Raw genomic sequence first — 56594 nt, forward strand, 5'->3', positions numbered from 1 at the left:
TCAGCAGAAAAAAAAGCCACCGCAAGGTGGCTTTTTTTATGGCTCTTGCGACCCTGTCAGGCTTTGGAGATTGCCCAACCAATATTGAGGAGGCGTCGTCGGCCTATCGAGCTGCAGACCGCATAAATGCCAAGTTTAAGTATTCTTCAGGAACCCGTATTCCTCCAACGATTCCCCCATTCCCAAAAGCCACCGTCTTTTTACCTGGTAGAAGGCGAGGGGGTTCGTCGATTGACCGAAACGAAGTTTGAAACGTCGCAGGCATACAACTGAAAATGCGGGAAAGCGGTCAATCAATAGCGCCCCATACCAAGGCCTTCAACTACGATGACAGCCTCGCTCAGGTGTCCCAGTCGTTACCGCCACCTACATCAACAGAGCCGCCATCATCCCAAGAGCCGGTGTCGGTTACGCCAAAGTTCTGACCACCCATATCGGTGTTGGTTGTACTGGGCTGATAGTCGTTATTTGAACGGTTTTCCAGCGGAAGGCCCGACTGGCCATGGTTCCCCATCAACTTTCTGCCAATGGCCTCTGCCGCCATCACTCCGGCGCCCACAGCCAGGCCCGTGGCCACGCCACCCATGATTTGGCCACCCAGGCCGCTTCCAGGAGGCTGGCCAACAGGTGGCTGCATTGTTGTTGCGGCACTTCCAAAGGTCTGAGGACCACTCAAGCCACTCTGATTTGCATAGACTGGTTGTTGGACCGGCTGCACCGGCGCTCTGCGACGGAAGATGAAATAGCCCGCAGCGATCACGCCGCCGGCCAGCAAAAGAGGCAGGATCCATGATGGCGATGAAGGAGAAGTCGCCGGTGCGAAGTTACGCGGTGTGGAATCACTCGATGAGACAGATGCGCTTCTCGCAGAGAGCTGCGAGCGCAAGGCCTGAACTGCCTCGGGCTTGGCAAATGGCAGCCCCGGGGCCAGCTTTTCGGCCGCGGTCAACGCGTCCCGCGCTTTGCCCAAATTGCCCTGGCGCGCGAAAAGCTCGCTCTGTACGAAATGGGCCTTCGCGCTGTTCGGATGCGCCACCAGGACGTGCAGAATCATTTTCTGAGCCTCGTCCAGCTTGCCGGCCTGGGCCGTTGCATAAATCTCGTTCATGCTGGGCTCAGACTGAGCCATCGCGAAACCGAAACTCAAAAATGCGGCGACCACAAGCCATCTGGCTGCGCGCTGAATGACGGATGCGTATTGCATGGATATTCCTTGTAAAGACCTTTTAAAGACAGATGCACTTTGCCACAACAAGTTGATGACGTGCTCTTCAAAAACAAGAGGGGTGCATATCGGTCCTGTAACGCTCGGGCGGCCCTCGGACCGACCAGGCGCAAAAAAGCCCGCATTAAGCGGGCTGATGAGGGTTGCTTCTATCAACGGTCAAATCTGGAGGCCCTTTGCTGGTCACCTTCATTGGGCCTGTTTGGAGTGATTTTGCTCTTGTCTACGGCGGGGTTGCCGCCCTGCTGCCGCTGCTGATCGCTCTGGCCTTGCTGTTGCTTTTGCTTTTGTTGCTCTTTTGGGTTCTGCTGGTCCTGCTGCCCAGGTTGGCGTTGCTGCTCATTGGGTGTCATATCAAGTTCCTTGGAAGCTCAGACAACATCGTCTGCTGCGCAATTAAGCGGCCATGCTTTTTGGGTGTAGGTCAGGGGCGCGCTACTGTGTTTGTAGGCGCTGTCCTGCATGGATGTCAGCGGGGCATTTTGCGTTCTTGCAAGCGGTATCGATTAGAGGCATTTTGGGGGAATATCCAAGGTGGTCAGCGAATTTCGCTGATATGTTCCCCCAACTACGCCCCCAAGTTGCTTGGGTGTCAAAAGACTGGCTTAGATGAATAGGCACAAAAAAGCCCCGGCTGGCGGGGCTTTCAGGACAGTTTGGAGGCTGTATTAGATCAATCTAGATTAATCTTTGGCGGAAGAGGCGGGATTCGAACCCGCGGTGGGTTTTACCCCACGCACGCTTTCCAGGCGTGTGACTTAAACCGCTCATCCACCCTTCCGCGAAGCCTCACATTGTAGCAGTGCCTGAGCTTGATTCGACTCCATGACCGCACGAAATGTTCCGGTTAGTGAACTGCGCCTTGAAACCGGTGCTTTTCCAGTTGGGCCAGGGTGACAAATTCCAGGACCTTGCGGTGGGTGGACTCCAGAATCACCGGCGGCGCAAAGCCCGCCTCCAGCGCCTCCCGCCAGCGATTGGCGCACAGGCACCAGCGATCGCCGGGCTGGAGCCCGGCAAAGCGGTGTTCGGGGCGCGGTGTGACCAGGTCATTGCCGCAGGCACTGGAAAACGCCAGAAATGCCTGGGTCACCCGCACGCACACGAGGTGAGAGCCGAGATCGGATTCATCGGTATTGCAGCAGCCATCCCGGAAGTAGCCGGTCAGCGGGTCGTAAGAGCAGGGCCGCAATTCAGTACCCAGCACATTTTTGACATTCATGGACTTGCCTCTTCTGGGTGATCAACCAGGCACTAGGCCTTGTTGGATTGCACCATTTTCATGGCCGAGGTGATCAGGGCCGACACTTCGGTCATGTTGCTGGGCACGATCAGGGTGGTGGTGGCATCGTTGGCCACGCTTGAATAGGCCTCGACGGCTTTTTCCGCCACTTTCAGCTGCACGGCCTGCTCGCCGCCTGGTTGCCGAATCGCGGCTGCAACGACTTCAATCGCTTTCGCATTAGCCTCCGCCACCGCGGTAATGGCGGCGGCTTCCCCTTGTGCATTATTGATGGCCGCCTGCTTTTCGCCTTCGGAGCGGGCGATAAAGGCTTCGCGCTCACCCGTGGCAATATTGATCTGCTCCTGTTTGCGGCCTTCGGAGGCGGCAATCAGTGCGCGCTTCTCGCGTTCGGCGGTGATTTGCGACTGCATGGCGTGCAGGATTTCCTTGGGCGGCGTCAAGTCCTTGATCTCATAGCGCAACACCTTCACGCCCCAGTTCAGCGCGGCTTCGTCAATCGCGGCCACCACTTGTGCATTGATGATGTCGCGCTCTTCAAAGGTCTTGTCGAGTTCCAGTTTGCCGATCACGGAGCGCAGCGAGGTTTGGGCCAGTTGCGTGACCGCCACGATGTAGTTGGATGAGCCGTAGCTGGCACGCATCGGGTCGGTCACCTGGAAATACAGGATGCCGTCGACCTGCAGCTGGGTGTTGTCGCGGGTGATGCAGACCTGGCTGGGCACATCGAGCGGGATTTCCTTCAGGCTGTGCTTGTAGGCCACCCGGTCGACAAAAGGCACCAGAAAATTCAGGCCTGGCGTCAGGCTGCCATGGTATTTCCCCAAACGCTCAATCACCCAGGCGTTTTGTTGCGGCACCACCTTGATGCTGCGTACTATAAAAATGCCAGCCACGATCAGGATGACGAGTGCGATTTCCATGCTTCCTCCAGTAATTTTGTTTTATACGAACAGCTCAATTCCACCCGGGCGCTGCTGTTGCGCCCGGGCACTTCCCCAAGCCTACAGCTTTTCTATGACCAGACGGTTGCCCAGCATCTCCTTGATGCGGAAATTGCCCGGGCTCGCGGGCGCCGCGGGATCGGCAGCGACCGCCGTCCAGTTGGCGCCGCGAAATTTGACGGTGGCGGTGCCGTCTGCATTCCACTGCACAACCTGTACCGCCTCGCCAATGTCCAGGTTGACATCCCGGTTGGCATTGGCGGGCAGCGGCGCCGGGCTGCGACTTCTATAGCCATACCATGCGGCGACAGCGCCCCCGCCAACCACCGCCGCGACCACTATTTGGCCGATCAGGGGCAGTCCGAGGTGGGCAGCCGCCGCGCCGGCGACGAGTCCCACGGTCATCATCAGCAGGTAAAAAGTCCCTGTCATCAGTTCAACGGCAACGGCGGCCCCCGCCAGCAGCCACCAGACGGCAGATTCACTCATGCATACTCCTTTTGTTGTCTTTGGTGCGCTACATTTTGGGGCCTTTAGACTGGCGCGCAAGCGTATGGCCACAATATGTCCGTACACTTCGCAGTCTTAAATCCAACCGTTCGGGCTCAACCTGTCTATGCCCATTGAGCGTTCCCATGCCCTCCGACAGGTTCAGGGCACCCATGAATTGCCGCTAACGCCATGAAATTCCGCTTTCCGATTGTCATCATTGACGAAGACTTCCGCTCCGAAAATACCTCCGGACTGGGTATTCGCGCGCTGGCGCAGGCCATAGAAACCGAGGGTTTTGAGGTGTTGGGCGCCACCAGTTATGGGGATTTGTCCCAGTTTGCGCAGCAGCAAAGCCGCGCCAGCGCCTTTATTTTGTCGATTGATGATGAGGAGTTCACGCCCGGGCCTGATCTGGATCCGGCGGTTCTGGACTTGCGCAATTTCATTGAAGAGGTGCGGCGCAAGAATCTGGATGTGCCGATTTATGTGTACGGCGAGACAAAAACCTCGCGCCATATCCCCAATGACATCCTGCGCGAGCTGCATGGCTTTATTCACATGTTTGAGGACACGCCCGAGTTTGTCGCGCGCCACATCATCCGTGAGGCCAAAAGCTACCTGGAAGGCGTGCAGCCGCCGTTTTTCAAGGCCTTGCTGGACTACGCGGAAGATGGCTCCTATTCCTGGCACTGCCCGGGGCACTCCGGTGGCGTGGCCTTCCTGAAGAGCCCGGTCGGGCAGATGTATCACCAGTTTTATGGTGAGAACATGCTGCGTGCCGACGTCTGCAATGCGGTCGAAGAGCTGGGGCAGCTGCTGGACCACACCGGCCCGGTGGGGGCGTCCGAGCGCAATGCCGCGCGCATCTTCAATGCCGATCACTGCTTTTTTGTGACCAATGGCACGTCGACCAGCAACAAGATGGTGTGGCATCACACGGTGGCGCCCGGCGACGTGGTGGTGGTGGACCGCAACTGCCACAAGTCCATCCTGCATGCCATCATCATGACGGGTGCGATTCCGGTGTTCTTGAAGCCCACGCGCAACCATTTCGGCATCATCGGCCCCATCCCTAAAAGCGAATTCGAGCCCGAGGCCATCAGGGCCAAGATCAAGGCCAACCCGCTGCTCAAGGGTGTGGACTCCAAAAAAGTCAAGCCGCGCGTGCTGACGCTGACGCAATCCACCTATGACGGCGTGCTTTACAACACCGAAACCATCAAGGGCATGCTCGACGGTTACGTGGACAACCTGCATTTCGACGAGGCCTGGCTGCCGCATGCGGCCTTTCACCCGTTTTATGGCAGCTACCATGCCATGGGCAAGAACCGCATCCGGCCGAAAAATGCGGTGGTGTATGCCACGCAGTCGATTCACAAGCTGCTGGCCGGTATCAGCCAGGCCAGCCATGTGCTGGTGCAGGACTCGCAGAACACCAAGCTGGACAGGCACCTCTTCAACGAGTCCTACCTGATGCATACCTCGACCTCGCCGCAGTACAGCATCATTGCCAGCTGCGACGTGGCCGCGGCCATGATGGAGCCACCCGGCGGCACCGCGCTGGTGGAGGAGAGCATTGCCGAGGCGCTGGACTTTCGCCGCGCCATGCGAAAAATCGCCGAGGAATACGGCAGTGACTGGTGGTTCAAGGTCTGGGGGCCGGACACGCTCGTGGAAGAGGGCATTGGCCGGGCGCAGGACTGGATCATCAAGGGTGAGTCGCGCAGCGCCAAGACCGCCAGGAACGGGGCCAACAACTGGCACGGTTTTGGCCAGATGGCGACGGGCTTCAACATGCTGGACCCGATCAAGTCCACCATCGTCACGCCGGGCCTGGACCTGAACGGCAAGTTCGCCAAGACCGGCATTCCCGCCAGCATCGTGACCAAGTTCCTGGCCGAGCACGGCGTGATCGTGGAGAAAACCGGGCTTTACAGCTTTTTCATCATGTTCACCATAGGCATCACCAAGGGCCGCTGGAACACCTTGCTGACCGCGCTGCAGCAGTTCAAGGACGATTACGCCAAGAACCAGCCCATGTGGCGCATCCTGCCCGAGTTCTGCCAGCAATTCCCCAAGTACGAACGCATGGGACTGGCCGATCTGTGCCAGTATGTGCACGAGCTGTACGCCAAGCACGACATCGCACGCCTGACCACCGACATGTATTTGAGCGACCTGAAGCCGGCCTTGAAGCCCAGCGATGCCTATGCCCATATTGCGCACCGCAAGACCGAGCGCGTGGAGATCGATCACCTGGAGGGCCGCATCACCGTCGGGCTGGTCACGCCTTATCCGCCGGGTATTCCGCTGCTGATTCCGGGCGAGGTGTTCAACAAGAAGATCGTCGACTACCTCAAGTTTTCACGCGAGTTCAACAAGCAGTGCCCGGGCTTTGGCACCGACATCCACGGACTGGTCTCCGAGGTGGACGAGAGCGGCGTGGTGCGCCATTACGCCGACTGCGTGAAGGACTAGGCGCCGCGATCGGCGCGGGCCACAAGCCGGCCTTTGCGCCAGGCCCTTCGTCAAAAAGCCCGCATCGCGGGCTTTCTGCTTCAGGAGGCCAGGTCTTCGCGAATCCGCAGGAAGCTGGCAAACCTCGGGATGCCGCTGTCATTCAGGCCGCGAAAGCGGTAGGTGACGGTGCTGCCGACCAGGGGCGGTGTCCGGCGCTGTTCGTCGCTGAAGCCGGTGCCGAGCTTGAAGCGCAGCCCCGGCTTGCCATCCACGCCCGGCATCTCCAGCAGCAGGGCGCCCAGCAAACCGGCGTGCTTGCCCTTGCCCGGAATGTGCGCGATCACCCGGGCTTCCGCATCTTCATGCGTTTTGACCTTGAGCAGGTCATCCGTGCGCTGGGCCTTGTAAAGCGAGTCGCCGCGGTGCAGCATCAGGCCCTCGCCACCGCTTTTGACGGTTTTGGCCAGCAGGCTTTGCAGCGCCTGGTGGTTGGCCAGCTTGAACTGCGCCACCGCCTGCACCCAGGGCTGGTCGATCCGGCTGACCATTCCATTCAAGAGCGGAATGCGCTGGGTGAACGGGCCACCCTGCGCCGGCAGATCGAACACCATGAAGCGCATGGCCCGCCAGGCGTCATCGTCAGGGGCTTGCTGGCGCACGGTGGATACCGCCTTGGCAAATTGCCCGCGGCCGGCCCACAGCTCGCCGTCCATGGGCATCTTGGGCCAGCCCGCCGTGAACCAGGCCGGCGCGGCAATGCGCTCTCCGCCGCGGGTCAGCAGCTTTTCGCCGTCCCAGTAGCCGCGCACGCCGTCGAGTTTTTCGCTGACCCAGTAATCCGGCAGCGAAATTCCCCCGCTATAGACCTTGGCCAGCATCAGCGGCGGGCCGCCATCGGCCGCCAGCGAGGGCAGGGCAGGCGCCAGCAAGCCGGCGAGGGCCAGCAGCACATGCAGCGTGTGCTGGCGGAACAGCCGGCGGCCGGGCGGCGAGACGGGGAGAAGAGACGTTGGTGAAACTGGCATGCGGGAATTTATTTTGAGTGCCAGATTATGCCTTTATCCAAGGCGGGACGGGCGCTGGTAGCTATCAAAAAAGTAGTAAGAAAGATTAACCGACTGTTGCCAAAGCGGGCCGGACAGGCAAGCGCATGCGACATGCCGTGGGCGCGTCTTGACTTCAAGCCGCAGGCACGTAAAGTTTGCTCTTTCGATCTGGCGGAGCTGGGCGCTGGGATGCCGACGCTCACGCCCGGTCATTCTTCAAACCCGGACACCTGGGGTGCCTTATTTCAAGCAAGGAGCACGCCATGACATTCAAAGGCAGCTGCCACTGCGGGCGGGTCGCGTTCGAGGTGGATGGAGAGCCTACTTCCGTCCTCGCATGCAATTGTTCGATGTGCTCGCGAAAGGGATCGCTGCTCTGGTTCGTGCCGCGCGACAAGCTGCGCCTGCTGACGCCCGACGAAAATGCCAGCACCTACCTGTTCAACAAGCATGTGATCCGGCACCGTTTTTGTGCGGTGTGCGGCATTCACCCTTATGGTGAGGGCCGCGACCCGGCCGGAAATGCCATGGCCGCGATCAATATTCGCTGCCTCGAAGGCCTGGATCTCTCGACCATTCCGGTGCAGCATTTCGACGGCCGCTCGCATTGAAATTTCCATGTCATACGCGCTGCCCGTTTTCCCGTGACCGGGCCGCAGACATCCCCAGACTATTCCGATGAATCCTTCGCCCACCTTGCACCTGAACCCTCGCGACATCGACGCCATCGAACGGGCCACCACTGCCGCCGTGTCGCCCGAAGCCCTTGAAGAGCTGGACGGCTGGCTCCTGCCCTTCGATCCCGGAACGGTCGGCCGCGCCCATAGCGCGGTGCCGCTGCGCCATGCGGCGATCGATGCGGCGGTGCTGGACCGTCTCGAGGCGCGTTACCAGGCCCGCCGCATGCCGGCGGTGTTTCGTCTGGCGACCGAGCCCTGCTTCGACCCCTTGCGGCACGCGCTGATACGGCGCGGCTATCACCCGACCGAGCGTCCGGTGCTGGTCCAGGTGGGCTCGGCCAAGGCCATGCGCGAAGTCTCAAGGCAGGAGCCCGCCGAAACCGCCAGCGCCCCCGACGCGGCCTGGGCGGCCCTGTTTGTGGGCGAGGGCTTCGATCCGGTTGATGGCGCCAGCCGCGTGAAGAGCCTGGGCCGGGCGCGTGATTCGCTTTACGCCAGTGTGCGCGAGAACGGAAAAACCGTGGCGGCCGGCGCCATGGCCTTTGGGCATGGCTGGTCCAGCGTGCACGGCATGCGCACCGACTCATCCTGCAGGGGCCGCGGGCTGGCCGGACGCGTCCTGGCCGGGCTGGCGGAAGCCGCTCTGCACAGAGGGTTTGAGCGCATTTTCTTGCAGGTGGAAGAAGGCAACGCGCCGGCCCGGGCGCTTTACCGGCGCGCCGGGTTTGAAACGGCCTGGTGTTACGAGTACTGGCGACGGGCCTGATGGCGCCCAAGCGCAAGCCGCGCTTCAAGACCCTCGGATGCTATGTTTTTGATAGTTTCTTGCGCTTGTGGCGCATGGGCTGGCGGCAGTTTTATATTACCGAATATTCAGGCGCTTGATCGCATGGACAGGCCGCGGGCCAGTTTGCGATGACCGTTTTGCCCCCAGCCCAGAAAGAATGGGTGCAAGACGCTATTAATTTGATAGCTAACTTGGCGGGCCGGGTGTTCAGGCCCAGCGCCGCCTTGCCTGCTGATGCCGCTTCAGCCGGCTTCAGCCGGCTTCAGCCGGCTCGGCAATGCCGCCCACCACGTGGCTGAAGCCGCCGTCGACGTAGGTGATCTCGGCGCTCACGCCGCTGGCCAGGTCGCTCAGCAGGAAGGCCGCGACATTGCCGACATCGTCAATCGTCACGTTGCGACGGATTGGCGAGGCTTCGGCGACCACGCTCAAAATCTTGCCAAAGCCCTTGATGCCGCTGGCAGCCAGCGTCTTGATAGGGCCGGCGCTGATACCGTTGACGCGCATGCCACGACCATCCTTGGTTCGGCCCAGCGACTCGGCCAGGTAGCGCACCGAGGCTTCCAGGCTGGCCTTGGCCAGGCCCATGGTGTTGTAGTTGGGCACGGTGCGCATGGCACCCAGATAGGTCAGCGTCAGCAGGGCCGACTTGTCGTTGAGGTAGGGCAGGGCCGCCTTGGCCATGGCCGGAAAGCTGTAGGCGCTGATGTCGTGGGCAATCTTGAAGCCCTCGCGCGACAGGCCGTCCAGGAAATCGCCGGCAATCGCCTCGCGCGGCGCGTAGCCGATGCTGTGCACAAAGCCGTCAAAGGTCGGCCAGGTTTTGGACAGGTCGGCAAACAGTTTGTCGATCTGCGCGTCGTCGCCCACGTCGCAGTCAAAAATCAGCTTGGAGTCGAAGTCGGCGGCGAACTCGGTGATGCGCTCCTTGAAACGCTCGCCGACATAGCTGAAGGCCAGCTCGGCGCCCTGCGCGTGGCAGGCCTTGGCAATGCCGTAGGCGATGGAGCGGTTGGACAACACGCCCGTGATCAACAATTTTTTGCCAGCGAGAAAACCCATGCTTGTACTCCAGTGTGTTCGTTGAGTCGGCCCAGCGCCTCATGCCGGCATGAGGCCCGAAGTTGGCCAAGGTAAGTAGGGCAGAATTGTCGCATGCGGGATTTCTATTTTTTACGGACCCTGACGATGGGCCTGATGGCATGTCTTGCTCCGGCCGCCTGGGCCGCGCATGCCTACGCCCAGTTTGGCGACATCAAATACCCGCCCGGCTTCGCGCATTTTGATTATGTGAACCCCGCGGCGCCCAAGGGCGGCGAGATCCGCATGGTGCCGCCCACCCGGCCAACGAACTTCGACAAGTTCAACCCCTTTACCCTGCGCGGCACTGCACCTTACGGCATCGGAAACCTGCTGATTGAAAGCCTGCTGACTGGCAACGCCGAAGAGCCCACCACCGCCTATGGTTTGCTGGCCGATGACGTGGTGGTCGCCCCCGACAAGCTGTCCGCGACGTTTCACCTCAATGACAAGGCGCGGTTTCACAATGGAGCGCCGGTGCTGGCGGCCGATGTGCTGCATTCCTTTACCCAGCTCACGGGCAAACTGGCCGCGCCGCAGTACCGCACGATTTATGTGGAAGTCAAAGGTGTCACGGTGTTGTCCGAGCGCGTGGTGCGTTTTGACTTTTTGACGCCCAACCCGGAACTGCCGCTGGTGGTGGGCGGTATGCCGGTGTTCAGCCGGGCCTGGGGCCGGGAAGGAGGCAAGCTGGAAGGCGCGGCCAAGCCTTTTGACCAGATCGTGTCCGAGGTGCCGATTGGCTCGGGGCCCTACAAAATCGCCAACCCGGCCATGGGGCGCGACATCACCTATGTGCGCGACCCGGCCTATTGGGGCGCGGACCTGCCGACGCGCAAGGGGCAGTTCAACTTTGACCGCGTGACCTTCAAGATTTACCTGGACGAAACCTCGCGTTTTGAAGGCCTGAAGGCCGGCGAGTTCGACTTTTTGCGTGAATTCATCTCGCGCAACTGGGCGCGCCAGTACACCGGCAAGCAGTTCAGCTCGGGCGAGCTGGTCAAGCGCGCCTTTGAAAACCGCAACCCCGGCGACTTCCAGGGCTATGTGTTCAACCTGCGCAAGCCCAAGTTCCAGGATGCACGGGTGCGCCAGGCGATTGGCCTGGCCATGGACTTCGAATGGATGAACCGCCAGCTCTTCTACGGCCTCTATAAGCGCGTCAACGGCTACTTCCCCAACAGCGAGTTTCATGCCGAAGGTCTGCCCAAGTCCGACGAGCTGGCCTTGCTGGAGCCCTTGCGCGCCCAGCTCAAGCCCAAGGTGTTCGGCCCGGTGCCCGTGTCGCCCAGCACCACGCCGCCGGGCAGCCTGCGCGAGAACCTGCGCCAGGCCCAGGCGCTGCTGCGCGAGGCCGGCTGGACCTACCGCGATGGCGCACTTCGCAACGCCCAGGGCGAGGCCTTCACCATGGAGTTTCTCAACGACCAGCCCTCGCTGATACGAATCGTCGGGCCTTTCCAGAAGGCGCTGGAAAAGCTGGGCATCACCATGAGCTACCGGGCGGTGGACTTCTCGCTGGCCAAGCAGAAAATGGACGCTTTTGACTTTGAGATCACGACGCTGCGCCTGCCCGGCAGCACCGCGCCGGGCGGCGAGTTACTGGAGCTGTTCGGCTCCAGGGCCGCCGCCACGCCGGGTTCCTCGAATATCTGGGGGATTGCCGATCCGGCGGTGGATGCCCTGCTGCAAAAGGTCGTGACCGCCAAAACCCGGCCCGAGCTCAGTGCCGCCATGCGCGCACTGGACCGCGTGCTGACCCATGGCTATTACTCGGTGCCGCAGTACTACGGCGATGAGTTCTTTATCGGCTACCGACCCGGCCGGTTCGTGCTGCCGGCGATGATTCCGCCCTATTACCAGGCCGACACCTGGGCCATGAGCACCTGGTGGGCCTCGCCCGCCAACAAATAAGAAAGAAGCCGAAAAGCAATCATGGCCAGCTACATCCTCAAGCGCCTGCTGCTGATGATTCCGACCCTGTTCGGCGTGCTGCTGCTGACCTTTGTCATGGTGCAGTTCGTGCCGGGTGGGCCGGTGGAGCAAATGGTGGCGCAGCTGCAGGGCCGGGATTCAGGCGGCGAGCGGGCCGCTGCCGCGGGCGCCGGCTACCGTGGCCGGCAAGGGGTGGATGCCCAGCGCATCGCGGAAATCAAGACGCTTTACGGCTTTGACAAGCCGGTGCATCAGCGCTTTTTCCAGATGCTGGGCCAGTTTGCGCGCTTTGATCTGGGCAACAGCTTTTACCAGCACAAGGATGTCTGGCAGCTGGTCAAGGAAAAGCTGCCGGTGTCGGTCAGCCTGGGCCTCTGGACTTTTTTCATCAGCTACCTGACTGCCGTGCCGCTGGGCGTGGCCAAGGCGGTGCGGGCGGGTACGCGGTTTGACTTTGTCACCACGCTGATCGTGCTGGCGGGCTATGCCATCCCGGGTTTTGTGCTCGGTGTGGCGCTGTTGGTGGTGTTCGGCGGGCAGTTGCAGTGGTTTCCGCTGCGCGGCCTTACTTCGGCCAACTGGGACACGCTGGGTTGGGGCGCGCGCATCACCGACTACCTGTGGCACATTGCGCTGCCCGTCACGGCCATGGTGCTGGGCAGCTTTGCCGTGACCACGGTGCTGACCAAGAACTCCTTCCTGGAGGAGATCCGCAAGCAGTATGTGCTGACGGCCCGCGCCAAGGGCCTCAGCGAGCGGCAGGTGCTCTGGAAGCATGTGTTCCGCAATGCGCTGATCCCCATCATCACCGGTTTCCCGGCCGCCTTTATCGGGGCGTTTTTCACCGGCTCCCTCTTGATTGAAACCCTGTTTTCGCTCGACGGCCTGGGCCTGCTGAGCTACGAAAGCGTGATCCGGCGGGACTACCCGGTCGTGTTGGGAACGCTTTACCTGTTCACCCTGATTGGCCTGGTAACCAAGCTGATCAGCGATCTTTGCTATGTGTGGGTAGATCCGCGTGTCAAGTTTGATTGACCCCCGTGAAGCGGCCTCTGGCCGCCTTTCCCCCAAGGGGATGCCTCCAGCGGACGGGCGGAGCCCGATCCGCGGCGGCCCTGGCGAAAACGCGCCTTCCGTTGCCAGCTTGAGCCCCGGCCGCCGGGCCTGGCGGCGCTTTCGCCGCAACCGGCTCGGTTACTGGAGCCTGGTGATCTTCAGCCTGCTGGTCGTCTTCAGCCTGTTTGCCGAGGTCCTGTCCAACGACAGGCCGCTGATCGTCAACTACAAGGGCGAATTTTATTTCCCGCTGCTCAAGGACTATTCGGAAAAGACCTTTGACGGCGACTTCGAAACGCCCACGGACTACCTGGACCCTTTCATCAAGGGCAAATTGAGCCAGGACGGCAATTGGGCGGTCTACCCGCCCAACCCTTATGGTGCGCGCACCATCAATTATTTCGCCAGGGAGCCCAATCCTTCGGCCCCCTCGCGCGACAACCTGTTCGGTACCGACGATCGCGGGCGCGACCTGCTGGCGCAGCTGATCTACGGCTTCCGGCTCAGCGTGCTGTTCGGGCTGGCGCTGACCGTGATCGGCGTGGTGATTGGCGTGATCACCGGGGCGATCCAGGGCTACGCGGGCGGCAAAACCGATTTGATCTTTCAGCGCCTCATGGAAATCTGGGGTTCCATGCCCGAGCTTTATCTCCTGATTATTTTCAGTGCCGTGTTTGCACCCAGCGTGGCGCTGCTGCTGTTTTTGCTGAGCCTGTTTGGCTGGATGGGGCTGTCGGACTATGTGCGCGCCGAGTTCCTGCGCAACCGCCAGATGGACTATGTGCGCGCCGCCAGGGCCCTGGGGGTGAGCAATCTGCAGATCATGTGGCGCCACATCCTGCCCAACAGCCTGACGCCGGTGGTGACCTTTTTGCCGTTTCGCATGAGTGCGGCGATTCTGGCGCTGACCTCGCTGGATTTCCTCGGCCTGGGCGTGCCGCCGGGCACACCGTCGCTCGGCGAGCTGCTCAATCAGGGCAAGGCCAACATCGACGCCTGGTGGATTTCCATATCGACCTTTGCGGTGCTGGTGGTCACGCTGCTGCTGCTGACCTTCATGGGCGACGCCTTGCGCGATGCCCTGGACCCGCGAAAGGCGGACGCATCATGAGTGCCGGCACGAATCCCTTGTTGACGGTCCAGGGCCTGTCGGTGGCGTTCTCCGGCAAGGAGGTTGTCCACGGCATTGATTTTTCCATCGCGGCGGGAGAAAAACTGGCCCTGGTAGGAGAGTCCGGCTCGGGCAAGACGGTGACAGCCCTGAGCCTGCTGCGGCTGGTTCAAAACGCCAGCATCAGCGGGCAGGCCCGGTTTGCCGCCCAAGGCGCCACGCCAAAAGGGCCGGTGGACCTGCTGTCCCTGCCCGAGGGCGAGCTGCGCGGCATTCGCGGCCGGGACATCGCCATGATCTTCCAGGAGCCCATGACGGCCCTGAACCCGCTCTTCAGCGTGGGCGACCAGATCGCCGAAGTCGTGCAGCTAAAACAGGGCTTGGCACCCGCCGAGGCTGCGCGGGTAGCTATTAAATTGCTAGCGGATACCGGCATCCCCGAGGCCGCCAGGCGGGCCCGTTCCTTTCCCCACCAGCTGTCGGGCGGGCAGCGGCAGCGCGCCATGATTGCCATGGCGCTGGCCTGCCAGCCCCGGCTGCTGCTGGCCGACGAGCCGACCACGGCGCTGGACGTCAGCTTGCGCGGCCAGATCCTGGATTTGCTCGGTGATTTGCAGCGGCGAAACGGCATGGCCGTGCTCATGATCACGCACGACCTCAACCTGGTGCGCCGCTTTGCCGACCGTGTCGCGATCATGGAAAACGGGCACATCGTGGAGCAGGGGCGGGTGGCCGAGGTATTTGCCCATCCGCAGCACCCTTACACCCGCAAATTGATTGACAGCAAGCCGGCGCGCGACGTGGCTGCCGGGGTCGCTCGCGTGCCGGGGGCCTCCTCCACGCTGCAGGCCAGCCATTTGCGGGTGGCGTATCCGGTGGCCACGCCTGGCTTCAGGGGCTGGTTCAAACGCTCCGAGTTTGTCGCCGTCAAGGACGCTTCGTTCAACATTCCAGCCGGCAAGACGCTGGGCGTGGTCGGTGAATCGGGCTCCGGCAAATCCACCCTGGCCCTGGCCAGCCTGGGCTTGCTTCCGTTTTCCGGCCAATTGCAGGCGGCCGGCCAGGCCTGGAGCCGGCAGGCGGCCGCCAACAAGGCCATTCGCCGGGCGGTTCAGGTGGTGTTTCAGGACCCGTTTTCCTCGCTGTCGCCCCGCATGCCGGTCGAGGCGATCGTGGAAGAGGGCCTGCTGGTGCATGAGCCTTCGCTGGACCAGGCCGCCAGGCGGCTGCGTGTGGCGCAATGCCTGGCGGATGTGGGCATGAGCCAGGCGCAGTTTCCCGGCCTGCTGCAGCGCTACCCGCATGAGTTTTCGGGCGGGCAGCGCCAGCGGCTGGCGATTGCCCGCGCGCTGATCATCAACCCCAGCCTGCTGGTGCTGGATGAACCCACCAGCGCGCTGGATGTGACCATCCAGAAGCAGGTGCTGGCGCTGTTGCAGCGCCTGCAGCGGGAACACGGCTTGAGCTATTTGTTGATCACCCATGACGTGGACGTGATTCGCGCCATGGCCCATGAGGTGCTGGTGATGAAAGACGGCGAGGTGGTGGAGTCCGGCAGCGTCTTCGACGTGCTGGATGCACCGCGTCATCCCTATACGCAAGTACTGGTGGCCCAGGCGTCATTTTGAGCAAACAGCTTGACCAGGCGAAAAGTGAGTTATCAGTAAAAAGTATTAATTAAGGCCTGTTTTTTGTTCCGTGCCGGCCCTTGCCGCGCCCCGTGAATCCAGGCACGAATATTGTTTGCATTGCGGGGCAGGGCGCGCTACAATACGCACTTCACGACCAAATGGGCGGGTTTTCACCGCCCATTTTTTTTGGGCGTTTGTTTTTTACAGACTGGTTTTTAAAATACTGAATGGCCTTACAAGAGACGATTGAGCAAACTGTGACGGGACTCGGTTACGAGCTGGTGGAGATCGAGCGGACCGGCGGTGGTTTGCTGCGTGTCACGATTGACATGCCGTATCCACCGGATGTCCCCGGGGTCGAGCAGTTCATCAATGCGGAAGACTGTGAAAAGGTCACGCGCCAGTTGCAGTTTGTGCTGGAAGTCGAAGGCGCCGAGTATGCCCGGCTCGAAGTCAGTTCCCCCGGAATTGACCGGCTCCTGCGCCATGAAAAGGATTTCGAGCGTTTTGCCGGTGAGTTGATTGACATCACCCTCAAGGCGCCGATTGGCGTGGCCGCCAGCGCCGGTTCCACGGTAGCGGCCAGTCGCAAGAAATTCCGCGGCACGCTGGAGCGTGCTGAGCCTAAAGACGGCGTGGCCGGCTGGCAGGTGGTGTGGCGCGATGAGCCCGCCGTCAAGCCCGGCCAGAAGGTCAGCAAGAAAAAGATTCCCGCAGCGCTGCAGGCGTTGGGTTTCACGCTCGATGAGATTCATCAGGCGCGTTTGGCGCCCGTGGTTGATTTCAAGGGACGTAAGCCCAAAATCGCCCCGGCTGCAGATAAACCTACAGAGAATTAATTTAGAAAGGCAGGCTTGTGAAATGAATCGCGAACTGTTGATGTTGGTTGATGCCATCTCGCGTGAAAAAAACGTTGAACGCGACGTCGTCTTCGGTGCCGTCGAGCTTGCGCTCGCCTCTGCCACCAAGAAGGAGTACGAGGGTGAGGTGGACATCCGTGTCGCCATTGACCGCGACAGCGGCAATTACGAAACCTTCCGTCGCTGGCTGGTGGTGCCCGACGAAGCCGGTCTGCAAAACCCGGAAGCCGAAGAGCTGGTCAGCGACGCGCGCGATGAAATCACCGACATCGAAGAGGGCGATTACATCGAAAAGCCGGTGGAAAGCCTGCCGATAGGCCGTATTGGCGCGCAAGCGGCCAAGCAGGTCATCCTGCAGAAAATCCGTGACGCCGAGCGCGAGATGCTGCTCAACGACTTCATGTCGCGCGGCGACAAGATTTTTGTCGGCACCGTCAAGCGCATGGACAAGGGCGACCTGATTGTCGAATCCGGTCGCGTCGAAGGCCGCCTGCGCCGCGGCGACATGATTCCCAAGGAAAACCTGCGCTCGGGCGACCGTGTCCGCGCCATGATCATGGAAGTGGACACGACGCTGCGCGGCGCGCCCATCATCCTCTCGCGCACCGCGCCCGAGTACATGATCGAGCTGTTCCGCCAGGAAGTGCCCGAAATCGAGCAGGGCCTGCTGGAGATCAAGTCCTGCGCCCGCGACCCCGGTTCGCGCGCCAAGATCGCCGTGCTGTCGCATGACAAGCGCGTGGACCCGATAGGCACCTGCGTCGGTGTTCGTGGCACCCGTGTCAATGGCGTGACCAACGAGCTTGCCGGCGAGCGCGTGGACATTGTGCTGTGGAGCGAAGATCCGGCCCAGTTCGTGATTGGCGCGCTGGCCCCTGCCAACGTCTCGTCCATCGTGGTGGACGAAGAGCGTCATGCCATGGACGTGGTGGTGGATGAGGAAAACCTCGCCATTGCCATTGGCCGCGGCGGCCAGAACGTGCGCCTCGCTTCCGAGCTGACCGGTTGGAAGATCAACATCATGGACGCCAACGAGTCGGCCCAGAAGCAGGCGGTCGAAACCGACAGCAGCCGCAAGCTCTTCATGGAAAAACTCGACGTGGACGAGGAGATTGCCGACATCCTGATCTCCGAAGGCTTTACCAGCCTGGAAGAAGTGGCCTATGTGCCGCTGCAGGAAATGCTGGAGATTGAGTCGTTTGATGAAGACACCGTCAATGAGCTGCGTACGCGCGCCAAAGACGCACTTTTGACGATGGAAATCGCCAAGGAAGAAAATGCCGAAGGTGTTTCGCAGAATCTGCGCGACGTTGAAGGCCTCACGCCCGAGCTGGCTGCCAAACTCATCGAGGCGGGTATCAACACCCGTGACGATCTGGCTGACCTGGCTGTGGATGAACTTACCGATATCACCGGCCAGTCTGCGGACGAAGCCAAGGCCCTGATCATGACTGCGCGCGCCCATTGGTTTACCGATGGCGCAGGCGACACCGCTGCACCTGCAACGGCCCAAGAGCAATGATCATGGAGGCCAGCCAGGAAAACCAAATATGTCCAGTACCACTACCGTCGCTGAATTCGCAGCTGAATTGAATAAATCTCCCGCCATCCTGATCGAGCAATTGACCAGCGCAGGGGTTGCCAAGGCACAGGCCGGTGATCCCCTGTCTGAAGCGGACAAGCAGAAGCTGCTCAGCTATCTGCAGGCCAGCCATGGCACCGTCTCGGCCGAGCGCAAGAAAATCACGCTGGTGAAGAAATCCACCACCGAGATCAAGCAGGCCGATGCCACCGGCCGGGCCCGCACCATCCAGGTGGAAGTGCGTAAGAAACGCACCTTCGTCAAGCGCGAAGATGGCTCGGATCTGCCGGCCGAAGAAGTTCAGCCCGAGGTGCACGTTGCCCCGCCAGCGCCGGTGGTGGATGACGCCGAACTGGTTCGCCGCGAAGAGGAAGCCAGCCGCCATGCGGAACTGCTGCGCCGCCAGGAAGAAGAGTTGACGGAAAAACGCCGCTTGCGCGAAGAGCAGGAAGCCAAGGAGGCCGCGCGCGAGCAGGAGCGCCAGGCCGCAGCGCAACTGGCTGAGGCCCAGGCAGCCGCCGAGGCCGCTGCCGCGGCTGAAGCCGCCAAAAAGGTCAAGCCGACCATTGGCAAAATCATCAAGGAAGTCGCTGCACCGCCGGTAACGGCCGAAGCCTCCAAAGCCGCCGAGACGGCGGCTGCGAAGCAGGCTAGCCAGGTCGCCGAAGCGGCCGCGGCACAAGCGGCTGTCAAGGCCAAAGCCACCGCCGAATTCCAGGCGGACGCCGCTCGTGCCCAGGATCTGCAGGAACGCCGCCGCAAGGCCGAAGCCGAAGCCGCCGCCATCCGGGCCATGCTGTCCGCACCCAAGCGCGTGCTGGTGCCGCACGTGGACCCCAAGGCTGCCATCAAGGGCACGCTGCACAAGCCAGCCGTGGCCCCTGGCGCGGCGGCCAAGCCGGCAGCGCCAGGCGCCCCGGCAGCGCCCGGCGCCGCCGGCAAGAAGGAAGTCAAGTCGGAGAACCTGTCTTCGACCTGGAAGGACGACGCGGCCAAGAAAAAAGGCATCCCGAGCCGGGGTGCAGCCGCTATTCCTGGACGCGGCAATTTCCGTGGCGGCCCACGCGGCCGTCGCAGCAATGACCGCGACGCACGCCCGGAATCCACCTTCGTGGCGCCCACCGAATTCAAGGTCATTGAAGTCCATGTGCCTGAAACCATCACCGTGGGTGAACTCGCTCACAAGATGAGCATCAAGTCGTCCGAGGTGATCAAGCACCTGATGAAGCTGGGCCAGATGGCGACCATCAACCAGCCGCTGGACCAGGACACCGCCATGATCGTGGTCGAAGAAATGGGCCACAAGGCGGTGACCGCCGCGCTGGACGATCCGGAAGCCTTCACCGATGACGACGTGCAGGGCCAGCAGGCTGAATCGCTGCCGCGCGCTCCCGTGGTGACCGTCATGGGCCACGTGGACCATGGCAAGACCTCGCTGCTCGACTACATCCGCCGCGCCAAAGTGGCCGCTGGCGAAGCCGGCGGCATCACCCAGCACATTGGCGCCTACCACGTGGAAACCCCGCGCGGCGTCATCTCTTTCCTGGATACCCCGGGCCACGAGGCGTTTACCGCCATGCGGGCCCGTGGCGCCCAGGCCACTGACATCGTGATTCTGGTGGTGGCCGCCGATGACGGCGTCATGCCGCAGACCAAGGAAGCCATCAAGCACGCCAAGGCGGCCGGCGTTCCCATCGTGGTGGCGATCAACAAGATCGACAAGCCGGATGCGAACCTGGAGCGCGTCAAGGGCGAGCTGGTGACCGAAGAGGTGGTGCCGGAAGAATTCGGCGGTGACTCGCCGTTCGTGCCGGTGTCTGCCCGTACCGGTGCCGGCATTGACAATCTGCTGGAGCAGGTGCTGCTGCAGGCCGAAGTGCTGGAGCTCAAGGCCCCGGTGGATGCCCTGGCCAAGGGCCTGGTCATCGAGGCTCAGCTCGACAAGGGCCGCGGCCCGGTTGCGACCGTGCTGGTGCAGTCCGGAACGCTGAAGGCCGGCGATGTGGTGCTGGCGGGTTCGACCTATGGCCGCGTGCGTGCCATGCTGGACGAAAACGGCAAACCCATCAAGACCGCGGGACCTTCGATTCCGGTCGAAATCCAGGGCCTGACCGAAGTGCCGCAAGCCGGTGATGACTTCATGGTCATGACGGATGAGCGCCGCGCCCGTGAAATCGCCACCTACCGCGCCGGCAAGTTCCGCAACACCAAGCTGGCCAAGCAGCAGGCGTCCAAGCTGGAGAACATGTTCTCCGACATGACGGCCGGCGAAGTCAAGATGCTGCCCATCATCATCAAGGCCGACGTGCAGGGTTCGCAGGAAGCGCTGGCGCAGTCGCTGCTCAAGCTGTCGACCGACGAGGTCAAGGTTCAGCTGGTGTACTCCGGCGTCGGTGGCATTTCCGAGTCCGATGTGAACCTGGGCATTGCGTCCAAGGCCGTGGTGATTGGTTTCAACACCCGTGCCGATGCGCTGGCGCGCAAGCAGGCCGAGCACAACGGCGTTGACATTCGTTACTACAACATCATTTATGACGCTGTGGACGACCTGAAGGCCGCGATGTCCGGCATGCTCACGCCCGACAAGAAGGAAGAAGTCATCGGTACCGCCGAGATCCGCCAGGTGTTCAAGGTCAGCAAGATCGGCTCGATCGCTGGTTGTATGGTCACCGCCGGTGTGGTCCGCCGCGCCGCCAAGCTGCGCCTGCTGCGCCAGAACGTGGTCGTCTTCACGGGCGAACTCGACTCGCTCAAGCGCTTCAAGGATGATGCGAAGGAAGTCAAGGAAGGCTTCGAGTGCGGCCTGAACATCAAGAACTACAACGATATCGAGGAAGGCGATGTTCTGGAGTTCTTCGAGATCAAGGAAGTGGCTCGCACCTTGTAAAGAACCCAAAGGCTCGCCAACCGCTGCCGGCTGGCGGGCCGCCAGGTTCACTCCAAGACTGCAACTTCAAACCTTTATTCATGCGTAAAAAGTCATCTACCCCCAACCGCGGCTTTCGCGTCGCCGATCAGATCCAGCGGGATCTGACGGAGTTGATCGCGCGCGAGTTGAAAGATCCACGGGTCGGCATGGTGACGATTCAGGCGGTCGAAGTCACTCCTGACTACGCCCATGCCAAGGTGTTCTTCAGTGTGCTCGTTGGCGATCCTAAAGAGTGCGAAGAAGCGCTCAACCAGGCTGCCGGCTTTTTGCGCAACGGCCTGTTCAAGCGCCTGATGATCCACACGGTGCCCACCCTGCATTTCCAGTTTGACCGCACCACTGAACATGCGGCAGACATGAACGCCTTGATTGCCAAGGCGGTTTCCTCTCGCGCGAAAGACGACTGAGTTCGCGCCGTTCCCCTTGACAGGTTCGGGGACAACGGTGCCAACGGAGCGCCCGGGAAGACTCGTGCGCTGAGCCTGTCGAAGCTTTATGACGCAAACATCTTCTCCTCGCCAGAAAATCCAGCGACGTCCCGTGCATGGCGTGCTACTGCTCGACAAGCCGCTGGGCCTGTCGAGCAATCAGGCGCTGCAAAAAGCCAAATGGCTGCTGCGGGCGGACAAGGCCGGGCATACCGGCACGCTGGATCCGCTGGCCACTGGCGTGCTGCCCCTGTGTTTTGGCGCGGCCACCAAGTTCAGCCAGCTGCAGCTGGAGGCTGACAAAACCTACGAGGCGGTTTTGCTGCTGGGCCAAAAAACCAGTACCGCCGATGCCGAGGGCGATGTGATAGCAACCCGGCCCGTGCCGGACATCACACCGGCGTTGCTGGAAGCCGTCACCCGGCGTTTTACCGGCCCGCTGGCGCAAATTCCGCCCATGTATTCGGCGCTAAAAAAAGACGGCAAGGCGCTTTACGAATATGCGCGCAAGGGTGAAGAAGTGGAGCGGGCAGCCCGCCACATCACGATTCACAAGCTGGATATGGCTCTGGTCCATGATTCACGGGCGCAGGCAGCTATCAAAATCATAGTGAGCTGCAGCAAGGGCACTTACATCCGTACGCTCGGTGAAGACATCGGCGAGGCCATAGGCTGCGGTGCGCACCTGGGCTCGCTCAGGCGGCTGGAAACCGGCGGTTTTGAGGCCGGGCAGTGCGTGAGTCTGGCCGCGCTGGAGGCCATGAGCGAGCCCGAGCGCGAAGCCTGTTTGTTGCCGGCGCAGTCGCTGCTGGCGGCCTACCCGACTGTCACACTCGACGCCGACAATGCAGGACGGTTTTTGAGCGGCCTGCGCCGCCGCGGCGAGCCCGGCCAGTGGGGTGACGACGCCCCGCTGGTGCAGGTGTATGGCAGCCACCCGCCGGCGTTTTTGGGCTCTGCCCATGTCACGGCCGATGAGCTGATACCCCAGCGCTTGCTGAGCCCGATTGAAGTACAGGACATCCTGCAAGCCACGCAACGTCGCCTTGAAAGTTTCGCATTAGAGCCCCCCGACCTGACGGCACCGTCCCTACACCTCTGATCCTTCTCATTTTTACCCGTTTCAAGTCTCCAGAAAGCCAACCATGAGTCATAAACAAATCCGCAACATCGCCATCATCGCCCACGTCGACCATGGCAAGACCACCATGGTCGACCAATTGCTGCGCCAGTCCGGCACCTTTGCCGAGCACGAAAAAGTGGTCGATACCGTGATGGACAACAACGCCATCGAAAAAGAGCGTGGCATCACGATTCTGGCCAAGAACTGCGCCGTGACCTGGGAAGGCACGCACATCAACATCGTGGACACCCCCGGCCACGCCGACTTCGGCGGCGAAGTGGAGCGTGCGCTATCGATGGTCGACGGCGTGGTGCTGCTGATCGATGCGCAGGAAGGCCCCATGCCGCAGACCCGCTTTGTGACCAAGAAGGCGCTGGCCCTGGGCTTGAAGCCCATCCTGGTGGTGAACAAGGTCGACAAGCCGGGCGCCAACCCCGACAAGGTGGTCAATGCCGCCTTCGACCTGTTCGACAAACTGGGCGCCACGGATGAACAGCTGGATTTCCCCGTGGTGTACGCCTCGGGCATCAACGGCTGGTCCTCGCTGGAAGAGGGCGCTCCGGGTGAGCAGTGGGGTCCCGACATGTCGGCCCTGTTCAACACCGTGCTCAAGCATGTGCCCCACCAGGAGGGCGATCCTGCAGCGCCGCTGCAGCTGCAAATTTCCGCGCTCGACTTTTCGACCTTTGTCGGCCGGATTGGCGTAGGCCGCATCAGCCAGGGCACGATCAAGCCCATGATGGATGTCGTGGTGATGGAGGGTCCGGACGGCAAGGCGATCAAGGGCCGGATCAACCAGGTGCTGACTTTCCAGGGCCTGGAACGCGTGCAGGCCACGGAAGCCGGTCCCGGCGAAATCGTGCTGATCAACGGCATTGCGGACATCGGCATTGGCGTGACCATCACCGACCCCGTCAATCCGGCACCGCTGCCCATGCTCAAGGTCGACGAACCGACCCTGACCATGAACTTCTGCGTCAACACCAGCCCGCTGGCCGGCCGTGAGGGCAAGTTTGTCACCAGCCGCCAGATCTGGGACCGCCTGCAAAAAGAACTGCAACACAACGTGGCCCTGCGCGTCAAGGAAACCGACGAAGAGGGTATCTTCGAAGTCATGGGGCGCGGCGAACTGCACCTGACCATCCTGCTGGAAAACATGCGCCGCGAAGGCTACGAACTGGCCGTGTCCAAGCCGCGCGTGGTGTTCCGCGACATCGACGGCGTGCGCCACGAACCCATCGAACTGGTGACCGCCGACATCGAGGAAAACCACCAGGGCGGCGTGATGCAAGCCCTGGGCGAGCGCAAGGGCGAACTGGTCAACATGGAGCCGGATGGCCGTGGCCGCGTGCGCCTCGAGTACCGCATCCCGGCGCGTGGCCTGATCGGCTTCACCAACGAATTCCTGAACCTGACGCGTGGCTCTGGTCTGATCTCCAACATCTTCGACAGCTACGAGCCGCACAAGGGCGACATCGGCGGCCGCAAGAACGGCGTACTGATTTCCATGGACGATGGTGAAATCTTCACCTACGCGCTGGGCAAGCTGGACGACCGCGGCCGCATGTTCGTCAGGGCCAACGATCCGGTGTACGAGGGCATGATCGTCGGCATTCACAGCCGCGACAACGACCTGGTGGTCAACGCCACGCGCACCAAGCAGCTGACCAACTTCCGCGTCTCCGGCAAGGAAGACGCAATCAAGATCACGCCGCCCATCGAGTTGACGCTGGAATATGGCGTCGAGTTCATCGAGGACGACGAGCTGGTTGAAATCACGCCCAAGTCCGTCCGCCTGCGCAAGCGCTATCTGAAGGAAAGCGAGCGCAAGCGCGCTGGCCGTTAATCCTGAAACGCTACGGCCGTTAAGTTGACCAGGCTGAAAAGCTTGCCGAAGGGCCACTGCCATGCGGTGGCCCTTTTGTCGTTCCAAGGTGTCTGCAAAGCCCAGGTGCTCACATGAAAATCACGCATTCCCGGGCTGTCGCCCTGATGGTTCTGGTGACCCTGATGTGGTCGATTGCCGGCGTGGTGACGCGGCATCTGGAGTCGGCGCAGCGCTTTGAAGTGACCTTCTGGCGCAGCTTCTTCACGGTGGTCTCGCTGCTGGTGATCCTGCCTTTTTTCCAGGGCAGGGCGGTGTTTGCCAACATTCGCAAGGGCGGCAAGGCCTTGTGGCTGTCGGGCATCTGCTGGAGCGTGATGTTCACAGCCTTCATGGTCGCGCTGACGCTCACCACGGTGGCCAATGTGCTGGTGACCATGGCGGCCGGCCCGTTCATCACGGCCTTGCTGGCCCGTGTCTTCATCGGTCACCGCATTCCGACCCGCACCTGGTGGGCGATTGCGGCGGCCAGCATCGGGATTGCGTGGATGTATGGCGGGCAGATGGACTTCTCCAGCCACCTGGGCGGCACGCTGGTCGCGATGCTGGTGCCTTTGGCCGGTGCCAGCAACTGGACGGTGGTGCAGCACAGCCGCACGCAAGGCCAGAAGATCGACCTGGTCCCGGCGGTGCTGGTCGGGGCGGGCATTTCCACCTTGATCACCTTGCCGCTGTCCTTTCCGTTTTCGGCCACGCCTCACGATATTGGGCTGCTGGCCCTGCTGGGCCTGGTCCAGCTGGCCATTCCTTGCGTGCTGTCGGTGCTGTGCGCCGGGATTCTCAAGGCTCCGGAAGTGGCCTTGCTGGCCTTGCTGGAAGTGATTTTTGGCATCCTGCTGGCCTGGTTGGGCGCCAACGAGGTACCGGGCGCCAGCGTGTTGACCGGTGGCGCGCTGGTCATCAGCGCGCTGGTTGTGAATGAATTGATTGGATGGAGACAAAGAGCATGAGTACGGAGACCCTCGCCCCAGCAGCGAAAAATAGCGACGTGATCGTGGAGCGCCGGGGAGGCGTTGGCCTGATTACCCTGAACCGTCCCAAGGCGCTGAATGCCTTGTCCCTGCCCATGGTGCGGGCGCTGCTCAGCACCTTGCGGGCCTGGCGCGATGATCCAGCGGTATTGGCCGTGGCGATTCGTGGCACCAACAAGATCGGCCGACCGGGCACGCCCGAAAGTCTTTTTGGCGGTTTTTGCGCCGGTGGCGACATCCGCTTTTTTCACCAGGCGGCACTGGCCGGGGATAGCGCACTGGATGATTTTTTCACCGAGGAATACACCCTCAATCACCTGATTCAGACCTATCCCAAGCCCTACATCGCTTTCATGGACGGCATTGTGATGGGCGGTGGCATGGGTCTTTGCCAGGGCTTTGCCCTGGACGCCCCATTGGGGAGTGATGAAGGTGCAGGCCGGGCAAGCCCGTCTGCACGTGGCCCGGGGGCCAAAGTGCGTATCGTGACCGAGCACACCAAGATGGCCATGCCCGAAACGAATATCGGACTGTTTCCCGACGTGGGGGGCGGCTATTTCCTGAGCCGCTGCCCGGGCCACGTCGGCGAGTACCTGGCCTTGACCGGTGATGTCATTGGCGCCGATGAGGCGCTGGGCTACGGCCTGGCCGACGTCAAGCTGGCGGCCGCCCGGCTGCCGGCGCTCTGGGAGGCCCTGGCAAGCCAGCCATTTGAATCCAGCGCACAGGTCGATCAGTGGGTTGCTACTGAATTGATAGCTGGAAGCGCTTATCCAATTAGCGCTACAGGCCAGATTGATCGTTATTTCTCATTGCTGCGGGTGAAGCACATCGTCGATGCGCTGGAGGCCTCGCCCGATCCCTGGGCCGCCAAGACGGCGGCCACCTTGCGCAAGCGCTCGCCGCTGATGCTGCATGTGACGCTGGAGCAGATCCGCCGCGCCCGCGGCATGACACTGGCCGCTGACCTGCGCATGGAACGCGACATGGTGCACCACTGCTTCCACCTGCGTCCGGGTGCAGAGAGCGAGACGGTGGAAGGCATACGCGCGCTGGCCATCGACAAGGATTACAAGCCCCGCTGGAGCCCGGCGCGAATTGAAGATGTCAAGCCGGGCATGGCCGATGCATTTTTTGCCAGCCCCTGGACGGCCGAGGCCCATCCGCTGCGCGACCTTTAGGCGGTGCCTAGGGCTGCAACTGCTGGTAGACCGCCTGTGCGAGTTGCATCAGGCCTTCACGCGGCAGCCTGCCGGCCAGCGCATAACCAAAACCCTGATCCACCCAGTAAAAGTCGTGGATAGGGCCGTCCGTTGAAAAACTGAAGACCGTCTCGCGCTTGGCCGCCGCGCTGCTGTCGCCATTGAGGGCGCCCAGATACAGCGTGACGCGCTCGCCACTCTCGTTCTGGAACATGAACTGCGCCCGTGCGCCGGTCTCGCCGGGCAGCAAACGCCCGCCGACCAGCTCGTAGCCCTGCGCCGACAAATTGGGCACCTTCAGGGGCCTGCCCAGGCGTTTGGACAGCCATTGCACCAGGTGTTCCTGCTGCGCGGCCGTGACCTCGACCGGATGGCGCACCTCAGGCGCATACACCACATGCGCCACGGCCGCCTGGCGCGCAAATTCCTGACCCGTGCCGCGCGCCTTGGCCAGGACCTGGCTTGTCTGCGGCCGCAATGAGGTCCATTGCCCGTGCGACAGCCAGCCCACACCAAAAGCCAGCGCAACGCTGGCGGCCATGCCGCCCCAGCGCCACCACTGGTCAAATTGCTGCTGCGAGCTGGTCAAGCGTTGCGCCGCCGCCAGCAAAGCCGGGGGCAGCGGCTCGCCCAGCAGCGGCCTGTGCAGCTCGCGCAGGGCTTCGCGCTGCGCCTGCCAGGCCTTGAGCGTGGCCATGGCCACCGCATCATTGAGCAGCCGCGTTTCGAGCGCGGCGCGTTCATGCGGCAACAGCCGCCTGTCGAGCAGGGCGTGCAGCTCGCTTTCGGACACGGAGTCAGGGGGGCGATTCGGATCCATGGGGCTATCCAGAGCAATCATTTGAGCCGATGCAGCACTTGCTTGCTGTTCATGCCTGGCGCAGCCGCCGCTCTTTCGGGGCTGCTTTCCATCAGTTCGCGCAGGCGGCTACGCGCCCGTGACAGGCGCGACATCACCGTGCCCACCGGCACACCGGTGACTTTGGCCACTTCTTCATACGACATGTCTTCCAGGCTGACCAGCAGCAGCACGGCGCGCTGGTCTTGCGGCAAACGCATCAGGCAGCGGTGCAAGTCGAGGGCCATGTCCAGGCCAGGGTCGGCGGCAATGAGTTCATCGTTCACCGTTTCCATATCGACCATTCTTCCTGTGCTGGACTGCCGGGCCGAGTGCCGCACCTGATTGATAAACTGGTTATGCATCAGGGTGAACAGCCAGGCCCGAAGATTGGAGCCTGCGATCCACAAGCACCATTTGCTGCAGGCTCGCTCCAGCGTGTCCTGCACCAGGTCATCGGCTGCCCAGGCATCACTGGTGAGCACGCGGGCGTAGCGCCGCAGTCCGGGAATCTGGGCAATGAGCTCAGAACGGTCCATGGGCTGCAGCCGGGTTCGCCAGGGTCACGCCGCCGGCGGACTCAGGGCTTGACGATGTGCCAGACCCCCTGCACACCGTCGCCGGTCTTGTCGCCCGGCTTGGTGTCCTTGATCCAGTAGTACAGCGGTTTGCCCTTCATGGCCCACTGTTTCTTGCCGTCGTCGCGGGTGATGACCATGTAGTCGCCCGAGGCCTTGTCGCTGTCGCTGGCCATCAGGGGCGGCCAGTTGGTGGCGCACTGCCCGTTGCAGACCGACTTGCCGCTGCCGGCGGTGTCTTTGTCGAAGATGTAGAGCGTCATCCCGTTCGGGCCCACCAGCATGCCGTCGGCCATTTTGGCTGGGCTCTGGGAATACATGGAGGACATGGAGGACATGGAGGCACAGCCCGCAAGCAGCCCTGCGGACAGGGCGGCAATGGTGAAAAGTTTCATGAGATTCTCCTTGTTCTGGTTGGCGCAGAAGATGTCTGCACCCCATAAACACCGGTGACGCCCGGATTATTCCATCCAGGCGCAAATTATCTTGAACCCGGCACCGGCCGGCTTACCGGTTTCTCGACTTCATGGCGCGCTCCACCTCGCGCTTGCCTTCGCGGTCCTTGATGGTGTCGCGCTTGTCGTGCTCGGCCTTGCCCTTGGCCAGGCCGATCTCGCATTTCACCTTGCCGGCCTTCCAGTGCAGGTTCAGCGGTACCAGCGTGAAGCCTTTTTGCTCGATCTTGCCCATCAGGCGCCGGATTTCGTCCTTGTGCATCAGCAGCTTCTTGGTGCGCACGGAGTCCGGCCGGACATGGGTGGATGCCGTGCCCAGCGGATTGATCTGGCAGCCGATGATGAAAAGTTCGCCGCCGCGGACCACGACATAGCCATCGGTGAGCTGCACCTTGCCCTCGCGCAGGGATTTGACCTCCCAGCCTTCGAGCACCATGCCGGCCTCGAAGCGTTCTTCAATGTGGTAATTGAAAATGGCTTTTTTGTTGTCGGCAATGCGTACCGCGGCCGCTGCGGCCTTGGCGGAAGTTTTTCCGGAGGAGGCCGCGGCTGGTTTTTTGGAGGAGGATGCTTCTTTGGTGGCCATGGCTAAAAATGTGAGGGCGGTGTCGGCTAATACAATTGCGCCCAGCCCATGATTGTATGAAAACCGTTCACAAGTCCGTTCTCATTTGGTACAGCGCAGCCGAAATGTTTGCCCTGGTCACCGACGTCGCCCGCTATCCCGAGTTTTTGCCCTGGTGTGACCAGGCCGCCGTGCTGGATGAGGCCGCAGAGGGCATGACCGCCAAGGTGGGTATTTCCTTTGCGGGTCTTTCGCAAAGCTTCACCACGCGCAATGTCCATGAAAAGGATCGCAAGGTCAGTCTGAAGCTGATTGATGGGCCTTTTTCCAAGCTGGACGGCCACTGGGATTTCCATCCACTGGGCGACAGTGCCCAGCGTGCCTGCAAAGTCGGTCTCACTTTGCGCTATGACTTTGACAACGCAGCGCTGGCGGCGCTGGTCGGCCCGGTGTTCGACAAGATTGCCGGCAGCCTGGTCGATGCGTTTGTCAAACGGGCCTCCCATGTCTATGGCGAAGCCTGAGGGCGGAGTGCTCTTGAAGATATCTCTTGTGTATTCTCCCGCACCGCGGCAGGTGCGCGAATGGGTGCTGGAGGTGGCTGCGGGCACCAGCATCGCGCAGACGCTCGCGCAATGCAGGATTTTTGAGGAGTTCCCGGAACTGCAGATCGGTCGCTTGTCGGTGGGGGTCTGGGGCCGTAAAACGACGCCAGGCCATCTCTTGCACGACAAGGACAGGGTCGAAATTTACCGTGGCCTGCGCGTGGATCCCAAGGTCGCGCGCCGCGAGCGCTTTAACCGCCAGGGGGTGAAAAGAGCCGGGCTGTTTGCCAAACGACGCGACGGTGGGAAAGCCGGCTACTGAGGCCGCAAAATGGCGCTTGGCCGGCTGCGCGGCTCCGCAAAGTCAGCCAGTACCCTATTGGCAGCTGCTGTCCGCAACACCCTGGGTGCGCTTGACTTCTTCCGCACGCTTGGTGTCGTCCATGTATTCCCGTTCACCCTTGGCGTTGGCATTACTGATGCGGATGCCTGATTGCAGCGTTGCCAGGTAGCGTTTGGCGTGATCGCAGGTTTCCGCCTTTGCCACGGCTTGCTTTTCCTCTTCGGCTTTCTTCTTGGCGGCTTCCTCACCTTCGGCCTGTTTTTTCCTGGCTTCAAGTTCTTTGTCTTTGCCCGACAGCTTGGGGGCGCCGGTTTTGCCCGAAGACGCCGCCGTAGCAGGCGGCGCGGCCGTGGTTTCGCTGGCGGGTATCGCTGTCATGCGATAGCTGCCACCGGGGCGCTTCAGAATATCTTTCTCCTGGATCTCGGCGGGTGGCGAACGGTCGCTGAATACTTTACGACCGTCCTTGTCAATCCATTGCCATTGGGCAAACGCGGTGAGGGTAAATGACCCGCAGGCGAGGGCCAGAACAAGGGCTTTTGAAGCAGGTTTGAAATCCATCGCGCCAGTGTAGCGCCGTGCCCTGCAGTTTTCTGCATGGGTGCAGCCCGCGCTGCATTTTTACAACCCCCGGTGGACAGCGGCCTGCGAGGGTTTGTACCAAGGAATCCGCCGGCAAGGGTACAATCGTGTTTTTGGAGCCATCCCTATGCGCCTACTCGGCAAAGCGCTCACCTTCGACGACGTATTGTTGGTGCCAGCGTTCTCCCAGGTCCTGCCCAAGGACACCTCACTTTCCACCCAGTTCTCCCGCAACATCCGCCTGAACCTGCCGCTCGTGTCGGCGGCCATGGACACGGTGACCGAAGCGCGTCTGGCGATTGCCATCGCGCAAGAGGGCGGCATGGGCATCGTGCATAAAAACCTGACACCCCAGCAGCAGGCGGCCGAAGTGGCCAAGGTCAAGCGCTACGAAAGCGGCGTGCTGCGTGACCCGGTTGTGATCACACCCACGCACACCGTGCGGCAGGTCATGGCCCTGAGCGAGCAGCTCGGCATTTCCGGTTTTCCCGTGATCGATGGCGGCAAGGTGGTCGGTATCGTGACCGGGCGCGACATGCGCTTTGAATCGCGCATGGATGTGCCGGTCAGCACCATCATGACGCCGCGCGAGCGCCTGATCACCATGCCTGAGACGGCGAAATTGGCCGATGCCAAGGCGCTCCTGAACAAGCACCGCCTTGAGCGCGTGCTGCTGATCAACGGCGACTTCGAGCTCAAGGGCCTGATCACCGTCAAGGACATCACCAAACAAACCACTTTCCCCAACGCCGCGCGCGACTCGCGTGGCCAGCTGCGCGTGGGCGCGGCAGTGGGCGTGGGCGAGGGCACCGAAGAGCGTGTCGAAGCGCTGGTCAGGGCCGGGGTCGATGCCATCGTGGTGGACACCGCGCACGGGCACAGCAAAGGCGTGATTGACCGCGTGCGCTGGGTCAAGCAGAACTACCCGCATGTTGACGTGATCGGCGGCAATATCGCCACCGGTGCGGCCGCACTGGCGCTGGCCGAAGCCGGTGCCGATGCCGTGAAAGTCGGCATAGGCCCCGGCAGCATTTGCACCACGCGCATTGTGGCGGGCGTGGGCGTGCCGCAGATCATGGCCATCGACAACGTGGCCACCGCCTTGCGCGGCAGCGGCGTTCCGCTGATTGCCGACGGCGGCATCCGCTACAGCGGCGACATCGCCAAGGCCATCGCCGCCGGGGCGGGCACGGTGATGATGGGCGGCATGTTTGCGGGCACTGAGGAAGCGCCCGGCGAAGTCATCCTGTTCCAGGGACGCAGCTACAAGAGCTACCGCGGCATGGGCAGCATCGGCGCCATGCAGCAAGGCAGTGCCGACCGTTACTTCCAGGAGTCGAGCACCGGCAACCCGAATGCCGACAAGCTGGTCCCCGAAGGCATTGAAGGCCGCGTGCCCTACAAGGGTTCCATGGTCACCATCATTTTCCAGATGGCCGGCGGTTTGCGTGCCAGCATGGGCTACTGCGGCTGCGCCACCATTGAAGACATGCAGGGCAAAGCCGAGTTCGTGGAGATCACCTCCGCAGGCATTCGCGAGAGCCATGTCCACGACGTGCAGATCACCAAGGAAGCACCGAACTACCGCGCCGATTGAGCTTTCAGCCGGCCATGGGGCGTCTGGCAGCAGACGCCTTTTCTTTTTTTGCCTTGAAGAAACCGCCCCTCATGCAGCACCAGAAAATCCTCATTCTCGATTTCGGCTCCCAGGTCACCCAACTGATTGCCCGCCGCGTGCGCGATGCCCATGTGTTTTGTGAAGTCCATCCCTGCGATGTCAGCGACGACTGGGTCCGCGAATATGCCAAGGACGGCACGCTCAAGGGCATCATCCTGTCGGGCAGCCATGCCAGCGTTTATGAAGATACGACTGACAAGGCGCCGCAAGCAGTGTTCGAGCTCGGCATCCCGGTGCTCGGCATCTGCTATGGCATGCAGACCATGGCGCACCAGTTGGGCGGCAAGGTCGAGGGCGGCCACAAGCGCGAATTCGGCTCGGCCGATGTCCGCGCCCGCGGCCACACGGCACTGCTCAAGGATATTGCCGACTACACCACGCCCGAAGGCCAGGGCATGCTGGACGTCTGGATGAGCCATGGCGACAAGGTCACCGAGATGCCGCCCGGCTTCAAGCTCATGGCGTCGACCGACTCCTGCCCTATCGCCGGCATGGCCGACGAAGACCGCCGCTTTTACGCGGTGCAGTTCCACCCGGAAGTCACGCACACCAAGCAGGGCAATGCCATCCTCAAGCGTTTTGTGCTCGACATCTGCGGCACGCGCCAGGACTGGGTCATGGGTGACTACATCAGCGAAGCGGTTGAAAAAATCCGCGCCCAGGTCGGTGATGAAGAGGTGATTCTGGGCCTGTCCGGCGGTGTGGATTCGTCGGTGGCGGCCGCATTGATTCACCGCGCCATCGGCGACCAGCTGACCTGCGTTTTCGTTGACCATGGCCTGCTCAGGTTGAACGAAGGCGACATGGTGATGGACATGTTTGTCGGCAAGCTGCACGCCAAGGTCATCCGGGTGGACGCCAGCGACCAGTTCCTGGGGCAACTGGCTGGCGTGAGCGAGCCCGAAGCCAAGCGCAAGATCATTGGCCGGGAGTTCGTCGAAGTCTTCAAGGCCGAAGCCGCCAAATTGAAGGCCGCAAACGCCTCGTCCAAGGGGGCCAAGTGGCTGGCTCAGGGTACGATTTACCCTGATGTGATCGAATCGGGCGGTGCCAAAAGCAAGAAGGCCGTCACCATCAAGAGCCACCACAACGTCGGCGGCCTGCCTGAACAACTGGGGCTGAAACTCCTTGAACCTTTGCGCGAACTCTTCAAGGACGAAGTCCGCGAACTGGGTGTGGCCCTCGGTTTGCCGCACGACATGGTGTACCGCCATCCATTCCCCGGCCCCGGCCTGGGCGTGCGGATTCTGGGCGAAATCAAAAAAGAATACGCCGATCTGCTGCGCCGCGCCGATGCGATCTTCATCGAGGAGTTGCGCAATTTCAGGGATGAAGCCAGCGGCAAGACCTGGTACGACCTGACCAGCCAGGCCTTCACGGTGTTTCTGCCCGTGAAAAGCGTGGGTGTGATGGGCGACGGCCGTACCTACGACTATGTCGTGGCCCTGCGCGCGGTGCAGACCAGCGACTTCATGACGGCGGACTGGGCCGAGCTGCCCTATGCGCTGCTCAAGAAGGTGTCGGGCCGCATCATCAATGAAGTGCGCGGCATCAACCGCGTAACCTACGACGTGAGCAGCAAGCCGCCGGCGACGATTGAGTGGGAGTGACATTGGCGTGCGGGATCGCGCGTCATCCGGCCCGCTGCGCCTGAATCTCTGCTGCCAGCGCCGCCACTGACAGCGGCGCACAACCTTCCGCCTTGTTGCTCAGCGTCACATAAGCGTGATGACCCGCCCTTGTCGTGGCATTGATGACACGGGCCAGCATAGCCCTGGTTTCCAGGTCCTCGTCCACCAGCCGGTCATAAGGCAGATAGCGGTTGGCAGCATCCTCATAGCCGTAGGCACCATGCATGCGGTGCAAATTCCAGCGACAAACCAGGGGCCCCGGCCACAGGGCACGCAGCAGCGGCAACTGGCCCTCAATCGGTGGCATTTTGGCGTGCAGGCCCAGGCAATAAGTGGCGCCGGCCTCACGCAGCACCGCCGCAAATTCAGGCCTCAGCCATAGCGGGTCGCGCACCTCCACGGCGACCACCGCATCGGGCGCTTCGCTGGCAAGCGGCGGCAGCGCTTGCAGCATGGCAGCCAGCCGCTGCAACAACTCCGGCAGGCGTGCGTGCAGGGCGGCAGGCAGAGGGCTGATCTGGAATACCAGCGCGCCCAGTTTCCTGTTCAAGCCCTGCATGGCCGGCAACACGAAATCCTGCACGGCCAGTTCCGGGCTGAGGAATGCAGGGTTGGCCTGCATGGCGCGGCCGGTCTCGGTGCGCACGGTAGCGTCGGTGACCACAGCCGGCGCCTTGACGACAAATCGAAAATCGTCGCTTACCTGGGCCGCATAGGCGGCGTACTGCGCGGCAGTCAGCGGTCGGTAAAAAGCCCGGTCCAGGCTCACGGTGCGAAACAGGGGGTGCTGGGCATAGGCGGCCAGCCCGTGTTTCGAGAGCTGGTTTTCCGCATAGTCGCCATCCCAGACCAGTCCGTTCCAGCCGGGATAGGTCCACGATGAGGTGCCCAGTCGCGCCAGCTCGGGCAGCGCCTCCGCCAATTCAAGGTGGGCCGGCGCGGGCGTTTGTGGATTTACTTTGAGGCCGCCGGTTTTCGCCCTTGCCGCGGGCTTCTTCAGCGCTGGCGGCACTGGCTTGGCCTGGGAGCGTTCGGGCAGTTCATCGTCGGGAAATAATGCATCTTGCATGGCAGCTGCAAGTCTAATGGTGCTGGCAAAATGTGCGCACCACCAATCCACAGACGACCGCACGATGTACCTCCCACCGCAATTCAAGGCGAAAGACGAGGCGCATGCCTGGGCGCTGATCCGCGCCTACCCTTTTGCATCGCTCATCTCCAATGACGATGCAGGCCTGCCCTTTGTCACGCCGTTGCCGCTGCACCTCGAATATGCCGATGGCCGGGCGGTCTTGCTGGGCCACTGTGCCAAACCGAACCCGCACTGGCGCTACCTTCAAGCAAGGCCTCAAGCCCTTGTGACTTTCATGGGGCCGCACGCCTACATGACCCCCCGGGTCTACCCGGCCTTGGCGCGTGTGCCGACCTGGAACTATCTGACGGTGCACTGCACGGTGACGGCTCGGCTGATCGAGCATTTTGACGGCAAAGACCGCCTGCTCAAGCACCTGATCCACGACCATGATCCGGCCTACGCGGAGCAATGGCGCGCGCTGCCGGAGGACTACCAGCACAAGATGATGAACGGCATTGTGGCGTTCGAATTAGAGGTCGTTGACCTGCAGTGCAAGCTCAAACTCAACCAGCACCGGCCCGAGGCGCATGCGGCGATGAAGGCGGCCTATGCTGCGGGCAATGAGAATGAACGGGCTCTTGCGCAGTGGATGGATAAACTCGATTCCAGAGCGCTCTGATATGCGCGCGATTTTTGGTGTTCTCGGTTTGCTGGTCGCGCTGGGCATTGTGGGGCTGCTGGTCAAAAAACAGCTGGCAGCTACCCGGCAGGCCCTCCCGGCACTGGCCTTGCCCGCGTCTGCCAGCCCGGATGGCGGGGCCACAAAGCCCGCCACCGCAGTCCAGGAACAATCGCAGCAAGTCCAGCAGCAATACAAGCAGGCCCTCGAGGCCGCCATGCAGCAGGCGCGGCCGGTGCAGGATGAAAATAAATGATAAAAAGAGACTGTAGCTGCCGTACTGTCCGCGCAGCCAGCTATAGAAACAGTAGCAAGTATGGCTGATAAAGCCTCAATCCCTTTTATGGAAATGGCGCTCGCGCAGGCCCGTGAAGCTGCGGCCGTGGGCGAGGTTCCGGTCGGGGCCGTGGTGGTTCATCAGGGGCAGGTCATTGCGACCGGCCGCAACGCGCCGATTGACGGACTGGATCCGACCGCCCACGCCGAAATCGTGGCCCTGCGCGCCGCCGCCAGGGCGCTTGGCAATTACCGGCTCGATGATTGCGAGCTGTATGTCACGCTGGAGCCTTGCGCCATGTGCAGCGGCGCCATGCTGCACGCCCGGCTCAAGCGCGTGGTGTTTGGCGCGCTGGACCCGAAAACGGGTGCCGCAGGTTCGGTCATCAACCTGTTTGCACAGGCGCAGCTAAACCACCAGACGGAACTGCAAGGCGGGGTTCTGGCTGAAGAATGCGCGGCGCTGCTGCAGGACTTTTTTCGCCAGCGGCGGGCCGACAAGCGGGAGGATGCGCGCTTGAGCCACCCGCTGCGCGATCACGCCTTGCGCACGCCGGAGGCCGCCTTCAGCCGTTTGCCGGGATACCCATGGCAGCCTCGCTATATCAGCGATTTGCCGGCGCTGGGGGGCTTGCGCATGCATTACCTGGACGAGGGGGGCGAGCAGGAGCACCGCCAGAAACTGACCTACCTCTGCCTGCACGGCAACCCGGCATGGAGCTACCTGTACCGCAAGATGATCCCGGCCCTGCTGCAGGCCGGGCACCGGGTGGTGGCGCCGGATTTGATCGGTTTTGGCAAAAGCGACAAACCCAAGAAGGACAGTTTTCACAGCTTCAGCGCCCACCGCCAGGTGCTGCTGGAACTGGTTGAAAGGCTGGATTTGCAGAATATCGTGCTGGTGGTGCAGGACTGGGGCGGCCTGCTGGGCCTGACTTTGCCCATGGCCGCGCCCCAGCGTTATAAAGGTCTGCTGGTCATGAACACCCTGCTTGGTACCGGTGATCAGCCACTGTCCGCCGGTTTTCTGGCCTGGCGCGAGATGTGCGCCAAACATCCGGAATTCGACGTGGCGCGCCTGTTCGCCCGTGGCAATCCGCAGATGAGTGCTGAAGAATGCGCCGCCTACAACGCGCCATTCCCCGATAAGGGCCACCGCGCCGCGCTGCGCGCCTTTCCCACCCTGGTGCCGGCATCTGAAGACGCGGACGGTGCGGCGATCTCCCGCGAGGCGCGCGACTTCTGGCGTGAGCGCTGGACCGGGCAGACGCTGATGGTCGTTGGCGCGCAAGACCCGGTTCTGGGCCTGCCCGTCATGCGGGACTTGCAGCGCATCATTCGCGCTTGCGGCGAACCCGTGGTGCTCGCGCAGGCCGGCCATTTTGTGCCGGAGCATGGCGAGCAGGTCGCCGGGCATGCGCTGCGCTTTTTCCATCGTTGAGCGTCCGGGCATCGAACACCTGTATGTCTGCTTCCAAGGTCCGTGGCACCTCGAGAGCGAACACTTTCAACACCAGGCCAGCGGCAATGGGATACTTGTACCCGTGAAAAAACATATCTACATCTACTCGCCCTCCAGCGCCGTGCGCGACAAAGCCAGCTTCAAGCGCGGCGTCAAGCGTCTGCAGGCACTGGGCCATGAAGTCGAAATTGACGAAGCTGCGCTGGCCACGCACCAGCGTTTTGCCGGCGACGACGAAACCCGGCTGGCCGCCATCCACCGCGCCGCAGCCAGCGGTGCCGATGTGGCCCTGATCTCGCGCGGCGGCTATGGCCTCTCGCGCATATTGCCGGGCATCAATTACAAGGCCGTGGCCAAAGCCATCGGCAAGGGCACCGAGTTTGTCGGCTTGAGTGACTTCACGGCATTTCAGCTGGCCTTGCTGGCGAAGACCGGCGCCGTGTCCTGGGCCGGCCCTGCGCTGGGCGAGGACTTCGGCACCGAGGCGGCGCCAGACGACATCATGGAAGCCTGTTTTGACGACCTGATCACGGGGCAGGGCGAGGGCTGCGGCTGGCAGTTGCCCAAGAGTGCTACGAATTCAGTAGCTGGTAGCGCAGCAACTGCGGGTGCCACAGCCAAATTCAACATCAAGGATGCGGTGCTGTGGGGCGGCAATTTGGCCATGTTGTCCTCCTTGGTGGGCACGCCCTATTTGCCCGCCATCAAGGGCGGCATCCTGTTTATCGAGGATGTGGGCGAGCACCCTTTCCGCCTGGAACGCATGCTGACGCAGTTGCTGCATGCCGGTGTGTTGGCTCAGCAAAAGGCGGTGATTTTCGGGCAGTTCAGCAATTACAAGCTGGTGCCGCACGACAAGGGCTTCAAGTTGCCCACCGTGGTGGCGTGGCTGCAGGGCCAGATCAAGGCGCGCGTGCTGACCGGGCTGCCGTTTGGCCATGTGCCCACCAAGGTGCTGCTGCCCATCGGTCAAAAAGTGACGCTGGCTGTGGAAGACCGGGATGCATTTTTGCTGTGGAGCCATCAGCACTAGGCTGGCCAAGGCCTGTGCGCAGACAAAAATAAACCAGCGCGAGGCTGGTTGATGGCTGGGCGAAGGGCAGTGTTCAGGTGGTCAGTGAACTGGGCCGTGAACACAGCCCGCGCGGCAACAGTCCCTTGAACTTGTCATTGATGCGTTCGATTTTTTCGCGGGCAAGGGTTTCGCCGTGCATGGCCGCCAGCACAGCCATCACGTCCCCACGGATGTACCACAGGCCTTGGGCATCCTGGGCATAACGCACCCGGCGCGTAATCCTGGGGTAGTTTTTTTCACCAAACTCGCCGAGCTCGTCCAGGATGAACTGGCGGATGTCGTCGATGCGGTCTTCCAGCATGGAGGGCGTGACTTCAACCGGCCCCAGCAAGGCCATGAAACTGTTTTTTAAGTTGGTACTCAACCAGCGCATTGGCTCAAAACTTTCTCCTGGAAATCTGCAGGTATGGGCGTGGGGGCGATCAGCTCGTTCACGCGGAAGGATTTCTTCTGTTAGATTAAGACCGACTTGGCCCGAGTGCAAGTTGTTTTGACTAAATGGTTAACGTAAAACAACAATTGAATCAAGACGTTAGTAACCAGATGTCAGGTGAATTCTAGATACCGGTTGAACCTAAATCTTTTGCGTTATATCGCTTGTTAGTCCCCTAACCAAAAGTTTAACTTCCATTTATTTCACTTTCTTTTCAGCCGCCGAGACCGACATGACCACTTCCATGACTGCTTACCCGTCCCATTACATCAACGGCCAATGGGTCAAGGCCCAATCGTCTGAAATCCTGCCGGTGTACGACTCCAGTACGGAAGCCCTGATGGCCACGGTGCCCGCCGGGACCGTGTCTGAAGCGCAAGCCGCCGTGCGTGCGGCACGTGCGGCATTTGACGGCTGGGCTGCGTTGCCGGTTGAGACCCGCGCGGCTTTTCTTGACAAGGTCGCCGCCGGCATCAAGGCCCGTACCGAAGACCTGGCGCTGGCCATTGCGCGTGAAGTAGGCATGCCGCTGAAGATGGCGCGTGCCGTGCAGGTCGGCGGCCCGGCCTGGCACTGGGGCAACTTTGCCAAGGTGGCGCGCCAGTTTGAATGGGAAAAGAAAGTCGGCAACTCCCTGGTGGTGCGTGAGCCGATTGGTGTGGTGGGTTGCATCACGCCGTGGAATTTCCCGCTCAGCCAGATCACGCTCAAGATTGCGCCGGCCATGGTGGCCGGTTGCACCGTGGTGCTCAAGCCCAGCGAAATTGCGCCGGTCAACGCCATGATTTTGGCCGAAATCATTCATGAAGCCGGCCTGCCGCCCGGCGTGTTCAACCTGGTCAATGGGCTTGGCCCGGTAGTCGGCGAGGTATTGGCCACCCATCCCGAGGTGGACATGCTGAGCTTCACCGGCTCGACGCGTGCGGGCAAGCGGGTGAGCGAACTGGCCAGCCAGTCCGTTAAACGCGTGGCGCTCGAATTGGGAGGCAAGTCGGCCAGCGTGATTCTGGAGGATGCCAATCTCGAAGCCGCCGTCAGGGGCACGGTGTCCGCCTGCATGCTCAACAGCGGGCAGACCTGCTCGGCCCATACGCGCATGCTGGTGCCGGCCAGCCGCTACGAGGAGGCCAAGGCGTTGGCGCAAGCCGCCATTGCCAAATTCAGCATCGGCCCCAGCCTGGACGAGACCAGCAAACTGGGCCCCCTGGTGAGTGCCGCACAGCGTGACCGTGTGCTCGATTTCATCCGCACCGGCATCGAAGAGGGGGCCGACGTGATTGCCGGCGGCGCGCAAGCCCCCGCGATGGAAAAGGGCTACTTCGTGCAGCCCACGATTTTGGGCATCAAGGCCACCGATACGCTGGCGCAGGAAGAAATTTTTGGTCCGGTGCTGGTGATCATTTCCTACCAGGATGAGGAAGAGGCCGTGGCCATCGCCAACAGCACGATTTACGGCCTGGGCGGTGCGGTCTGGAGCGGCACGGACGAGCATGCGGTGAAAGTGGCGCGCCGCATTCGCACCGGGCAGGTGGACATCAATGGCGGCCCGTTCAACGGCCAGGCGCCGTTTGGAGGGTATAAGCAATCGGGCAATGGGCGCGAGAATGGCGTTTACGGTTTCGAAGAGTTCCTGGAATTCAAGTCGCTGCAATTCAAGCCGGCCGCCAGCTGATGCCAGCGGCGTCTGACCGGTGCATAGGGCTGAACCTGTGTTGTGAGTGCTTATGGTTTATGAGGCCTGTGTTTTAATCAGCCAAAACAACTACAGGCAACAGCAACTTTTCCCATGGCAGAAGTTACCGTCGTTTTTGCCGATCTCACAGGTAGCACCGGGGTTTTTGAATCACTGGGCAACGCCAAGGCAACCAGGGCCGTCACGCGGCTGACCGAATGGATTGGCAAGGTTTGTGATGCCCGCGGCGGGCGTGTCGTGAAAAACCTGGGCGACGGCGTGCTCGTCATGTTCGCCCAGAACAGCAGCGCCATTGAGGCCGTGACCGAACTTCAGCGGGTGCATCAGGAGCGCATCCGCAGCTGGCCGGAGCCGCTCAAAATGCGGCTCAAGGTGGGCATGGCGCGTGGCGAGGTGGTCGAGCAAGGCGGCGACTGCTTTGGCGATGCGGTCAATCTGGCGTCCCGCCTGAGTGATTTGTCCGGCCCCGGCCAGATTTTCGCGACCGAGGTGGTCATTGCTCAGCTCGAACCGGATAGTGCGGTGCGGTTCCGTGCCTTGGGCGCCATGGATATACGTGGCCGCAGCGAGCCCTGCCTGGTGCACCGCATCGAGTGGCAAAACGAAGTGCTGTCGGAGTTTTTCACCATGCCCGCCCATTTGCCGGCGCCTTCTTTGGCCCGGCCGGCGGCTATCGAACTGTCCCGGCTGGATGCCCGTGCGGCGTTTGCCTCGACCCAGCTGCCCATTGTTCTGGGCCGCAACTCCGAATCGCAATTTCTTGTGCAAGACCCGCGGGTCTCGCGCCAGCACGCCCAAATCGAATGGCGCGCGGGCACGTTTTACCTGCACGATCTCAGCAGTTACGGCACCTGGGTCCGATTTACCGACAACCCGGCCGTTGTGGGGCTGCGGCGGCAGGAGTGCGCCTTGCTGCTTGAAGGTGAAATGGCGCTGGGTGCGTCCTTTGACGACCTTAATGCGCCCATTGTCCGCTTCAAATTTACCGCCGGCGTGCCGGGCCAGTCCGTTCATGGCGCCCGCGCCTTGGGCGAAGTGCTGCGGTAAGCATCGGGTTTGGAGGCTGTTGGCGCAGCGCTGACCGCTGGCGTCTCATTCATCAGGAAAAACAAGCTTGATCTGGTTCAAACGCATTGCCGCAGCGCTGTTGCTGATCATGCTGATCATCGCGGCCGCCGTGGGCATCTATGTTTACCGGGCTTTTCCGGCGCTGGACGGTGAACTTCAGGCGCCCGGCCTCCAGGGCCCCGTGACAGTGGCGCGCGACCTGGCCGATGTGACCCACATCAAGGCCGCATCGCCGCGCGATGCCTGGTTTTCTTTGGGCTATGTGCATGCGCAGGAACGCGGCTGGCAGCTGGAGTTCAATCGCCGCGTGATGCATGGCGAGCTGTCGGAGGCCCTGGGCCCGGCCACGCTGGAAACCGACAAGCTGATGCGCGCGCTGGGCATCATGCGTGCGGCCGAGCGCCAGTGGCAGGGCCTGCCGGCCGAGGGGCGCAATGCCATGCAGGCCTACAGCGAGGGCGTGAATGCGTTTTATGCCAGCGCGTCGCAAGCGCTGTCGCCCGAATTCCACATTCTGGGCATTCAGCCCGGCGGCAGTTCGGGCAATGCCTGGTCGCCCATCGACTGCCTGGGCTGGTCGCTGATGATGGCCCTCGATCTGGGGGGCAACTGGGGCACCGAATTTGCGCGCCTGTCGGCGGCCAGGGTCTTGGGAACCAGCCAGCTCTGGCAGCTCTTTCCGCCTTACCCCGGCGAGCAGCCGGCTTCCCGTGTGGATTTCTCCAGGCTTTATGCCAGCCTGGGGGTGTACCGGAGCGACTTGCCAGCCGCTACCAAAACAATAGCAGCTTCCGTCCATTCCTCTTGGGCTGGAGACCTGTTTGATAAAGAATCATCGGCAAAATTGGCAAGCGCCCTGGCCTCGGGCATCAATGACTGGGCCGCCGGGCTGGGCCAGGTCGATGGCAAGGGTTCAAACAACTGGGTCGTGGCCGGCACGCACAGCCGCAGCGGCAAGCCGCTGCTTGCCAACGACCCCCATCTGGGACTGTCGGCGCCAGCGATCTGGTACTTTGCCCGCCTGCAGGCGCCCGCCGGCAGTGCGAGCACCGGGCTCGACGTCATGGGGGCCACCTTGCCCGGCCTGCCGTTCGTGGTGCTGGGGCGTACCCGCCAGGCGGCCTGGGGTTTTACCAATACCAATCCGGATGTGCAGGACTTGTACCTGGAGCAACTCAACCCGGCCAATCCGCAGCAGTATCGGCTTCCCGGCGCGGATGCCGGCAGCCAACCGGTCTGGGAAAACTTCAAGACCCGCCAGGAAGTCATCAAGGTGAAGGGCCAGCCTGCGCTGGCTGTGCTGCTCCGGGAAAGCCGCCACGGGCCGGTGCTCAGCGATGTCCAGAAGTCGCATGCGGACCTGCTGGATCTCCGCAAATACGTGGTGGCGCTGCGTTGGAGTGCGCTGGACGCCGACAACCAGACCGTGCTGGCCGGGCTCAGGGCGAATCAGGCACAGTCCGCCGAGGACCTGGTGGCCGCGTTTGCAGCCTACCATTCGCCCATGCAAAACGTGGTGATGGCCGACGTGGCCGGCCATACGGCTTTCAAGGCCGCCGGGAAAATCCCGCTGCGCCAGGCGGACAACGATATTCGGGGCGTTGCCCCTTCACCCGGCTGGGATGCCCGCTACGACTGGGCCGGCTGGGTGCCTTATGCGCAAACGCCGCAAAGCGATGCGGCCGCCATTGAGCGCAAAGGCTGGCTGGCCACGGCCAACCAGCGCATCACGCCGCCGGACTACCCCATTTTCATGGGGCAGGACTGGACCGTGCCCTATCGGCATGACCGCATTGAGCAATTGCTCGCAGCCACGCCCAAGCACGACATGGGTTCCATGCAAAAAATCCAGGGTGACCAGCTGTCGGCGGCAACGCTGCGTTTGCTGCCATTCCTGAATCAGGCCTTGCTGTCATCGCCCACCCATCCACTGGCCTGTGCCGCCCGGCGTGCGATGGCCGGCTTTGACGGCACCATGCGGGCCGACCTCGCAGCGCCGCTGATATTTGCGGCTTGGGTGGACGAACTCACTCGCGGCGTCATCGGCGGCAAGCTGGGCGACGCCACTTTCAAGGCCCTGTACGGCAAACGCCATTTCAGAAGCACCATCGAAGGCATCATGGAACGCAACGATGCCGGCTGGTGCGGTGCGGCCGGCTGCCTTGCCCCATCCGCCGCGGCGCTTGACCGGGCGCTCACCCGTCTGCAGGCCGCCTATGGGGCAGACCTCAGCCAGTGGTCGTGGGGCAGGGCGCATGTCGCCCTGTCGGCGCACAAACCGTTTGCCAATGTGCCCTGGCTGGCGCGCTGGTTCGATGTGCGCGTTCCCAGCGGCGGCGACACCTTTACGATCAATGTGGGCCAGTACTGGGACAACGGCGATCAAGCGCCTTTTGTCAACCGGCAAGCGGCATCCCTGCGCGCTGTTTACGACCTGGGCGATCTGGAAAACTCCCGTTTTATTTTCCAGACCGGCCAGAGCGGGCTGGTGTTTTCCAGCCGCTACCGCGATATGCAGGACAACTGGGTGGCGATTGAATACCGGCCTTTGCAGATGAATCCAGCGCAATTCACGCATCTGCTTACGCTCAGGCCCTGAACGCGGCCCTTGCTGCTGAGACGTGTTGGCCCTGCGCAAGCGGCAGCATTTTTGCGGCGAATTCAAGCCGGGATGGCGTCAATATGGAGTCGCTCCCAATGGCGGTGCTGGGCGATGGCGGCCTGGAAGTCCTGCGTCACCTGGCCATCCAGTACCTTGCGCGATTCGGCAATGATGACGCCGGGTGTCGGCATGGCCACCAGGTCCGGATTTTTGCCGTGGCTGAAGCCCAGCGTGCCGAGCAACTGCGCGCCCTCATTCACGGCACAAATGGTCTTGCAGTGTTTGTAGGCTTCCAGCACGAAGTGAACGGCTTCGCCGAGCCCGCAGAGCGCCGCGGCACTGGGGGCTCCACCGGGAATCAGCACGGCATCAAACATCACCGAGGGCATGGTGGCAAAGGTATGCTCCACGACCAGTTGCCGGCCACCGGACGTGCTCACGGTGCCCAAGTGTGATGATAGAATTTTGCACACCGCGCCGGCCTCGCTCAGGTCTTTCTGGATGCGCCGCACGGTGGCGGCTTCCACCCCGTCGGCCACAAGAATGGCAATTTTGCGTGTTTTGACGCTGCCACCGGGTTGGTTCGTCATGCGCAAGGACGGATCTTCGTCCACCTTGCGGGGAATGCGGAATTCGCGAAAGCCGAGCCGGCCTGCGGCCGCTTTTGGGTCCGGGGCCTGGATGCCCAGCGGGGCCGCGACCCGTGCGGCCAGCTTCAGGTCCACATGCGCCAGGTTGTCGACCACGCGCTGCCGGATTTCCGGCACCTCGACCTTGCACAGCTCAAACCTGAAGGCTGCGACGATATGCTCTTTTTCGGCTGCGCTCTGGCTGCTCCAGAACAGCGTGGCCTGGGAAAAATGATCGTCAAACGAGGGACTGCGCCCACGGATTTTCGGCGACGCCATGGGCTCGGCGTGGGACTGAAAGCCTTGCGCCGCACCATCCACCCGGAACTCCATGCCATTGCCCAGTGTGTTGGGTTCATAAGCCGCACGCCCCTTGCTGATGGTCTGGCGGTGCATGCCGTCCCTCTGGAAGTTGTGCATGGGGCAGACACTGCGGTTGATCGGGATTTCATGGAAGTTGGCGCCTCCCAGTCGCGACAGCTGGGCATCTGTATAGGCTAACAGGCGGCCCTGCAGCAGCGGGTCGTTTGAAAAATCGATGCCAGGCACCAGATGGCCCGGGTGAAAAGCCACCTGTTCGGTTTCGGCAAAAAAATTGTCCGGGTTGCGGTTCAGCACCAGCTTGCCGATGATTTGTACGGGCACCTGTGCTTCGGGAATCAGCTTGGTCGGATCCAGAATGTCAAAGCCCAGCTCGTCCTCCTTGCCGGCGTCCACGATCTGCACGCCCAGCTCCCATTCAGGGAAATTGCCGCTTTCGATGGCATCCCAAAGGTCGCGCCGGTGAAAGTCGGGGTCCTTACCGGCAATTTTTTGGGCCTCATCCCAGGCCAGGCCATGCACGCCCAGCTTGGGTTTCCAGTGAAACTTCACGAAGCAACTGCTACCGCGCGCGTTGACGAAACGAAACGCGTGAACGCCAAACCCTTCCATCATTCGCAGGCTGCGCGGCAACGCGCGGTCGGACATGGTCCACATCAGCATGTGCGTGGTTTCAGGCATCAGCGAGGCGAAGTCCCAAAACGTGTCATGGGCACTGGCCGCCTGCGGCATGTCATGGTGTGGCTCCGGCTTGAGCGCATGGATCAGGTCCGGAAATTTGATGGCATCCTGAATGAAGAAGACCGGCATGTTGTTGCCCACCAGGTCGTAGTTGCCTTCCGGGGTGTAAAACTTGACGGCAAAGCCCCGCACATCGCGCACGGTGTCCGCGGACCCGCGGGCGCCCGCCAAGGTGGAAAACCGCACAAACACGGGCGTTTCGATGTCCGGGTCCTGGAGAAACGCCGCGCTGGTGTACTGCACCATCGACCGGTAAACCTCGAAATAACCGTGTGCCGCGCAACCGCGTGCGTTCACCGCACGCTCGGGAATACGTTCATGGGCAAAGTGGGTTATTTTCTCGCGGAGGATGAAGTCTTCTGAAAGGTTGGGGCCACGCGCGCCGGCCTTTAGTGAATTGTGGTTGTCCGGAATTTGCACGCCCTGACTGGTCGTCAACACATGCGTCGTACCGGCTGTGAAAGCTTCGAGCTGCTCCTGCTTGTCTTTGGCGCGGTCGCCGTGCCCGGTGGATCTGGCGACCCTGCGCTTGGATAAGGGCATGAAAAATTCCTTGGGTGAATGAAGCAACCGTCTTTCAGCCCGGCGCAACTGCCCCGCGAAAGGCCTCCCTAGCGGCACTCAGCGGGTCATGAGTCGAGCAGGCTCTCCAGGCCCTTCACGGTAACCAATAGTGCCAGTGCGGCAACCGTTCCGGCCAGGAACCAGCCCAGCCATTCCTGCACGAATTGTGCAATGTCGTCTGGCAAAAGCATTGAAACCAGAAAGAGTCCCGCCGCCCCAATCAGCGCCGCCAGGAAGATGGCCAGGAAGGCGGTGTTTCGGGGATTGGCGTGAACCCTCCACGCAGCCAGCAGCCCCGCGGACACGCCCGTCAACAATCCACCACCGATTAACTTCATGATGACTTCCCCTTGGGCCAAGGCTGCTGACCGGTGTATCCCACCATAGTCATTGGCTGCCGTCAGCCACGTAGCCGGAAGCCGGTGATGTGTGTAGGGGCCGTCTGCTTCTTGCGTAAGACATGGCTGACCAGGAGACGTTATTTGTCTGGTACAGCCATGAAAAATGACCGAAGCGAAGTCGGTTTAGCCGCGTCTGGGGGTTAGTCCCCAGGCCGGCGATGGCGCTTCTCCTACATCGGCACACTGCCGCTTCCCGCAATGACGCTGACTGCCATGGGCTAAATTTTCAGCATGAACTACGAAGTGATTCCCGTCTGCGTCAAGCACCAGCATTTATGGGGCGTGCGGCGATGAAAATGAGAACCTATCTGGTCGAGGACAACCCGACCATTCGCGAGAACCTGATCAGTACGCTGGAGGAGCTGGCGCCGGTTGAAACCGTGGGCACGGCGGATACGGAAGAGGAGGGCGCCACCTGGCTCACGCGCAACACCGGGCAATGGGACTTGGCCATTGTGGATCTGTTTCTAAAAAGTGGCAGTGGTCTGCACGTTCTGGAAGCCTGCCGCACGCGTGCACCCTTGCAGAAAATAGTCGTCTTCAGCAACTATGCGACCCGCGAAATGCGTTCTCGCTGTGCCCAGTTGGGTTCCGATGCGGTTTTCGATAAATCTACCGAAATCGATGCCTTGCTGGCTTATTGCGTCACCCAAAGCCAGGCGCTTGATCCGGATGCGAATCACTCATCTCCCCGTCAAGGGGGCTGATGCATGGCGCACATAACGGTTCGCTTCAACAGCAGCAGCCAGTCAACCTGGGTTCGTCGCCCTTCAATCAAACGGCCAGGCAGGCGCCTTGCCGCACTCAGTTTTCTTCGAAAAGGGTGCCCTTGCGTTTTCACACAGCCTCCAGCATTTGCGGGTAAAAGCGAGGTTCCGTTTTCGCATTGAAGCGAAAACGGTTCAAAAGCCTAGTGTGCGACGGCCAAGACCACCAACTTTACAATCAGCAAGCCAGCAGCGACTACAAGATACCCACGCAACACAAGCATCCACATACGGCTGGAAAGGCTCAGACGCGCTGGAGCCAGCGTTTCCATGACGGGCATGCGCCAGTTGTCGCGCTCAACCTGTGAGGCCTGGTTGACTTCAACTTGAACTACCTGAATGCGCTCGCTTTTCTCGTAGAGTTTGACTCCGATTGCCAATACAGCACCAATGGCGGTGCCCCCAGCCAGTACAGCCAGGATGTGTCCATCGCTGATGCCCGGAAAAAGAACAGCGGCAGTGAGAATGACCGACAGCATCACCAAAACAGCAATGATGGCTGCGGTGAACCAATTGAGCCTTTTGGAGTTCACCCATGGACCCAGCACGGCTTTGTCATTGCACAACAAAAGCAAAAAAACAGTCGCGCTGGGCAGCAGCACCCCTGCGAGTGTCTGAACCAGGTTGGTCAACAGTCCCAGGGGGGTACCAGGGGTCAGCACCAAAGCAGCTGCAACAATAATCAAGCCAATGTAGACAGCGTAGAAAGCCTTCGCATCGCCAGGCTTGCGGTGCAACGAGTGGCGCACGGCGAACACATCACCAATCGCGTACGCCGTGGACAGGGACACCGCCAGGGCGCCAATGATGGAGGCATCAATCAGGGCGATGGCAAAGAAGACACCAGGCACGCGGCCGAAATACTTCCCCAGGCCGCTGGCCACACCGGCTGCATCTGTGAAATTGCCAAACTCCGCCTGGCCAGCAAAGGTTTCTGCGGTGAACGCCATCATGGCCACTGCACCAACGACTACCAGTACGATGCCCAGCCAGAGGTCCAAGCGCTGGTAGCGGATGAATCGAGGCGTGATGCGTTTGTCAATCACATAGCTTTGCTGGAAGAACAGCTGCCAGGGCGCAACCGTAGTGCCCACAATACCAATGATGAGCAGCATCACGTCGCTGAGCTTGCTGTTTTTGGGCATTTGGGGAACGAAGAAGTCGTGCGCAATCTGCCCTGGTGCTGGGTGAACCATCAGCGCAATTGGAATGAGCAACAGGCTGGCAAACACCAGGAACATCGAAAACCGCTCAAAGCGTCGGAAGTCCCCCGTACTGGCCGCCGCAATGATGATGACGGCCGAAATACCTACACCCCAGATGCGAGACACACCCAGGTAATCCAGGCCCAGGCTGATACCGATGAATTCGGTCACGATAGTCAGGGCATTGAGTAAAAACAGGTCAACGACACTGAAGGCTCCCCAGAACTTGCCGAAGCGCTCAAAAATCAGGCGCGCATGTCCCACGCCAGTGACCGCGCCCAGGCGTAACACCATCTCCTGGTTGACATACAAGACAGGCACCAGCAGTAACAAGGTCCACAGCAGGGAAGTGCCGTAGTTTTGGCCGGCTTGCGTGTAGGTTCCGAAGGCCCCGGCATCGTTGTCGCCCACCATCACAATCAGGCCGGGCCCAAGAATGGCCAAGAGGGTCTGCCAGCGCTGCTTCCAGCTGGTACGGGCTCCGTGGTCACCATGTTTGATGGTGCCAAAGGCACCCCGGATGTCACCGATGTGGGCGCTGTCCAGCACCGCACTACCACCATTGATTTGCACAGTGTCATGAGTTGCAGTGAGATGCGTCATGATGTTTCTCCCTAATATCGTGGTTGTAACTTTGTTTCAGCGCATGCTGGTTAGCATGGACAGAAGGGGGGCATGGGGAGCTGTGGAAATCGGGTCGTGGTGACGGGCGGTACGGGCTCGCTCAGCGAACTTCATGTGTGCCCAGGCACGTCCGATGTGCAGCGTGTGTCCAGCTGCGGCTGCGAAATATTGAATGTTGAATGTCATGACAACACCTCGGAAAGGTTTGCCTCTTGCGGGGCACTAACTCACCACGCACAAGACATGACGCAGCGCTTTGAGCGCCTTTCACGATGTCGAAAGGCGCTCAAAGGCAAAGCCAAAGCTTATGCAACAAATTAGGAGATGTGCCGCGTTGCCAAGAACTGGCAACCGAGAGTAAAACTACAACACACCGTCCTGCTGAAACCAGCGAGACGGTGCGGAAAAAGGCCGCTTACGTACTCGCTGATTCGTTCGCCAGGGGCGAACAGGTACTAGGGCCAGATTCCATGGATTGCTCCGTTATTGAGATACGCGCATTTTCCTATTGACAGACATGGCGCGTCAAGCCTGATTAATGCATTTTTAATGTCTTATGTGTAAAGTTGGTCCCAACTGAGAATCAGCATCAATAAGGGAGCTGCGCTTCCAATGCAAAAAGTGCATCTTTGGCAACCATCGACTGATTGAAGCCCGCCGCTGACGCCTTGGGCACTTTGACGCCGTATCCATCGGAGGATCCGCCTCGATTACTCGGACTTTTCCTCCTGATAGACGGGATAGACGGCTGTTCATCTCAGCGCTCCAATATCCTTCCCCGTGGGGAGGGAGGCATCCATAGCATCTCCGCCGCAAGCAGACATTGGAGTCTCTCCGACGGATCGCCAGAAAGTTCTACTGCATGAACCAACCGTGGCTGACCACCAGCGATTGACCCGTCAGCGCGTTCGAGTTGAAGCTGGCGAATAGCAGCGCCACGTCGGCCACATCCTGCACGGTGGTGAACTCGCCGTCCACCGTCTCCTTGAGCATGACCTTCTTGATCACGTCGTCTTCGCTGATGCCGAGCGCCTTCGCCTGCTCGGGAATCTGCTTCTCGACCAGCGGCGTGCGCACGAAACCTGGGCAGATCACGTTGGCGCGGATGCCGTACTTGCCGCCTTCTTTTGAGACCGTTTTGCACAGCCCGATCAGTCCGTGCTTGGCTGTCACGTATGCCGATTTCAGCACCGAGGCTTCCTTCGAGTGCACCGAGCCCATGTAGATGATGCTGCCGCCCTTGCCGGAGGCCTGCATATGCGGCACACAGGCCTTGGTGGTAAGGAACGCGCCGTCAAGGTGAATCGCGAGCATCTTCTTCCAGTCAGCGAACGGGAAATCCTCCACCGGATGGACGATCTGGATACCGGCGTTGCTGACCAGCACGTCAATACCCCCATAGGCAGTGACCACCGCCGTGACGGCGGCGTTGACCTCGTCTTCGCTGGTCACGTCCATGGCCACCGCCATCGCGATGCCGCCGGCCTTCGTAATCTCATCGACGACCGCCTGAGCGGCGTCCTTGTTCAAATCGGCTATGACGACCTTGCCGCCTTCACGGGCGTACGTGAGAGCAATTTCCTTGCCGATGCCGCTGGCGGCGCCGGTGACGATGCAGACCTTGTCCTGGAGTTTCATGGGAGTCCTTACGGGGTTGGGTGGGTGTAAAAAGTCAGACCAGATAGTCGTGTACGACGGTGCCAAGGCCGAGCGTCACGTCGGCCAAGACGTGGGTGCCCGAGATCACCTCCAGGACCGGCAGGCGCGCGACGGGTGCCAGTGCATGGTGAGCCAGTTCAAGCGCGGCTGGGCCGCTCCACGCCCCCTTGATGGCCACGTCTTCAAGAAAATAGCGCACCAGTTCGCAGATGCGTGGGCTGCCGTCGACGTGCGGAATGATCTTGAGCAGGTAGTTGGGCGCGAGCATCCCCTGGAGCACGGCGGTGGGCTCGAGCACGCGGTGCTTGAATCCCATCGTTGCGGTCGCCACGCGCACCGAGCCGTAGTCCAGCGTGCCCAGCAGTGTGTCTTTCTCGACCGTTAGCGAGGGCGCCGCCAGCTTCTTCGGGAAGCCCCACAGTTCGCGGCCGCCGGCGATAGGTGCCTCGTCGTTGAGGTACATGGAGTGCACATAGCCGCCCGCCTTGCCCTCGAACGTGACGGGGATCACCTGGCCCGACTCGGTGTAATCGCCGAAGCCGGTGGAATCGGGCATGCGGATGAACTCATACTTGACGATCGGCTCCGTGACTTGCAGCGGCTCGGGCACGACGGCGCGCAATGCATCGAGGTCGGTTCGGTAGGTCACGATCAGGAATTCGCGGTTCAGAAAGCGGTAGGGACCGGGCGGGAACGCTGGGCTGGTCAAAGGCATCGCGAAAGCGTTACGTTTTACGTCGTCGATGTTCATGGGTTCGCTCGGGCCGAAGAAGGACTGTCGGAAGTGAGATCGAACACATGCACGCCGGTGGCGCTGGGTTCGTGGTGGATCCAGCGTGGGTCATGCAAGGTGTGCGCCATGTCGGCGCGGCCGGCGCCCCAGTGCTCCTGCATCGACAGGCGCGAGAACTCGTAGTCTTTCGACTGGCTCTCGTAATGCTTGCTGCGGTAAATCAGATGCACCACATCGACCGCACCTTCGCAACGCACACGTGAAAGCGCACGCACATCCGGGTCGTCGCGCAGCGCGGCCGGTAGCTTTGCAATCAGGCGCCGCGCGGCTTGCGCGATCACCTGCCGGTCGAGCTCCATCCTCGTATTCAGGCGCGTACGGCTGGAGAAGCGGATGTCCTTCTCTCGCTCGGTGGCCTCTGCCAGTGTCGTGGGCAATGCGCCGATCGCGGCAAACAGGTCGACCTGGAACACAACCCGGTGCCGCTTGCCTGGCTGGTCGAGGACGTACTGCAGTGGCGTGTTCGAGACCAGCCCCCCATCCCAATAATGCTCTCCATCAATCTCGACCGGGGGGAAGCCCGGTGGCAGCGCACCGCTGGCCATGATGTGGCGCACATCAATGCGTTGCTTGGCCGAATCGAAATACTCGAAATTGCCGGTGCGCACATTGACCGCTCCAACCGACAGACGGACCGAGCCCGAGTTGATCAGGTCAAAGTCGACGAGTCGCTCGAGTGTCTGCCGCAGCGGCGCTGTGTCGTAGTAACTGATCGCCTCCAGCGTTCCTCGCGCCTGGAACGGTGCTGGCGGGAAGCGCGGCGCGAAGAAGCCCGGCACACCGAACAACATGCCGTTCGTAGCGCTGACTTCGTTCAAGGTCTCGCGGATGGCGGCGCTAGGGGCGAGCGCCGGTGGCTGGTTGGCTGAACTGACAAGTTCCCAAAACTCGCGCAGCCTTGTTATCCGAGAGGCTGCCTTGTTACCAGCGATCAGCGCTGCATTGATTGACCCGATCGAAATGCCAGCCACCCAGGTGGGTTCGCGGTAGACCTTGCTTAGCGCCTCAAACACACCAGCCTGATAGGCACCAAGAGCCCCTCCACCTTGCAGCACGAGGATGCATTCCTTGCCCTCATGAGGCGGCGGCGCTATGACGGCTCGTGGGGGAGCATGGGGAGTTGGTCGTGATGACGTCATAGGTTTGGTGAATCGTGGTAGGAAGTCGTCCAGTCGGCTTGCGGGACGGGCATGCCGAAACAAACAGATTGATCGCCTGGTAGCTGACGGCAACGCCAGCAAGCAGGATAACCGGAGGGGCGCTATGAGTGACGGCACTGAATAATGCTAACGTCCCAAGTCAAGCGCACCCAGGGAGCATCTGAGATATTCAATGTCCTTTTAGAACAAACCCGATGCAATATTGATGGTCAGTGCGATTAAAGTGGTGTTGAAGAAAAACGCCAACACACATTGCACCGTGCCGGTTCTGCGCATCTTACGGTTTGTAAAGCTGACATCGGCGGTTTGCCCAGACGTTCCAATGACGCTGGCGAAATAGAGGAAATCACCGTAATCCGGCGCATGGCCACCAGGAAAGTCCAGGCCACCATGCCCACCACGAATTTCCATGGTGTAGTAGTCATGGGCGTAATGCAGTGCAAACATCACTTGAGTAAAGGCCCAAGACGACACAATTGTGAGCGCCGCCAGCCCAATGTGACCATAACGCAGCGTACCCTTGAGGTCCTTGACAACGGCCAGCTCGGCCACGATGGCACCTATGCACATCAACGCCGCAGTAACAACCAAGACAAGAACCACAATACGGCCTTCGTCGTGTTGCAAAGCACGCATGCGCATTCTCTCGTGGGTGGACCAGAACATCATCCGGGCGGCGAGTATCAGATAAAGACAGGCCCCAACGTTCCAGCCGACGATGGCTTTGGTAATCGTTTGCTGTACCACCGCTTGCGGCAGCGATAACGCCGTTGCCAAGCCGATGACGAAACAAATCAAAAGCCTTGGCCGAGCCAGCACCAATCGTATCAGCAGAGGTTTTGACTGGTGGGGATTAACAGGTGTTTGTGTCATTGAGTTGTTCGAAATGAGTTCCAGTACAAGAGTATTGGCCTTCTCACGGTGGGACGGCTAGAAAAAGGCGGAAGCCGAGGCAACCAGTCCAATGGCGGCAGAGCCTACCGAGCTCCACAAGAGCCAGCGTCGCTTGGTCAGCACAGTAATGGCCGCCAGCGCGATTGCGATTTGGAGGAACGTTAGCGCCAATGCAAGACGCTCATGAGGCCTGAGTTTGGCCTCAGAATCTTCTCCCAGCTTACGAGACTCGGCCTGCAGCTTTTTGGCTTCGACCTGGATTTCAAGCCTCTCAGTGTCTTCTTTTGCTTTATCTGCCAGAAAACGGGCCTTAACCTCGGGGTCGGTGGCCAAGGCTGCAGTCGCTTCATCGAGATGACTTTTCATCGACTTGGCTTGATAAAACGCCCACTGGTCGCTGGCTTGGGATTGCTTCAGGATGCTTTCGTTTTTTAAGAACATCGCCTCGTTTTGAGCATTGCCACTTTGGTAGCTTATCAGCGCTCCCACGGTGGCGAGAATCGCAGTCATGAGTGCAATTTTCTGGGTTAAGCTGTCGTGTTCTTTTTCAACAGCTTCTTCAAGCGCATGCTCGTGCGGGCTTGGTACTTCGTATTCATTTTCCATCGTGACTCCTAAACCGTAAACCAGGGATGCTCATTTGCAGAATTACAGAGTGGACAGAAACCATCTTTTAGCAGTGTAGCAAGGCAAGGCGTGTGTAAGAACGCACCGAAGTGGCGCCAAGCTCACGTAGTTTCATGCTTTTTCTCAACTGAACAGGGTTTACTACAGCACTCGCCATGGATTTTGTGTTCTCCCACGAATGTCCGGTGCTGTCGACGCTGGTCAACCAAATTCTTGTTAAGGCGTTTGAGTTTCAGAGTCTCATATGTTTGAGCTCCGCAAAACAACTCATGAAGGAATCACCATGAAATCTCAACTCCGTGTATTGGCCACTACGGTTGGCTTATTTTGTGCTGCCACGGGTTTTGCCCAAACGGCCGCACCTGTGACAAAAGCAAGTGCTCCAGTGAATACCTCAGCAGCCCCTGCGACTAAAACTCCAGCAGCTCCTATGGCCAAGACAGGTGCTACTCCTGCTGCCAAGACTGCAGCGCCCACCACGGCAGCGGCTGGCGGTGGAGATGGGAAGGTATGGGTCAACACGAAATCCAAGACCTACCACTGCGAAGGCACCAAGTTTTACGGAAAAACAAAGGTTGGCGAGTACATGACAGAAGCCGATGCCAAGGCGAAGGGCAACCACGCCGACCACGGCAAGGCCTGCGCCAAGTAACGCTGAACGGCGCATGTCGCAATCCAAAGGGCGCTTAGGCGCCTTTTTTTAAGGCAACACAAAATAGTTCATTTGTGAAAAGAATTTACTCGGCGGCTCGGACCGGGCCTCATCACGGGGGCTGCCGACAACGACCCAAGCGGCATCGCCACTTACTCGCAGGCCGGTTCCCAGCTTCGGTTCGCACTGGTTTGGACGCTGTTAATCACCACGCCACCGATGATTGGCTTCCAGATGCTGTCAGCTCGCATTGGCTGGGTGACTGGAGAGGGATTCGCGGTGAATATCAACAAGATGTTTCCCTGTTGGTTGACTACAACTTTGATGGGTCTGCTGGTTGCCGCGAAGACCTTCAATATTGCCGTCGATATACGCTGAGCCGCAATGCCCATTTCTGGTCTTCGAGGTAGGGAAAGTGTCAGAATGGAAAGAATACCAGCCGTCCCATGCTCAAACAGACACAACCCGCACCTTCTCCAAAAACCATATCCATAACCGCCTCCGTCAGGATGGTCAGTTACGTGCTGGCAGTCGTGCTATGCATTGGCACGCTCATCTACGGTCTATTGCCAGGCCTGCTGGCTGTTTGTCTGGGCTATCTTTTGGCGGTTGCTCTGGCTGGGGAAGGGCGCATCAAAGGCCCTCGGTTGAGTCCGGCACTGGCCGCCGCCGCGGTAGTCCTTCTTCCTTTGTTGGGATTAGGGCTTTTGCTTGCAAACGCAAAAGGCATGGCTTTCGGTGCCGTCGGGCAGTATCAGGCGCTCCTGCAACACCTGGCCGGTACCGTCCTGGAAATCCGCCAAAAACTTCCTGCCGAACTTGCCATTCACCTGCCCGATGAGCTCACTGAGGCCCAAGTCTGGCTGGCCGATTACCTGAAATCGAAATCCCAGGCGCTGACAGGATTTGGTACCGCTGGCCTCCATGGTTTTTTACTGGCGTACGTGGGCCTGGTCGTTGGTGCGCTGATTGAAGGTACTGTCAAAAGTCGGACCAGCGCGCCCCTGCGTATTGAGGTTCGCAAGCGTGCTGGTCATTTCATCGACGCCTTCCGTCAAATCGTGGTCGCTCAATTCTGGATTGCCATCATCAACGCCTTGTGCACTGCGTTGTTTCTGCTGGTGGCGTTGCCACTGTTTGGCGTGAACATGCCGTACATTGGCGAGCTTGTGGCGCTCACCTTCTTCGCCGGTCTTATCCCTATTGTTGGCAACTTGGTTTGCAACAGCGTGATGACTCTCGCCGGAGTCTCAATTTCTCTCGCCGTGGGCTTGGCCTGCTTGGTATTTCTGATTGCAATTCATAAGAC

Annotated in this window: 53 protein-coding genes and 1 tRNA gene (1 of these 54 running past the window's edge); 31 read left to right on the forward strand and 23 right to left on the reverse strand. The window is 61.0% G+C overall.

The window, feature by feature from the left end; all coding sequences use genetic code 11:
- On the forward strand, nt 1-251 hold a 251-nt coding region (locus PJE01S_RS25790), incomplete at its 5' end, for a hypothetical protein (RefSeq protein WP_218017538.1).
- Between the two features lie 89 nt (nt 252-340).
- Here the strand turns inward: PJE01S_RS25790 and PJE01S_RS19910 are convergent.
- The 6 genes from PJE01S_RS19910 to PJE01S_RS19930 all read right to left on the reverse strand — a co-directional run bounded on the left by PJE01S_RS19910 (nt 341) and on the right by PJE01S_RS19930 (nt 3901).
- On the reverse strand, nt 341-1204 hold the full coding sequence (locus PJE01S_RS19910) for a tetratricopeptide repeat protein (protein WP_068835405.1): 864 nt from the start codon (nt 1202-1204) through the stop codon (nt 341-343).
- A gap of 173 nt (nt 1205-1377) precedes the next feature.
- A complete protein-coding gene (locus PJE01S_RS25300) occupies nt 1378-1578 on the reverse strand; it encodes a hypothetical protein (RefSeq protein WP_157090401.1) in 201 nt (66 codons plus the stop codon).
- 338 nt (nt 1579-1916) lie between these two features.
- Nucleotides 1917-2006, reverse strand: a tRNA-Ser gene (locus PJE01S_RS19915).
- Between the two features lie 66 nt (nt 2007-2072).
- A complete protein-coding gene (locus tag PJE01S_RS19920; protein WP_068835406.1) occupies nt 2073-2447 on the reverse strand; it encodes a DUF2237 family protein in 375 nt (124 codons plus the stop codon).
- A gap of 32 nt (nt 2448-2479) precedes the next feature.
- Nucleotides 2480-3391: an SPFH domain-containing protein gene (locus tag PJE01S_RS19925; RefSeq protein WP_068835407.1), complete on the reverse strand. Its 912-nt coding sequence runs from the start codon at nt 3389-3391 to the stop codon at nt 2480-2482.
- A gap of 81 nt (nt 3392-3472) precedes the next feature.
- Nucleotides 3473-3901: an NfeD family protein gene (locus PJE01S_RS19930; RefSeq protein WP_068835408.1), complete on the reverse strand. Its 429-nt coding sequence runs from the start codon at nt 3899-3901 to the stop codon at nt 3473-3475.
- Nucleotides 3902-4093: 192 nt separating this feature from the next.
- On the opposite strand from PJE01S_RS19930, the gene PJE01S_RS19935 reads away from it, so the two are divergent.
- Nucleotides 4094-6382, forward strand: a complete 2289-nt coding sequence (locus PJE01S_RS19935) for an arginine/lysine/ornithine decarboxylase (protein ID WP_068835409.1) — start codon at nt 4094-4096, stop codon at nt 6380-6382.
- Nucleotides 6383-6462: 80 nt separating this feature from the next.
- Here the strand turns inward: PJE01S_RS19935 and PJE01S_RS19940 are convergent, their stop codons facing one another.
- Nucleotides 6463-7389, reverse strand: a complete 927-nt coding sequence (locus PJE01S_RS19940; RefSeq protein WP_084389649.1) for a DNA ligase — start codon at nt 7387-7389, stop codon at nt 6463-6465.
- Nucleotides 7390-7673: 284 nt separating this feature from the next.
- Between PJE01S_RS19940 and PJE01S_RS19945 the strand changes: the two genes are divergently transcribed.
- Together PJE01S_RS19945 and PJE01S_RS19950 are read left to right on the forward strand one after the other, a co-directional pair.
- On the forward strand, nt 7674-8021 hold the full coding sequence (locus PJE01S_RS19945; protein ID WP_068835410.1) for a GFA family protein: 348 nt from the start codon (nt 7674-7676) through the stop codon (nt 8019-8021).
- A 67-nt stretch (nt 8022-8088) separates the two neighbouring features.
- The gene (locus tag PJE01S_RS19950) at nt 8089-8856 is read left to right on the forward strand and encodes a GNAT family N-acetyltransferase (protein WP_068835411.1); all 768 of its coding nucleotides are present in this window, start codon (nt 8089-8091) and stop codon (nt 8854-8856) included.
- Between the two features lie 273 nt (nt 8857-9129).
- Here PJE01S_RS19950 and fabI read toward each other — a convergent pair whose 3' ends face one another.
- Nucleotides 9130-9939, reverse strand: coding sequence for an enoyl-ACP reductase FabI (gene fabI / locus PJE01S_RS19955; protein WP_068835412.1), 810 nt, complete (start codon nt 9937-9939; stop codon nt 9130-9132).
- A 135-nt stretch (nt 9940-10074) separates the two neighbouring features.
- On the opposite strand from fabI, the gene PJE01S_RS19960 reads away from it, so the two are divergent.
- The 12 genes from PJE01S_RS19960 to PJE01S_RS20015 all read left to right on the forward strand — a co-directional run bounded on the left by PJE01S_RS19960 (nt 10075) and on the right by PJE01S_RS20015 (nt 26649).
- A complete protein-coding gene (locus tag PJE01S_RS19960) occupies nt 10075-11871 on the forward strand; it encodes an extracellular solute-binding protein (RefSeq protein WP_245660877.1) in 1797 nt (598 codons plus the stop codon).
- A gap of 21 nt (nt 11872-11892) precedes the next feature.
- Complete coding sequence (locus tag PJE01S_RS19965; RefSeq protein ID WP_068835414.1) at nt 11893-12927, forward strand: microcin C ABC transporter permease YejB; 1035 nt, start codon at nt 11893-11895, stop codon at nt 12925-12927.
- 40 nt (nt 12928-12967) lie between these two features.
- Nucleotides 12968-14059 carry an ABC transporter permease gene (locus PJE01S_RS19970; RefSeq protein WP_068835415.1) on the forward strand — a complete coding sequence of 364 codons (1092 nt, stop codon included), beginning with the start codon at nt 12968-12970 and terminating at the stop codon, nt 14057-14059.
- Complete coding sequence (locus tag PJE01S_RS19975) at nt 14056-15687, forward strand: ABC transporter ATP-binding protein (protein ID WP_068835416.1); 1632 nt, start codon at nt 14056-14058, stop codon at nt 15685-15687. Before PJE01S_RS19970 ends, PJE01S_RS19975 begins: the two co-directional genes overlap by 4 nt.
- Nucleotides 15688-15917: 230 nt before the next feature.
- Nucleotides 15918-16529, forward strand: a complete 612-nt coding sequence (gene rimP, locus PJE01S_RS19980; protein WP_068835417.1) for a ribosome maturation factor RimP — start codon at nt 15918-15920, stop codon at nt 16527-16529.
- Between the two features lie 22 nt (nt 16530-16551).
- Entirely contained in the window at nt 16552-18072 is a 1521-nt protein-coding gene (nusA, locus tag PJE01S_RS19985; RefSeq protein WP_068835418.1) for a transcription termination factor NusA, read from the forward strand.
- Nucleotides 18073-18100: 28 nt separating this feature from the next.
- Complete coding sequence (infB, locus tag PJE01S_RS19990; RefSeq protein WP_068835419.1) at nt 18101-21019, forward strand: translation initiation factor IF-2; 2919 nt, start codon at nt 18101-18103, stop codon at nt 21017-21019.
- Between the two features lie 80 nt (nt 21020-21099).
- Nucleotides 21100-21468 carry a 30S ribosome-binding factor RbfA gene (gene rbfA / locus PJE01S_RS19995; protein ID WP_068835420.1) on the forward strand — a complete coding sequence of 123 codons (369 nt, stop codon included), beginning with the start codon at nt 21100-21102 and terminating at the stop codon, nt 21466-21468.
- 88 nt (nt 21469-21556) lie between these two features.
- Nucleotides 21557-22591 carry a tRNA pseudouridine(55) synthase TruB gene (gene truB / locus PJE01S_RS20000; RefSeq protein ID WP_068835421.1) on the forward strand — a complete coding sequence of 345 codons (1035 nt, stop codon included), beginning with the start codon at nt 21557-21559 and terminating at the stop codon, nt 22589-22591.
- A 43-nt stretch (nt 22592-22634) separates the two neighbouring features.
- Nucleotides 22635-24458: a translational GTPase TypA gene (typA, locus tag PJE01S_RS20005; RefSeq protein ID WP_068835422.1), complete on the forward strand. Its 1824-nt coding sequence runs from the start codon at nt 22635-22637 to the stop codon at nt 24456-24458.
- Between the two features lie 113 nt (nt 24459-24571).
- Nucleotides 24572-25447, forward strand: coding sequence for a DMT family transporter (locus PJE01S_RS20010; RefSeq protein ID WP_068835423.1), 876 nt, complete (start codon nt 24572-24574; stop codon nt 25445-25447).
- Nucleotides 25444-26649 (forward strand): enoyl-CoA hydratase/isomerase family protein, encoded by a 1206-nt coding sequence (locus PJE01S_RS20015; protein ID WP_068835424.1) that lies wholly within the window; start codon nt 25444-25446, stop codon nt 26647-26649. The genes PJE01S_RS20010 and PJE01S_RS20015 overlap by 4 nt, the downstream gene beginning before the upstream one ends.
- A gap of 7 nt (nt 26650-26656) precedes the next feature.
- Here the strand turns inward: PJE01S_RS20015 and PJE01S_RS20020 are convergent, their stop codons facing one another.
- The 4 genes from PJE01S_RS20020 to smpB all read right to left on the reverse strand — a co-directional run bounded on the left by PJE01S_RS20020 (nt 26657) and on the right by smpB (nt 29127).
- Complete coding sequence (locus PJE01S_RS20020; protein WP_174548568.1) at nt 26657-27490, reverse strand: anti-sigma factor family protein; 834 nt, start codon at nt 27488-27490, stop codon at nt 26657-26659.
- A gap of 17 nt (nt 27491-27507) precedes the next feature.
- Entirely contained in the window at nt 27508-28047 is a 540-nt protein-coding gene (locus PJE01S_RS20025) for a sigma-70 family RNA polymerase sigma factor (RefSeq protein WP_068835426.1), read from the reverse strand.
- Between the two features lie 41 nt (nt 28048-28088).
- A complete protein-coding gene (locus PJE01S_RS20030; RefSeq protein ID WP_068835427.1) occupies nt 28089-28481 on the reverse strand; it encodes a COG4315 family predicted lipoprotein in 393 nt (130 codons plus the stop codon).
- Nucleotides 28482-28593: 112 nt separating this feature from the next.
- Nucleotides 28594-29127, reverse strand: a complete 534-nt coding sequence (gene smpB, locus PJE01S_RS20035) for an SsrA-binding protein SmpB (protein ID WP_084389650.1) — start codon at nt 29125-29127, stop codon at nt 28594-28596.
- A 56-nt stretch (nt 29128-29183) separates the two neighbouring features.
- Between smpB and PJE01S_RS20040 the strand changes: the two genes are divergently transcribed.
- The gene (locus PJE01S_RS20040; protein WP_068835428.1) at nt 29184-29630 is read left to right on the forward strand and encodes a type II toxin-antitoxin system RatA family toxin; all 447 of its coding nucleotides are present in this window, start codon (nt 29184-29186) and stop codon (nt 29628-29630) included.
- A 7-nt stretch (nt 29631-29637) separates the two neighbouring features.
- A complete protein-coding gene (locus tag PJE01S_RS20045) occupies nt 29638-29973 on the forward strand; it encodes an RnfH family protein (RefSeq protein ID WP_377372188.1) in 336 nt (111 codons plus the stop codon).
- 54 nt (nt 29974-30027) lie between these two features.
- On the opposite strand, the gene PJE01S_RS20050 is transcribed toward PJE01S_RS20045, so the two are convergent.
- Entirely contained in the window at nt 30028-30555 is a 528-nt protein-coding gene (locus tag PJE01S_RS20050) for a DUF4124 domain-containing protein (RefSeq protein WP_068835430.1), read from the reverse strand.
- Nucleotides 30556-30703: 148 nt separating this feature from the next.
- Between PJE01S_RS20050 and guaB the strand changes: the two genes are divergently transcribed.
- Together guaB and guaA are read left to right on the forward strand one after the other, a co-directional pair.
- The gene (gene guaB / locus PJE01S_RS20055; RefSeq protein ID WP_068835431.1) at nt 30704-32173 is read left to right on the forward strand and encodes an IMP dehydrogenase; all 1470 of its coding nucleotides are present in this window, start codon (nt 30704-30706) and stop codon (nt 32171-32173) included.
- Between the two features lie 71 nt (nt 32174-32244).
- Complete coding sequence (guaA, locus tag PJE01S_RS20060; protein WP_068835451.1) at nt 32245-33864, forward strand: glutamine-hydrolyzing GMP synthase; 1620 nt, start codon at nt 32245-32247, stop codon at nt 33862-33864.
- A gap of 22 nt (nt 33865-33886) precedes the next feature.
- Here guaA and PJE01S_RS20065 read toward each other — a convergent pair whose 3' ends face one another.
- Complete coding sequence (locus PJE01S_RS20065) at nt 33887-34954, reverse strand: DUF72 domain-containing protein (RefSeq protein ID WP_068835432.1); 1068 nt, start codon at nt 34952-34954, stop codon at nt 33887-33889.
- Nucleotides 34955-35018: 64 nt separating this feature from the next.
- Between PJE01S_RS20065 and PJE01S_RS20070 the strand changes: the two genes are divergently transcribed.
- The 4 genes from PJE01S_RS20070 (at nt 35019) to PJE01S_RS20085 (ending at nt 38410) form a co-directional block, all read left to right on the forward strand.
- Nucleotides 35019-35639: an FMN-binding negative transcriptional regulator gene (locus PJE01S_RS20070; RefSeq protein ID WP_068835452.1), complete on the forward strand. Its 621-nt coding sequence runs from the start codon at nt 35019-35021 to the stop codon at nt 35637-35639.
- 1 nt (nt 35640) lies between these two features.
- Nucleotides 35641-35895 carry a hypothetical protein gene (locus PJE01S_RS20075; protein ID WP_068835433.1) on the forward strand — a complete coding sequence of 85 codons (255 nt, stop codon included), beginning with the start codon at nt 35641-35643 and terminating at the stop codon, nt 35893-35895.
- A gap of 87 nt (nt 35896-35982) precedes the next feature.
- Nucleotides 35983-37356 (forward strand): tRNA adenosine(34) deaminase TadA, encoded by a 1374-nt coding sequence (gene tadA / locus PJE01S_RS20080; RefSeq protein ID WP_245660879.1) that lies wholly within the window; start codon nt 35983-35985, stop codon nt 37354-37356.
- Nucleotides 37357-37459: 103 nt separating this feature from the next.
- The gene (locus PJE01S_RS20085) at nt 37460-38410 is read left to right on the forward strand and encodes an LD-carboxypeptidase (protein ID WP_068835453.1); all 951 of its coding nucleotides are present in this window, start codon (nt 37460-37462) and stop codon (nt 38408-38410) included.
- A gap of 73 nt (nt 38411-38483) precedes the next feature.
- Here PJE01S_RS20085 and PJE01S_RS20090 read toward each other — a convergent pair whose 3' ends face one another.
- The gene (locus PJE01S_RS20090) at nt 38484-38789 is read right to left on the reverse strand and encodes a hypothetical protein (RefSeq protein ID WP_084389654.1); all 306 of its coding nucleotides are present in this window, start codon (nt 38787-38789) and stop codon (nt 38484-38486) included.
- Between the two features lie 328 nt (nt 38790-39117).
- Here PJE01S_RS20090 and PJE01S_RS20095 point away from each other — a divergent pair, with 328 nt between their 5' ends.
- From PJE01S_RS20095 to PJE01S_RS20105, 3 genes are all read left to right on the forward strand, one after another.
- On the forward strand, nt 39118-40557 hold the full coding sequence (locus PJE01S_RS20095; protein ID WP_157090404.1) for an aldehyde dehydrogenase family protein: 1440 nt from the start codon (nt 39118-39120) through the stop codon (nt 40555-40557).
- 114 nt (nt 40558-40671) lie between these two features.
- Nucleotides 40672-41625 (forward strand): adenylate/guanylate cyclase domain-containing protein, encoded by a 954-nt coding sequence (locus PJE01S_RS20100; protein WP_068835437.1) that lies wholly within the window; start codon nt 40672-40674, stop codon nt 41623-41625.
- 67 nt (nt 41626-41692) lie between these two features.
- Nucleotides 41693-44245, forward strand: a complete 2553-nt coding sequence (locus PJE01S_RS20105) for a penicillin acylase family protein (RefSeq protein WP_068835438.1) — start codon at nt 41693-41695, stop codon at nt 44243-44245.
- A gap of 62 nt (nt 44246-44307) precedes the next feature.
- Here the strand turns inward: PJE01S_RS20105 and PJE01S_RS20110 are convergent, their stop codons facing one another.
- Nucleotides 44308-46482 (reverse strand): catalase, encoded by a 2175-nt coding sequence (locus PJE01S_RS20110; protein ID WP_068835439.1) that lies wholly within the window; start codon nt 46480-46482, stop codon nt 44308-44310.
- An 86-nt stretch (nt 46483-46568) separates the two neighbouring features.
- Complete coding sequence (locus tag PJE01S_RS20115) at nt 46569-46841, reverse strand: hypothetical protein (protein WP_068835454.1); 273 nt, start codon at nt 46839-46841, stop codon at nt 46569-46571.
- 353 nt (nt 46842-47194) lie between these two features.
- On the opposite strand from PJE01S_RS20115, the gene PJE01S_RS20120 reads away from it, so the two are divergent.
- Nucleotides 47195-47611: a response regulator gene (locus tag PJE01S_RS20120; protein ID WP_068835440.1), complete on the forward strand. Its 417-nt coding sequence runs from the start codon at nt 47195-47197 to the stop codon at nt 47609-47611.
- A 203-nt stretch (nt 47612-47814) separates the two neighbouring features.
- Here PJE01S_RS20120 and PJE01S_RS20125 read toward each other — a convergent pair whose 3' ends face one another.
- The 6 genes from PJE01S_RS20125 to PJE01S_RS20150 form a co-directional block, all read right to left on the reverse strand.
- Entirely contained in the window at nt 47815-49479 is a 1665-nt protein-coding gene (locus PJE01S_RS20125) for an Nramp family divalent metal transporter (protein WP_068835441.1), read from the reverse strand.
- Between the two features lie 876 nt (nt 49480-50355).
- Nucleotides 50356-51138: a 3-hydroxybutyrate dehydrogenase gene (locus tag PJE01S_RS20130; protein WP_068835442.1), complete on the reverse strand. Its 783-nt coding sequence runs from the start codon at nt 51136-51138 to the stop codon at nt 50356-50358.
- A 34-nt stretch (nt 51139-51172) separates the two neighbouring features.
- Nucleotides 51173-51910 carry an acetoacetate decarboxylase gene (locus tag PJE01S_RS20135; RefSeq protein ID WP_068835443.1) on the reverse strand — a complete coding sequence of 246 codons (738 nt, stop codon included), beginning with the start codon at nt 51908-51910 and terminating at the stop codon, nt 51173-51175.
- Nucleotides 51907-53007 carry a DUF3734 domain-containing protein gene (locus tag PJE01S_RS20140; RefSeq protein ID WP_218017539.1) on the reverse strand — a complete coding sequence of 367 codons (1101 nt, stop codon included), beginning with the start codon at nt 53005-53007 and terminating at the stop codon, nt 51907-51909. Before PJE01S_RS20140 ends, PJE01S_RS20135 begins: the two co-directional genes overlap by 4 nt.
- 285 nt (nt 53008-53292) lie before the next feature.
- Entirely contained in the window at nt 53293-53985 is a 693-nt protein-coding gene (locus tag PJE01S_RS20145; RefSeq protein WP_068835445.1) for a DUF1345 domain-containing protein, read from the reverse strand.
- Between the two features lie 57 nt (nt 53986-54042).
- Nucleotides 54043-54612 (reverse strand): DUF4337 domain-containing protein, encoded by a 570-nt coding sequence (locus tag PJE01S_RS20150; protein ID WP_068835446.1) that lies wholly within the window; start codon nt 54610-54612, stop codon nt 54043-54045.
- A gap of 304 nt (nt 54613-54916) precedes the next feature.
- Here PJE01S_RS20150 and PJE01S_RS24710 point away from each other — a divergent pair, with 304 nt between their 5' ends.
- The 3 genes from PJE01S_RS24710 to PJE01S_RS20160 all read left to right on the forward strand — a co-directional run.
- Nucleotides 54917-55285, forward strand: coding sequence for a hypothetical protein (locus PJE01S_RS24710; RefSeq protein WP_084389652.1), 369 nt, complete (start codon nt 54917-54919; stop codon nt 55283-55285).
- A 111-nt stretch (nt 55286-55396) separates the two neighbouring features.
- Complete coding sequence (locus PJE01S_RS24715; protein WP_084389653.1) at nt 55397-55663, forward strand: divalent metal cation transporter; 267 nt, start codon at nt 55397-55399, stop codon at nt 55661-55663.
- A gap of 68 nt (nt 55664-55731) precedes the next feature.
- Nucleotides 55732-56594, forward strand: the 5' portion of a protein-coding gene (locus PJE01S_RS20160) for an AI-2E family transporter (protein ID WP_068835447.1). Its footprint extends 172 nt past the window's final position; 863 of the gene's 1035 nt are visible here — the first part of the coding sequence; the start codon lies at nt 55732-55734; its stop codon lies off the right edge, out of view.

Origin of the sequence: Polaromonas jejuensis NBRC 106434 (assembly GCF_001598235.1) — a bacterium.
GTDB lineage: Bacteria > Pseudomonadota > Gammaproteobacteria > Burkholderiales > Burkholderiaceae_C > Polaromonas > Polaromonas jejuensis.

Excerpts from the sequence above, each read along its gene's own strand:
- PJE01S_RS20110 (WP_068835439.1), bottom strand. The coding sequence starts at position 46,482 with ATGCCCTTATCCAAGCGCAGGGTCGCCAGATCCACCGGGCACGGCGAC.
- PJE01S_RS20020 (WP_174548568.1), bottom strand. The coding sequence starts at position 27,490 with ATGGATCCGAATCGCCCCCCTGACTCCGTGTCCGAAAGCGAGCTGCAC.
- rbfA (WP_068835420.1), top strand. The coding sequence starts at position 21,100 with ATGCGTAAAAAGTCATCTACCCCCAACCGCGGCTTTCGCGTCGCCGAT.
- nusA (WP_068835418.1), top strand. The coding sequence starts at position 16,552 with ATGAATCGCGAACTGTTGATGTTGGTTGATGCCATCTCGCGTGAAAAA.
- PJE01S_RS19965 (WP_068835414.1), top strand. The coding sequence starts at position 11,893 with ATGGCCAGCTACATCCTCAAGCGCCTGCTGCTGATGATTCCGACCCTG.
- PJE01S_RS20090 (WP_084389654.1), bottom strand. The coding sequence starts at position 38,789 with ATGGCCTTGCTGGGGCCGGTTGAAGTCACGCCCTCCATGCTGGAAGAC.
- truB (WP_068835421.1), top strand. The coding sequence starts at position 21,557 with ATGACGCAAACATCTTCTCCTCGCCAGAAAATCCAGCGACGTCCCGTG.
- PJE01S_RS19960 (WP_245660877.1), top strand. The coding sequence starts at position 10,075 with ATGGCATGTCTTGCTCCGGCCGCCTGGGCCGCGCATGCCTACGCCCAG.
- fabI (WP_068835412.1), bottom strand. The coding sequence starts at position 9,939 with ATGGGTTTTCTCGCTGGCAAAAAATTGTTGATCACGGGCGTGTTGTCC.
- PJE01S_RS20025 (WP_068835426.1), bottom strand. The coding sequence starts at position 28,047 with ATGGACCGTTCTGAGCTCATTGCCCAGATTCCCGGACTGCGGCGCTAC.
- guaB (WP_068835431.1), top strand. The coding sequence starts at position 30,704 with ATGCGCCTACTCGGCAAAGCGCTCACCTTCGACGACGTATTGTTGGTG.
- typA (WP_068835422.1), top strand. The coding sequence starts at position 22,635 with ATGAGTCATAAACAAATCCGCAACATCGCCATCATCGCCCACGTCGAC.
- PJE01S_RS19920 (WP_068835406.1), bottom strand. The coding sequence starts at position 2,447 with ATGAATGTCAAAAATGTGCTGGGTACTGAATTGCGGCCCTGCTCTTAC.
- PJE01S_RS19970 (WP_068835415.1), top strand. The coding sequence starts at position 12,968 with ATGCCTCCAGCGGACGGGCGGAGCCCGATCCGCGGCGGCCCTGGCGAA.
- guaA (WP_068835451.1), top strand. The coding sequence starts at position 32,245 with ATGCAGCACCAGAAAATCCTCATTCTCGATTTCGGCTCCCAGGTCACC.
- PJE01S_RS20050 (WP_068835430.1), bottom strand. The coding sequence starts at position 30,555 with ATGGATTTCAAACCTGCTTCAAAAGCCCTTGTTCTGGCCCTCGCCTGC.
- PJE01S_RS20030 (WP_068835427.1), bottom strand. The coding sequence starts at position 28,481 with ATGAAACTTTTCACCATTGCCGCCCTGTCCGCAGGGCTGCTTGCGGGC.
- PJE01S_RS20130 (WP_068835442.1), bottom strand. The coding sequence starts at position 51,138 with ATGAAACTCCAGGACAAGGTCTGCATCGTCACCGGCGCCGCCAGCGGC.
- PJE01S_RS19945 (WP_068835410.1), top strand. The coding sequence starts at position 7,674 with ATGACATTCAAAGGCAGCTGCCACTGCGGGCGGGTCGCGTTCGAGGTG.
- PJE01S_RS19925 (WP_068835407.1), bottom strand. The coding sequence starts at position 3,391 with ATGGAAATCGCACTCGTCATCCTGATCGTGGCTGGCATTTTTATAGTA.
- rimP (WP_068835417.1), top strand. The coding sequence starts at position 15,918 with ATGGCCTTACAAGAGACGATTGAGCAAACTGTGACGGGACTCGGTTAC.
- PJE01S_RS20145 (WP_068835445.1), bottom strand. The coding sequence starts at position 53,985 with ATGACACAAACACCTGTTAATCCCCACCAGTCAAAACCTCTGCTGATA.
- PJE01S_RS19940 (WP_084389649.1), bottom strand. The coding sequence starts at position 7,389 with ATGCCAGTTTCACCAACGTCTCTTCTCCCCGTCTCGCCGCCCGGCCGC.
- tadA (WP_245660879.1), top strand. The coding sequence starts at position 35,983 with ATGGAAATGGCGCTCGCGCAGGCCCGTGAAGCTGCGGCCGTGGGCGAG.
- smpB (WP_084389650.1), bottom strand. The coding sequence starts at position 29,127 with ATGGCCACCAAAGAAGCATCCTCCTCCAAAAAACCAGCCGCGGCCTCC.
- PJE01S_RS20120 (WP_068835440.1), top strand. The coding sequence starts at position 47,195 with ATGAAAATGAGAACCTATCTGGTCGAGGACAACCCGACCATTCGCGAG.
- PJE01S_RS20040 (WP_068835428.1), top strand. The coding sequence starts at position 29,184 with ATGAAAACCGTTCACAAGTCCGTTCTCATTTGGTACAGCGCAGCCGAA.
- PJE01S_RS19950 (WP_068835411.1), top strand. The coding sequence starts at position 8,089 with ATGAATCCTTCGCCCACCTTGCACCTGAACCCTCGCGACATCGACGCC.
- infB (WP_068835419.1), top strand. The coding sequence starts at position 18,101 with ATGTCCAGTACCACTACCGTCGCTGAATTCGCAGCTGAATTGAATAAA.
- PJE01S_RS20070 (WP_068835452.1), top strand. The coding sequence starts at position 35,019 with ATGTACCTCCCACCGCAATTCAAGGCGAAAGACGAGGCGCATGCCTGG.
- PJE01S_RS19910 (WP_068835405.1), bottom strand. The coding sequence starts at position 1,204 with ATGCAATACGCATCCGTCATTCAGCGCGCAGCCAGATGGCTTGTGGTC.
- PJE01S_RS20015 (WP_068835424.1), top strand. The coding sequence starts at position 25,444 with ATGAGTACGGAGACCCTCGCCCCAGCAGCGAAAAATAGCGACGTGATC.
- PJE01S_RS19935 (WP_068835409.1), top strand. The coding sequence starts at position 4,094 with ATGAAATTCCGCTTTCCGATTGTCATCATTGACGAAGACTTCCGCTCC.
- PJE01S_RS24710 (WP_084389652.1), top strand. The coding sequence starts at position 54,917 with ATGAAATCTCAACTCCGTGTATTGGCCACTACGGTTGGCTTATTTTGT.
- PJE01S_RS20095 (WP_157090404.1), top strand. The coding sequence starts at position 39,118 with ATGACCACTTCCATGACTGCTTACCCGTCCCATTACATCAACGGCCAA.
- PJE01S_RS20135 (WP_068835443.1), bottom strand. The coding sequence starts at position 51,910 with ATGAACATCGACGACGTAAAACGTAACGCTTTCGCGATGCCTTTGACC.
- PJE01S_RS20065 (WP_068835432.1), bottom strand. The coding sequence starts at position 34,954 with ATGCAAGATGCATTATTTCCCGACGATGAACTGCCCGAACGCTCCCAG.
- PJE01S_RS20010 (WP_068835423.1), top strand. The coding sequence starts at position 24,572 with ATGAAAATCACGCATTCCCGGGCTGTCGCCCTGATGGTTCTGGTGACC.
- PJE01S_RS19930 (WP_068835408.1), bottom strand. The coding sequence starts at position 3,901 with ATGAGTGAATCTGCCGTCTGGTGGCTGCTGGCGGGGGCCGCCGTTGCC.
- PJE01S_RS20075 (WP_068835433.1), top strand. The coding sequence starts at position 35,641 with ATGCGCGCGATTTTTGGTGTTCTCGGTTTGCTGGTCGCGCTGGGCATT.
- PJE01S_RS20115 (WP_068835454.1), bottom strand. The coding sequence starts at position 46,841 with ATGAAGTTAATCGGTGGTGGATTGTTGACGGGCGTGTCCGCGGGGCTG.
- PJE01S_RS25300 (WP_157090401.1), bottom strand. The coding sequence starts at position 1,578 with ATGACACCCAATGAGCAGCAACGCCAACCTGGGCAGCAGGACCAGCAG.
- PJE01S_RS20150 (WP_068835446.1), bottom strand. The coding sequence starts at position 54,612 with ATGGAAAATGAATACGAAGTACCAAGCCCGCACGAGCATGCGCTTGAA.
- PJE01S_RS20125 (WP_068835441.1), bottom strand. The coding sequence starts at position 49,479 with ATGACGCATCTCACTGCAACTCATGACACTGTGCAAATCAATGGTGGT.
- PJE01S_RS20100 (WP_068835437.1), top strand. The coding sequence starts at position 40,672 with ATGGCAGAAGTTACCGTCGTTTTTGCCGATCTCACAGGTAGCACCGGG.
- PJE01S_RS19975 (WP_068835416.1), top strand. The coding sequence starts at position 14,056 with ATGAGTGCCGGCACGAATCCCTTGTTGACGGTCCAGGGCCTGTCGGTG.